Annotated in this window: 56 protein-coding genes and 3 pseudogenes; 37 read left to right on the forward strand and 22 right to left on the reverse strand. The window is 41.3% G+C overall.

The features are described 5' to 3' along the window. The first annotated feature begins 653 nt into the window (after positions 1-653). The 15 genes and pseudogenes from nifH (at position 654) to V7K56_RS14350 (ending at position 14,151) form a co-directional block, all read left to right on the forward strand. On the forward strand, positions 654-1,565 hold the full coding sequence (gene nifH, locus V7K56_RS14280; RefSeq protein ID WP_334911588.1) for a nitrogenase iron protein: 912 nt from the start codon (positions 654-656) through the stop codon (positions 1,563-1,565). Positions 1,566-1,731: 166 nt separating this feature from the next. Then, positions 1,732-2,118 carry a hypothetical protein gene (locus V7K56_RS14285; protein ID WP_334911482.1) on the forward strand — a complete coding sequence of 129 codons (387 nt, stop codon included), beginning with the start codon at positions 1,732-1,734 and terminating at the stop codon, positions 2,116-2,118. A 457-nt stretch (positions 2,119-2,575) separates the two neighbouring features. Beyond that, positions 2,576-3,925, forward strand: coding sequence for a substrate-binding domain-containing protein (locus V7K56_RS14290; RefSeq protein WP_334911484.1), 1,350 nt, complete (start codon positions 2,576-2,578; stop codon positions 3,923-3,925). Positions 3,926-4,141: 216 nt separating this feature from the next. Next, complete coding sequence (gene nifV, locus V7K56_RS14295) at positions 4,142-5,260, forward strand: homocitrate synthase (RefSeq protein ID WP_334911486.1); 1,119 nt, start codon at positions 4,142-4,144, stop codon at positions 5,258-5,260. Between the two features lie 185 nt (positions 5,261-5,445). After that, positions 5,446-5,574: pseudogene (locus V7K56_RS14300) on the forward strand (TOBE domain-containing protein); the annotation flags it as partial. A 185-nt stretch (positions 5,575-5,759) separates the two neighbouring features. Then, positions 5,760-5,891 (forward strand): hypothetical protein, encoded by a 132-nt coding sequence (locus tag V7K56_RS14305; RefSeq protein WP_334911488.1) that lies wholly within the window; start codon positions 5,760-5,762, stop codon positions 5,889-5,891. A gap of 80 nt (positions 5,892-5,971) precedes the next feature. After that, positions 5,972-6,685, forward strand: coding sequence for a 2OG-Fe(II) oxygenase (locus V7K56_RS14310; RefSeq protein WP_334911489.1), 714 nt, complete (start codon positions 5,972-5,974; stop codon positions 6,683-6,685). Positions 6,686-6,820: 135 nt separating this feature from the next. Next, a complete protein-coding gene (locus V7K56_RS14315) occupies positions 6,821-7,642 on the forward strand; it encodes an NADPH-dependent oxidoreductase (RefSeq protein ID WP_334911490.1) in 822 nt (273 codons plus the stop codon). Between the two features lie 375 nt (positions 7,643-8,017). Next, positions 8,018-8,254 carry a hypothetical protein gene (locus V7K56_RS14320; protein WP_334911492.1) on the forward strand — a complete coding sequence of 79 codons (237 nt, stop codon included), beginning with the start codon at positions 8,018-8,020 and terminating at the stop codon, positions 8,252-8,254. A gap of 137 nt (positions 8,255-8,391) precedes the next feature. Then, positions 8,392-8,892: pseudogene (locus V7K56_RS14325) on the forward strand (phosphate-starvation-inducible PsiE family protein). A 495-nt stretch (positions 8,893-9,387) separates the two neighbouring features. After that, positions 9,388-9,882 (forward strand): DUF2231 domain-containing protein, encoded by a 495-nt coding sequence (locus V7K56_RS14330; protein ID WP_334911494.1) that lies wholly within the window; start codon positions 9,388-9,390, stop codon positions 9,880-9,882. Then, entirely contained in the window at positions 9,879-10,484 is a 606-nt protein-coding gene (locus tag V7K56_RS14335; protein WP_334911496.1) for a DUF2231 domain-containing protein, read from the forward strand. Before V7K56_RS14330 ends, V7K56_RS14335 begins: the two co-directional genes overlap by 4 nt. Positions 10,485-10,588: 104 nt before the next feature. Continuing rightward, the gene (locus V7K56_RS14340) at positions 10,589-11,551 is read left to right on the forward strand and encodes a cytochrome c oxidase subunit II (protein WP_334911498.1); all 963 of its coding nucleotides are present in this window, start codon (positions 10,589-10,591) and stop codon (positions 11,549-11,551) included. Between the two features lie 186 nt (positions 11,552-11,737). Continuing rightward, the gene (gene ctaD / locus V7K56_RS14345) at positions 11,738-13,387 is read left to right on the forward strand and encodes a cytochrome c oxidase subunit I (protein ID WP_334911500.1); all 1,650 of its coding nucleotides are present in this window, start codon (positions 11,738-11,740) and stop codon (positions 13,385-13,387) included. 161 nt (positions 13,388-13,548) lie between these two features. Next, on the forward strand, positions 13,549-14,151 hold the full coding sequence (locus V7K56_RS14350) for a cytochrome c oxidase subunit 3 (protein WP_334911502.1): 603 nt from the start codon (positions 13,549-13,551) through the stop codon (positions 14,149-14,151). A gap of 141 nt (positions 14,152-14,292) precedes the next feature. Here V7K56_RS14350 and V7K56_RS14355 read toward each other — a convergent pair whose 3' ends face one another. Further along, a complete protein-coding gene (locus V7K56_RS14355; protein ID WP_334911504.1) occupies positions 14,293-14,493 on the reverse strand; it encodes a type II toxin-antitoxin system RelE family toxin in 201 nt (66 codons plus the stop codon). After that, the gene (locus V7K56_RS14360; protein WP_334911506.1) at positions 14,486-14,764 is read right to left on the reverse strand and encodes a hypothetical protein; all 279 of its coding nucleotides are present in this window, start codon (positions 14,762-14,764) and stop codon (positions 14,486-14,488) included. Before V7K56_RS14360 ends, V7K56_RS14355 begins: the two co-directional genes overlap by 8 nt. Positions 14,765-15,300: 536 nt before the next feature. Here V7K56_RS14360 and V7K56_RS14365 point away from each other — a divergent pair. The 8 genes from V7K56_RS14365 (at position 15,301) to V7K56_RS14400 (ending at position 26,006) form a co-directional block, all read left to right on the forward strand. After that, positions 15,301-15,531 carry a hypothetical protein gene (locus V7K56_RS14365; protein ID WP_174709866.1) on the forward strand — a complete coding sequence of 77 codons (231 nt, stop codon included), beginning with the start codon at positions 15,301-15,303 and terminating at the stop codon, positions 15,529-15,531. Between the two features lie 387 nt (positions 15,532-15,918). Continuing rightward, positions 15,919-18,654: a TonB-dependent siderophore receptor gene (locus V7K56_RS14370; RefSeq protein ID WP_334911508.1), complete on the forward strand. Its 2,736-nt coding sequence runs from the start codon at positions 15,919-15,921 to the stop codon at positions 18,652-18,654. 234 nt (positions 18,655-18,888) lie between these two features. Then, a complete protein-coding gene (locus V7K56_RS14375; protein ID WP_334911510.1) occupies positions 18,889-19,071 on the forward strand; it encodes a hypothetical protein in 183 nt (60 codons plus the stop codon). Continuing rightward, positions 19,071-20,069: an iron-siderophore ABC transporter substrate-binding protein gene (locus V7K56_RS14380; RefSeq protein ID WP_334911512.1), complete on the forward strand. Its 999-nt coding sequence runs from the start codon at positions 19,071-19,073 to the stop codon at positions 20,067-20,069. The genes V7K56_RS14375 and V7K56_RS14380 overlap by 1 nt, the downstream gene beginning before the upstream one ends. Before the next feature lie 137 nt (positions 20,070-20,206). After that, a complete protein-coding gene (locus V7K56_RS14385) occupies positions 20,207-21,226 on the forward strand; it encodes a FecCD family ABC transporter permease (RefSeq protein WP_334911514.1) in 1,020 nt (339 codons plus the stop codon). Further along, on the forward strand, positions 21,223-22,260 hold the full coding sequence (locus tag V7K56_RS14390) for a FecCD family ABC transporter permease (RefSeq protein ID WP_334911516.1): 1,038 nt from the start codon (positions 21,223-21,225) through the stop codon (positions 22,258-22,260). The genes V7K56_RS14385 and V7K56_RS14390 overlap by 4 nt, the downstream gene beginning before the upstream one ends. 503 nt (positions 22,261-22,763) lie before the next feature. Next, positions 22,764-25,466 (forward strand): TonB-dependent siderophore receptor, encoded by a 2,703-nt coding sequence (locus tag V7K56_RS14395; protein ID WP_334911518.1) that lies wholly within the window; start codon positions 22,764-22,766, stop codon positions 25,464-25,466. 357 nt (positions 25,467-25,823) lie between these two features. Beyond that, entirely contained in the window at positions 25,824-26,006 is a 183-nt protein-coding gene (locus V7K56_RS14400) for a hypothetical protein (RefSeq protein ID WP_334911520.1), read from the forward strand. A 77-nt stretch (positions 26,007-26,083) separates the two neighbouring features. Here V7K56_RS14400 and V7K56_RS14405 read toward each other — a convergent pair whose 3' ends face one another. The 5 genes from V7K56_RS14405 to V7K56_RS14425 all read right to left on the reverse strand — a co-directional run bounded on the left by V7K56_RS14405 (position 26,084) and on the right by V7K56_RS14425 (position 29,059). Continuing rightward, positions 26,084-26,476 carry an IS5/IS1182 family transposase gene (locus V7K56_RS14405; protein WP_334911522.1) on the reverse strand — a complete coding sequence of 131 codons (393 nt, stop codon included), beginning with the start codon at positions 26,474-26,476 and terminating at the stop codon, positions 26,084-26,086. Next, a complete protein-coding gene (locus tag V7K56_RS14410; protein WP_334911524.1) occupies positions 26,448-27,569 on the reverse strand; it encodes a TonB-dependent receptor plug domain-containing protein in 1,122 nt (373 codons plus the stop codon). Before V7K56_RS14410 ends, V7K56_RS14405 begins: the two co-directional genes overlap by 29 nt. 232 nt (positions 27,570-27,801) lie before the next feature. Further along, complete coding sequence (locus V7K56_RS14415) at positions 27,802-28,386, reverse strand: helix-turn-helix transcriptional regulator (RefSeq protein WP_334911526.1); 585 nt, start codon at positions 28,384-28,386, stop codon at positions 27,802-27,804. Positions 28,387-28,406: 20 nt separating this feature from the next. Beyond that, on the reverse strand, positions 28,407-28,775 hold the full coding sequence (locus V7K56_RS14420) for a hypothetical protein (RefSeq protein ID WP_334911528.1): 369 nt from the start codon (positions 28,773-28,775) through the stop codon (positions 28,407-28,409). An 86-nt stretch (positions 28,776-28,861) separates the two neighbouring features. Beyond that, positions 28,862-29,059, reverse strand: coding sequence for a hypothetical protein (locus V7K56_RS14425; RefSeq protein WP_334911530.1), 198 nt, complete (start codon positions 29,057-29,059; stop codon positions 28,862-28,864). 264 nt (positions 29,060-29,323) lie between these two features. On the opposite strand from V7K56_RS14425, the gene V7K56_RS37100 reads away from it, so the two are divergent. After that, positions 29,324-29,389 (forward strand): hypothetical protein, encoded by a 66-nt coding sequence (locus tag V7K56_RS37100; protein WP_442940042.1) that lies wholly within the window; start codon positions 29,324-29,326, stop codon positions 29,387-29,389. A gap of 24 nt (positions 29,390-29,413) precedes the next feature. On the opposite strand, the gene V7K56_RS14435 is transcribed toward V7K56_RS37100, so the two are convergent. The 4 genes and pseudogenes from V7K56_RS14435 to V7K56_RS14455 all read right to left on the reverse strand — a co-directional run bounded on the left by V7K56_RS14435 (position 29,414) and on the right by V7K56_RS14455 (position 32,133). Next, complete coding sequence (locus V7K56_RS14435) at positions 29,414-30,337, reverse strand: iron-siderophore ABC transporter substrate-binding protein (protein ID WP_334911532.1); 924 nt, start codon at positions 30,335-30,337, stop codon at positions 29,414-29,416. Positions 30,338-30,442: 105 nt separating this feature from the next. Further along, positions 30,443-30,790, reverse strand: a complete 348-nt coding sequence (locus V7K56_RS14440) for a 2OG-Fe(II) oxygenase family protein (protein ID WP_334911534.1) — start codon at positions 30,788-30,790, stop codon at positions 30,443-30,445. A gap of 56 nt (positions 30,791-30,846) precedes the next feature. Continuing rightward, on the reverse strand, positions 30,847-31,509 hold the full coding sequence (locus tag V7K56_RS14445) for a TonB-dependent siderophore receptor (protein ID WP_334911536.1): 663 nt from the start codon (positions 31,507-31,509) through the stop codon (positions 30,847-30,849). Continuing rightward, a pseudogene (locus V7K56_RS14455) lies at positions 31,481-32,133 on the reverse strand (AMIN domain-containing protein). The gene V7K56_RS14445 and the pseudogene V7K56_RS14455 overlap by 29 nt, the downstream one beginning before the upstream one ends. 644 nt (positions 32,134-32,777) lie before the next feature. Between V7K56_RS14455 and V7K56_RS14460 the strand changes: the two are divergent. The 3 genes from V7K56_RS14460 to V7K56_RS14470 all read left to right on the forward strand — a co-directional run bounded on the left by V7K56_RS14460 (position 32,778) and on the right by V7K56_RS14470 (position 36,313). Beyond that, complete coding sequence (locus V7K56_RS14460; protein WP_334911540.1) at positions 32,778-33,569, forward strand: ABC transporter ATP-binding protein; 792 nt, start codon at positions 32,778-32,780, stop codon at positions 33,567-33,569. Positions 33,570-33,999: 430 nt separating this feature from the next. Further along, the gene (locus tag V7K56_RS14465; RefSeq protein ID WP_334911542.1) at positions 34,000-35,034 is read left to right on the forward strand and encodes an iron-siderophore ABC transporter substrate-binding protein; all 1,035 of its coding nucleotides are present in this window, start codon (positions 34,000-34,002) and stop codon (positions 35,032-35,034) included. 58 nt (positions 35,035-35,092) lie between these two features. Next, on the forward strand, positions 35,093-36,313 hold the full coding sequence (locus V7K56_RS14470; protein WP_334911544.1) for an acyl-CoA dehydrogenase family protein: 1,221 nt from the start codon (positions 35,093-35,095) through the stop codon (positions 36,311-36,313). Between the two features lie 152 nt (positions 36,314-36,465). Here the strand turns inward: V7K56_RS14470 and nifE are convergent, their stop codons facing one another. The 6 genes from nifE to V7K56_RS14500 form a co-directional block, all read right to left on the reverse strand. Then, complete coding sequence (gene nifE / locus V7K56_RS14475; RefSeq protein WP_334911546.1) at positions 36,466-37,848, reverse strand: nitrogenase iron-molybdenum cofactor biosynthesis protein NifE; 1,383 nt, start codon at positions 37,846-37,848, stop codon at positions 36,466-36,468. Positions 37,849-38,521: 673 nt separating this feature from the next. Beyond that, the gene (locus V7K56_RS14480; RefSeq protein ID WP_334911548.1) at positions 38,522-39,346 is read right to left on the reverse strand and encodes an ABC transporter permease; all 825 of its coding nucleotides are present in this window, start codon (positions 39,344-39,346) and stop codon (positions 38,522-38,524) included. Positions 39,347-39,351: 5 nt separating this feature from the next. Then, positions 39,352-40,134, reverse strand: coding sequence for an ABC transporter ATP-binding protein (locus V7K56_RS14485; protein WP_334911550.1), 783 nt, complete (start codon positions 40,132-40,134; stop codon positions 39,352-39,354). A 4-nt stretch (positions 40,135-40,138) separates the two neighbouring features. Beyond that, positions 40,139-41,098, reverse strand: a complete 960-nt coding sequence (locus V7K56_RS14490) for an ABC transporter substrate-binding protein (protein ID WP_334911552.1) — start codon at positions 41,096-41,098, stop codon at positions 40,139-40,141. Between the two features lie 700 nt (positions 41,099-41,798). Then, positions 41,799-42,176 (reverse strand): hypothetical protein, encoded by a 378-nt coding sequence (locus V7K56_RS14495; protein WP_334911554.1) that lies wholly within the window; start codon positions 42,174-42,176, stop codon positions 41,799-41,801. Between the two features lie 21 nt (positions 42,177-42,197). Further along, complete coding sequence (locus V7K56_RS14500) at positions 42,198-42,605, reverse strand: hypothetical protein (RefSeq protein ID WP_334911556.1); 408 nt, start codon at positions 42,603-42,605, stop codon at positions 42,198-42,200. 792 nt (positions 42,606-43,397) lie between these two features. Between V7K56_RS14500 and V7K56_RS14505 the strand changes: the two genes are divergently transcribed. Then, positions 43,398-44,813: an NAD(P)/FAD-dependent oxidoreductase gene (locus tag V7K56_RS14505; RefSeq protein WP_334911558.1), complete on the forward strand. Its 1,416-nt coding sequence runs from the start codon at positions 43,398-43,400 to the stop codon at positions 44,811-44,813. Positions 44,814-44,819: 6 nt separating this feature from the next. Here V7K56_RS14505 and V7K56_RS14510 read toward each other — a convergent pair whose 3' ends face one another. Further along, a complete protein-coding gene (locus V7K56_RS14510; protein WP_334911560.1) occupies positions 44,820-45,050 on the reverse strand; it encodes a hypothetical protein in 231 nt (76 codons plus the stop codon). 74 nt (positions 45,051-45,124) lie between these two features. On the opposite strand from V7K56_RS14510, the gene V7K56_RS14515 reads away from it, so the two are divergent. Both V7K56_RS14515 and V7K56_RS14520 read left to right on the forward strand, forming a co-directional pair. Further along, positions 45,125-45,382, forward strand: coding sequence for a DUF4351 domain-containing protein (locus tag V7K56_RS14515; RefSeq protein WP_334911562.1), 258 nt, complete (start codon positions 45,125-45,127; stop codon positions 45,380-45,382). Between the two features lie 163 nt (positions 45,383-45,545). Further along, positions 45,546-46,130, forward strand: a complete 585-nt coding sequence (locus V7K56_RS14520) for a Uma2 family endonuclease (protein ID WP_334911564.1) — start codon at positions 45,546-45,548, stop codon at positions 46,128-46,130. 249 nt (positions 46,131-46,379) lie between these two features. Here V7K56_RS14520 and V7K56_RS14525 read toward each other — a convergent pair whose 3' ends face one another. Next, the gene (locus tag V7K56_RS14525; RefSeq protein ID WP_334911566.1) at positions 46,380-47,063 is read right to left on the reverse strand and encodes a hypothetical protein; all 684 of its coding nucleotides are present in this window, start codon (positions 47,061-47,063) and stop codon (positions 46,380-46,382) included. 637 nt (positions 47,064-47,700) lie between these two features. Here V7K56_RS14525 and V7K56_RS14530 point away from each other — a divergent pair. The 5 genes from V7K56_RS14530 (at position 47,701) to V7K56_RS14550 (ending at position 52,301) form a co-directional block, all read left to right on the forward strand. Beyond that, positions 47,701-48,951 (forward strand): substrate-binding domain-containing protein, encoded by a 1,251-nt coding sequence (locus V7K56_RS14530; RefSeq protein WP_334911568.1) that lies wholly within the window; start codon positions 47,701-47,703, stop codon positions 48,949-48,951. A gap of 219 nt (positions 48,952-49,170) precedes the next feature. Beyond that, positions 49,171-50,010, forward strand: coding sequence for a substrate-binding domain-containing protein (locus V7K56_RS14535; protein WP_334911570.1), 840 nt, complete (start codon positions 49,171-49,173; stop codon positions 50,008-50,010). A 65-nt stretch (positions 50,011-50,075) separates the two neighbouring features. Further along, positions 50,076-50,774: an ABC transporter permease gene (locus V7K56_RS14540; RefSeq protein WP_334911572.1), complete on the forward strand. Its 699-nt coding sequence runs from the start codon at positions 50,076-50,078 to the stop codon at positions 50,772-50,774. Then, positions 50,771-51,853 (forward strand): energy-coupling factor ABC transporter ATP-binding protein, encoded by a 1,083-nt coding sequence (locus V7K56_RS14545; RefSeq protein WP_334911574.1) that lies wholly within the window; start codon positions 50,771-50,773, stop codon positions 51,851-51,853. The genes V7K56_RS14540 and V7K56_RS14545 overlap by 4 nt, the downstream gene beginning before the upstream one ends. 307 nt (positions 51,854-52,160) lie before the next feature. Further along, positions 52,161-52,301, forward strand: a complete 141-nt coding sequence (locus V7K56_RS14550) for a hypothetical protein (protein WP_334911576.1) — start codon at positions 52,161-52,163, stop codon at positions 52,299-52,301. Between the two features lie 57 nt (positions 52,302-52,358). On the opposite strand, the gene V7K56_RS14555 is transcribed toward V7K56_RS14550, so the two are convergent. After that, positions 52,359-52,778, reverse strand: coding sequence for an Hsp20/alpha crystallin family protein (locus tag V7K56_RS14555; RefSeq protein ID WP_334911578.1), 420 nt, complete (start codon positions 52,776-52,778; stop codon positions 52,359-52,361). A 542-nt stretch (positions 52,779-53,320) separates the two neighbouring features. Between V7K56_RS14555 and V7K56_RS14560 the strand changes: the two genes are divergently transcribed. Both V7K56_RS14560 and V7K56_RS14565 read left to right on the forward strand, forming a co-directional pair. Further along, positions 53,321-53,932, forward strand: coding sequence for a hypothetical protein (locus V7K56_RS14560; RefSeq protein ID WP_334911580.1), 612 nt, complete (start codon positions 53,321-53,323; stop codon positions 53,930-53,932). A gap of 187 nt (positions 53,933-54,119) precedes the next feature. Next, positions 54,120-54,986 (forward strand): class I SAM-dependent methyltransferase, encoded by an 867-nt coding sequence (locus V7K56_RS14565; RefSeq protein WP_334911582.1) that lies wholly within the window; start codon positions 54,120-54,122, stop codon positions 54,984-54,986. A 215-nt stretch (positions 54,987-55,201) separates the two neighbouring features. On the opposite strand, the gene V7K56_RS14570 is transcribed toward V7K56_RS14565, so the two are convergent. Then, the gene (locus V7K56_RS14570; RefSeq protein WP_334911584.1) at positions 55,202-55,900 is read right to left on the reverse strand and encodes a type 1 glutamine amidotransferase; all 699 of its coding nucleotides are present in this window, start codon (positions 55,898-55,900) and stop codon (positions 55,202-55,204) included. A 71-nt stretch (positions 55,901-55,971) separates the two neighbouring features. Beyond that, entirely contained in the window at positions 55,972-56,586 is a 615-nt protein-coding gene (locus V7K56_RS14575; protein WP_334911586.1) for a TetR/AcrR family transcriptional regulator, read from the reverse strand. Between the last annotated feature and the right edge of the window lie 817 nt (positions 56,587-57,403).

Here is a 57,403-nt window from a genome sequence, read left to right on the forward strand (position 1 = left end):
AACGCAATTATCGGCTTTGAGGCTCTTTAGCTGATGAGTAATTGTAACTACTAATACTGTTTGTAAATTAATTTCTCAGCGCAAGTAAATTGGCCAAATGTATGATATTCTTTATTTATAGGGAATCTAATACCAGAACAAAAACTCCTTAGATTCCTTTGAAGTGAGTATCAGACCAGCCTCATCAGTTATTGGTGATGCATAACGTTAATCGAAGTGGAGCAAACCGCCCAAAAATCGGTTTTTCGTTTGGCGAAGCTGTTGCCATAGAGCAGGCTGGACTGATTTTTTTATGTATCTTCCTACCAGGGAAAATAATGCTTGTCTTGCTGTGAGTAAGCAGAAATTTATCATTCACCTGCCGTATCTGTGGAAGTTTTTTGAATTTTTAGTGACAGGATTGGAACTAATTTTTAGCAACCTTGTTGTATCTTGTATCCGACTAACATTTATTGACATATCTGTAAGAAGCTGTTTAACTTCTAGCAGATAACTGCAATATTTATAGTGCTGAATAGATGGTTAATTTCCACTATCTAACAACATCAATGGAGTCACAAACTGAGTGAGTAGTAAACACTTTCAAAAACGATAACTTCAATTTAATTCGACACTCTACTTGAATCTTGGAGCCGAATCAATAAGTCTGCGCCATTACCGAGGTTTTTATGCGGAAAATCGCTATTTATGGAAGAGGGGGAGTTGGCAAATCTACAACGACTCAAAACGTCGTGGCTGGACTGACTGATATGAGTCGTAAGGTGATGGTTGTAGGGTGTGACTCGAAAGCAGACTCCACTCGGCTCCTCTTGGGGGGATTCCACCAGAAGATTGTACTTGATACGTTGCGTAAAGAAGAAGATGATGTGAATTTAGAAGACTTCCGTCAGGAGGGATGGGGGAAGACGCTGTGTGTGGAATCGGGTGGGCCGGAACCTGGTGTGGGATGTACAGGTCGAGGCATTTTGACATCAATTGGGTTGCTGGAACAACTTGGTGCTTATGATGATGCAGTTAGACTTGATTATACATTTTATGATGGTCTGGGTGACGTAGTATGCGGTGGATTTGTCATGCCCATTCGTGAGCGCAAAGCTCAAGAAATTTACATTGTCACTTCTGGGGAAATTATGGCAATGTATACTGTTAACAACATCTGCCGAAGCATTCAAAAGTACGCTCCTATAGGGGGTATACGTCTGGGTGGATTGATCTGCAATTCTCGCAAAGTCGATCGGGAAAACGATCTAATCGAGGCTTTGGCAGAGAAACTGGGGACTCAAATGATCTACTCCATACCCAGAGATAACATGGTGCAGCAAGCAGAGTTCCACCGCAAGACGGTGATTGAGTATGCTCCTGAGTCTGAACAGGCGCAGCACTATCGCAACCTGGCAATGGCAATTGACCAAAATACAGATTTTGTGACTCCGAAATATATATCTAACGATCAGCTAGAGGAACTGCTGGTACAGTTTGGGTTATTTAGACATCTGGAGAAATTAGGTATTAGCCCAAGCTCCACAAAGGTTGCAGATTCATTTTCGGAGATGCCTCTTGAATAGGACGATGCAGTAGAGGTTATCCCTCATACGAAGTGTCTGGAGCAATTGGCAATCTCTTACTCAAAAAAGCAAAAAAAACTGCGTAAACTTCTTACCACCATTTGAGAAATCGGCGTTCTGAACTACGCCAAAATTCGTCTACTTCATTGAAGGAGGAGAACTCATTATGTTGACCGAAGAGGTTTTAGTCCAAAAATTTACTACCGTAGTCAAGGGACGCTGTACCAAAGTCGGCGAGTTGCTCCAGTACTGCCACGTCGAACTCGTAAACTCTTACTGGGGATGCCCTCCAAAACTCATACAACATTTTGTTATTTTTTATCCTAATATGCTGTTTGCCTCAATTAACGCCTACAAAGACGTTTTCAGAGGCGTTGCCCAAGATTTGGGGATATGTGAGGCTGTTTGCATAAATGCCACACGCATTATCCGCGACCCCGCTTCAAAGTTGAAGGAAAAGAACCCGATCTTATGGTTGGAACTCCAGTGGGTGGCAGTACCAACTAAAAAAGGCAATTGGCATCTAGATCAGGACTCACCGCACTCAGATTAACACTCTTTTTTGTCTCTTGCCAGAGAAAAAGATGTTGACCTTTAATCTTGTTCAAAGCCCTGTTTTATCAACCGAAGCAAAAATCTTTGCTCGGAACCAAGCACGAAAAAACATGGCTGAGGATATTCTCTAACGAGAGTAATAAAACAGCGCTAAAGCTGAAAGTTTATAAATGTCTAAATACTTTGAGGGTTTGAGCGTTTTTCTTTGGTGATGACAGATTTGGTTAGCAAATGATGAAAAAGCGATGCCTGCAGCGGGCTGCGCCAACGCTAAAAAGTATTCAAAGATGCAAGTATTCTAGCGAGATGTGTGTTATGCTTGCAGCAAATCAGCGAAATTGTCGAAACATCAATATGTCTTCTAAGAAAAACGGCAAACATTAGAAAACCTTGCTATTGCCCCAACAGATTAAGTTTGTCCGTTGCGGCTTTTTCTAACGGAGAGATACAGCCTCATGAAACTGGAAGTGAATCTTTGCAACAACCTGAAGTCAATTAGAACTCGCTTGGGCATAAGTCAGCAAGAATTGGCTAATATGGCTGGCGTAACCCGTCAGAGTATTGGTGGTGTAGAATCGGGACAATATGCTCCTTCTGTTGCTATGTCACTGCGTTTAGCCAAGGCGCTTGGTTGCCAAGTAGAGGACTTATTCTGGTTTGAGCAAGATTTACCAGAAGTTGAGGCAGTTCTTACCAAAGCAGTCAAGAGCGGACAGCAATTGAGAGTTAGTCTAGCGCGGATTGGTGGTCGATTGATAGCTTATCCTCTCGTTGGGAACAATGCTTTTCGCCTCGAAATGATTCCGGCTGATGGTGAAGCAGTTGCGGTGAGCCACCCTGTTATAGGGAGTGGCGTTAGCGATAGCGCAGCGTTAGCGAGTAATCGAGCGTCCGTAGAAGCGTCACTCCTAAGAGTGAGTCAAAGCTTCAATTCAGAACTTTCGAGAGTTTTTCCTGTTGAGGAACTGGCGAAAGGGTTAAGAGGTAAGCTGCTGCCATTTTCAGGTGAGGCTAAGGCAGAGTATCTGGAGGGTGAATCACAAAACCAAACGACTACAAATAAAGTCCTGGTTCGCTTGCTTGATGATATGGACAAATTGCAAAATACAGTCGTGATTACTGGTTGTACGCCGATGATTTCTCTCTGGGCAAGAGCAGCCGAACGCTGGCATCCACAACTGCGAGTTCATCATATTCTTGCCAACAGTATGGCAGCATTGCGTAGTCTATGCCAAGGTGAAGTTCACATCGCTGGAATGCACTTGTACGATCCGGAAACTGGGGAACATAACATTCCATTTGTACGGGAAGCTTTAGCTGGTAGAAGTGCAGTTTTAATTACCCTTGGGGTTTGGGAAGAGGGACTCTTGGTTCCACTAGGAAACCCAAAGGGAATCAAAACAGTCAGCGACTTGATGGAATCAGGAATAACTATTGTTAACCGTGAACCAGGTTCCGGTTGTTCTATGCTTTTGGAACGCAAGCTCCAAGAGAAACAAATACCATTACACGCTGTTAAAGGATTTGACCATATTGTCTATAGCCATCAAGATGTCGCTTTATCTATAGTGTCAGGAATTGCTGATGCAGGTGTCAGTACGGCATCTGTAGCTACTGCCTTTGGGTTAGGATTTATCCCCCTACATCGATCGCGATACGACTTAGTGATTCTCAAAGAATACTTGCAAGAAACACCAGTACAGCAATTGCTCAGTACCTTGGGACATCGACTAGTCCAATCCCAATTAGAGGTTCTCGGCGGCTATGACATTAGCAATATTGGGGAAGTTGTAGCAAATATTTAGTAATTCGTAATGACGCTCTCTATGAGATCAAGGCGTAGGTTGCAGGAGTACGCGGACTCCTTTGCGCTACGCTAATGTAATTATGAACCCACCCCTTGAGGAATATGTCTTTTACTTTCCAAAACTCCAGTTAGTTGCTCTGTCTTTCAATTAGGAATTACTCAAGCAAATCAAAATCACCCAACAAGTTAGCTGCTCATGAATCATCACTTCACTATGAACAAACATCCAGTTCAGATTAACGATACAACCTTGCGAGATGGCGAACAAGCGGCAGGTGTAGCTTTTAATGTTGAAGAAAAAATTGCGATCGCTACTTTTCTTGATGCCATTGGTGTTCCAGAATTGGAAATTGGCGTTCCAGCAATGGGGCAAGAAGAAGCAGAGTCGATCCGAGCCATTGCTAATCTGGGATTAAACGCCCAATTACTTGGCTGGAACCGTGCTAATTTGTCTGATATTCAGGCATCTATAGATTGTGGTTTGGAACGGGTGCATATTTCCGTTCCTGTCTCAGAAATTCAGATTACCGCGAAGTTTGGCGGTAAGCAGCAGGTAATGCTGGATCGTCTGCGGGATGCGATTAATTTCGCTGGCGATCGCGGTTTAGCTGTATCTGTTGGCGGAGAAGATTCTTCCAGAGCCGATCCATCTTTTTTATTGGATGTAGCGTATTATGCTCAAGAGTTGGGAGCTTTCCGGTTTCGCTTTTGTGACACTGTAGGAATTCTTGATCCTTTGAACACTTACAGCAAAGTTCGCTCTCTTGTGCATCATTTATTCATTCCTATAGAAATGCACACACATAATGATTTTGGACTGGCAATGGCAAACTCGCTAGCTGGTATTGAAGCAGGAGCGCGATCGGTCAACACTACGGTAAATGGGATTGGCGAACGCGCAGGTAATGCGGCGCTAGAAGAAATGGTGATGGCACTGAAACACCTCTACGGCATCCCAACAGGTATTAATACAAAACGGCTGCTGGAACTGTCACGGTTAGTTGCGAAAGCTGCCAATTGGCCGGTTCCTCCCTGGAAAGCGATCGTAGGTGAAAATACTTTTGCACACGAATCGGGGATTCATGCTCACGGTGTGTTGCAAAATCCCGGTACTTACGAACCGTTTGCACCGGAAGATGTTGGCTGGGAACGTCGCCTTGTTGTAGGCAAACATTCTGGTCGGCATCTAATATTCAGTGTGCTGCAAGAACATGGAATCACGCTCAGTCAACTAGAAATTCAATCAGTGCTAGATGCAGTAAAGCATCAGTCAGTAAAAGTTAAGCGCAGTCTCACGGTTGAAGAACTTCTGAGTTTGGTTTCCCAAGGGTGAACGCACACATCTACTAAAACATTACAGGGTAATGGAGAGTGGGGAGTAGTGTAGTTAAATTTGTAAGCTTTCATTTGACCACAAATCAAAAGTGAAGTTGGTTAAGAAAGCATCACAATTCCATCTTAGGTTATCGCAATTATTGTACCAACTGCTAGAATGTACCAATTATGTTGGTAGTAATTATGCCGAGAAAAGAGCAAGGATGGATCACTTTTCAATTGTCTCTAGAAGAACGGCAACTTCTAGAGCAGTACTGCAAGCAGTTTCAACGCACTAAGACTGATGTTTTGCGCTCCCTATTGCGTAGTCTCCAAGCACAATTACTCAAACAGCAGGGAAAGCAGTTTGATTCTGAGGAGATCGATCTTGATCTACTTTGAGCAGTGCTGAAGAATCGCTATCGGTAAAGCCAGTTGTCTTGTAGCAAAAGAAATTTGTAATGGGGTTGATAATCCCTCTGAAATCGTAAAAAAGCGTTCAAGTTCAAAAGTTGACTATGACAAATCCTACAAAATTATTGCGATCAAGTGAAATTCCTTTCAATTACAAAATTGATTGGAATGACTCTCTAAGTGCTGCGGCGATGAAACTTCTGCGGCTTGAGCCAAGCTTTTTGATGCAGAGGTAAATCGATTGTTGATCTTCTAATACCACTTGATGTCCAGGGTAATCATGATTGGTTAATTCTACTGAAGAGTTTTTTCTACCATGCTTAATTTTGATTCCATTCGTACCACAACAATGCAAAAAGTCCCATACAATTGGGCTTTGATCAAAAACCTGCTTTCACCAGAAGCAAGCTTAGAACTAACTGCGAGTTTTCCCCATGAAGAGTTCCGCCTGTCGGAGGGAGAGGGATACGGATATTCCTGGGGAAAGATGCTAGCCACTAGCGAGGATATTTCCTTGATGCTCAAATCTAGCGATAATCGCTGGCGAGAGCGGATGGCACAAGGCAGACTTACTTATGACTTGAGACATCTTAGTAAAGTCTGGCGACAGTTGATAGAAGGACTGTGGACAGATTCTTACCGCGCAGCAATAGCCGAAATGTCTGGGTTGGAACTAAAAGACTGTGTAATGGATATTGGATTTCGCCGATACAACTCAGGACATTTGCATCACCCTCATACAGACGAGCCGAGCAAAGTTTTAACTCATCTGCTATTTTTCAATCAACAATGGTCTGTAGACTGGGGAGGCTGTTTGAGAATTCTCAAAGACTCCCAGCCGGAATCTGTCTTCCAAGATATTCTACCCCTGAGTGATTCCTCAGTTGCGATCGCACGTTCTAATAATTCTTGGCACATGGTTACTCCGCTTACTTCCCCTGTATCTGAGTCTCGGCTAGCTTTACGAGTTGCTTTTTTTCGGAATGATCGCCTAACTTCAGATTTCCTCCAAACCCAGCTAGCTGCCTAGCAATCAAGTATTTTCTTTTTACTTTTGTCATAAAATCAGCCTTCTGATTTTCTGGTTCTTCCTTGTCCTCCTTGTCTCTCGTCGTTAGTAATCCCTCTAAAATCGTAAAAAAGTGTTGGAGTTCAAGAGTTAACCATGACAAATCCTACAGAACTACTGCGATCGCGCTACGGTGAGATTCCCTTCAATTACGAAATTGACTGGAACGATTCTCTAGAAACACTACTAGCTCACCGTTCAATTCGGTCTTATCTATCTGATCCCTTACCACCAGGAACCCTAGAATGGCTAGTTGCAGCGGCTCAATCTGCTGCTAGTTCAGCTAATTTGCAAACCTGGAGTGTGGTAGCAGTTGAAGATCCAGAGCGCAAAGCAGAATTATGCAGGCTATCTAATAACCAAGCATGGGTTAATCAGGCTCCTGTATTTTTGATTTGGTTAGCAGATTTAGGTCGTATGGCTCATATTGCTGATAGTCGCGGACTACCTCATGTGGCTCTAGATTACATAGAATTGTTGTTTAAAGCAGTAATCGATGCCTCGGTAGCAGCGCAAAATGCGACTCTAGCTGCTGAATCTATTGGTTTGGGAACGGTATATATTGGCGCAATCCGCAATAACACGCAAGAGGTAGCAACACTACTAAATTTGCCACCTTTTGTGTTCCCTGTATTTGGATTGTGTGTGGGTTATCCCAATCCTGAAGTACAACCTGCTATTAAGCCGCGTTTACCCCAGTCAGCTATACTGCATCGGGAAACCTATAAATTAGCAGAGCAAGATGAAGCGATCGCTCACTACAACGATATCATGAAAGAATTCTATACTGAACAACAGATGAATACCGCTGTTGATTGGTCGCAAAACTCAGCCGAGCGGATCGCCACTTTAGACTATTTAAAAGGGTGCAAGTATTTGCGGGAAACTCTCAACAACTTCGGCTTCAAGTTGCTATAAAAGTCTCCACCGTTCGTTTTTGGTATCTTTGCTTAGGAGAAGACTTGTTATCGCTTCATTAAAGATCCAAAATCCTTACATACCCAAAGTTACACACTCCACACTCAGTCTCAAAAGATAATTTTGGTGCGTAAGTCCTAAGGAATAAATAGACCTACGAACTCGCCAGCCCTAGCAATTTTCCTGCTTGAAACCTTTGTATTAATTTGGGGAATACTCAAGGCATTTAAGCAGTCAACAGGCAAACAATTAAATGGGTACTCCAGCAAGCTTTATCTTTCAAAAAAGGGCTGACCTGTAAGAATCGCTCTTTGACTGAGAATTGCTGATCAAAAATGTAGAATTTACCCTGTGAAACCAAAGGAGCTTCAAACAATGAATATGAATGAGTTGTCTACCAAAGACCTCAATAAACTACGCTCTCAAGCCAAAATAATTATAAATCGAGTGGAGATTTTCGTAGAAACTTACTTATCAGAAGCCTCTCTTGATGAGAAGATGATAAACGAAACCTTACAAGAGATTATTAAGGCTGCGAATAACTTAACAACCGCAGTATCCAAAATTAAAACCGCAGAAACCATACATAGTGACTTGAACGGTTCAAAATAGTTTAATCGGGCTGAGTGGAACCCCATAGCTTAAATAATGGGGATTGAATACAGTACTGAGTGCTGAGTAATCGATGCTAGATACTCAGTACTGTTTCAGTTATAGAGATAAATGAAGCTAAACTGTTAGGAAATACCATGCTCAAGGGGTTAACTTCAAACTTCAATAATTGGTTACAAAGAAATAGAATTGTACGTCACCTGGAATTTTTTCAAGACTTTATTATCATTTCTCTCTGCCTTGGTCTATTTTGTGTGATGCTCATCCGACTGGGAGATATGTTTTTCTCCTTTTTGAGTCCATTAGATTTGCGGCAAGTAACATCTGATATCCTGTTCATTTTGATTTTAGTAGAGTTGTTCCGCCTGTTAATCGATCATCTACAACAACAGCGAACATCCGTGACCGCAGCAGTAGAAATTACTATTGTTTCTGCTTTAAGAGAGGTGATTTTACGCGGTGTTCTCGAAATTCCCCGTGAACAAATTTATGGAATAGCTATATTTTTAGTAGTTTTAACCGGAATTATGGTGGCTTGACCTTGGATATCTCGTTTTCTTGAACAGGTCAAAATTGCTAATCCAGAACCAATAGAAAAAAAGCCATTACTGGCTGAAAATACTCTAGCTTCTAATTAATTGTAACCACACATACTGTTTGAAAATTAGTTAGTGATCGCAAGTAATTTTAACAAATGTATGATATTCTTTATCTATGGAGAATCAAAACTACAAAATTCTTCAAAAAAATAAAGTAAACTCCAAGAGCAGCAATTCTCATTATGAGCTTAGGGCAAATAATAATGTTCAAAGCCTATTTAGTCAGGTGTATTAGATTCCAAGCGATATTGTGGAGATTGAATTGCCTTGTGTTTCTATTTCATACATCAATTAACTCGTTTATCAGCATTTACCAACGAGTAAAACCTTTTTCGATAACTTGCTATTCTATATTCATTCCAGCGAGCTTTTGCCTATCATAATCAAGCTACTCTGTGAAAGAATTCTCTTCATCAGAATTGCTGTTGTTATTCAGAATGATTTTAAGGGCAATCTAAATTTTTGTAGAAATCAAAAGATTGTGAAGTATTGCTTTTTAAGCACTAAACACTAACTATTCATGAGTAGAATATCATGCTTGAGAATCTTCTGAATAACCATAATTTACCGTATCCCGATACGATACATCCCATCATTGTCCATTTTGTGATTGCGATGGTATTGTTTGCCTTCTTATGTGATGTCATTGGATACTTTACTAGTAACTACCGTCTTTTCGAGGTGAGTTGGTGGAATATGTTTTTCGCAACAATCTCCATCTTCATCGCTGTTGTTTTTGGTCAATTTGAAGCAGGTTTGGCAGAACCTTATAACGCAGCTCAACCAGTACTTAATTTACATACGCTCCTTGGCTGGTCACTTGCAGGAATTCTGGCAGCTATTACAGCTTGGCGTTATGTGATTCATTGCCGCACTCCAGAAAAAATATCAGTTTATTACCTAGCAGCAGGTTTACTTTTGACTGTTTTGGTAGGTATACAAGTGTATTTCGGAGATGAATTAGTTTGGGTATATGGACTACACACTGTACCAGTTGTTGAAGCCATAAAGGAGGGCTTACTGCAATGAATCCTGAAGTTATTGAGCAATTAAAGACTCAGATGGGAGCGAATGGGTTGCCCTACACTATACCCATTCATCCAAATTTAGTTCATCTTACTCTAGCTTTGTTCATCCTTGGCATTACCTTTGATTTTATTGGTGCGTTCTTCCCTCTACAACAACCAATCTTCAAGTTTTTAGCAGTTCCTGCCACTCGTTCTAGCTTCTTTGATGCGGGCTGGTACAATATGCTAGGTTCGGCACTCATCACAATTTTTACGGTAGCAGCAGGTTTTTACGAAATCATGTTGGCAGAACCACTCACTGGGGTAAAGAGTGCCTGGGGATTGGAAGCGATGGAAACAATGCTTTGGCATGGAATGGGTGGTGTTTTTTTACTAGCGCTGATTCTTGGAATGGCTATTTGGAGAGGATTTCAGCGCTATATTTGGCATCAAGATGACAGTCAACAAGTGCAGTGGACTTATTTAGTTTCTGGACTGTTCATCATGTTCATCATGTTCATCCACGGTACGCTAGGAGCACAATTAGCTACTGAGTTTGGAGTTCACAACACTGCTGATATGTTGTTGCGCTTGGGCAAAGACCCCAACTTACTGCTGAAGTAATTGATGTTAGTCCTTTGTATAAGTACAGACGCGATTAATCGCGTCTCTACTGACCATTGTATAGACGCGATTAATTGCGTCTTTGACCAATGACTTTTATAGCTATGAAAATCCGAAATATTTTGACCTTGAGTGCGATCGCGATCGCCTTAACTGCTGTTAGTCTTTGGATAGGAGAGTGGACATATTCCTGGATGCCTCCTCAAGCCGCAGCAGAATCGCGCCTCGTCGATAAATTGTTTAGTTTTTTAATCACGCTGGGAGCATTTATCTTCCTTGGAGTCACAGGAACACTCATCTACTCAGCGATTTTCCATCGAGCAGAGCAGTATGATACCAGTGATGGCCCCCCGATTGAAGGAAATATCCCACTAGAAATAGTCTGGACTGCAATTCCTGTATTCCTAGTGTTTTGGATTGCCACCTACAGCTACCAAATCTACGAGCAAATGGGGATTCAAGGCCCAATGGAAGCTATGCACATGCATATTCCAGCCTTAATGAAATCGGCATCTGCTGCACCAATTAACAAAGATGCAGGGATAGGTTCCACCTCCCCGACTTCCTCAAGTGTATCAATTGATGCCACATCAAATGTAATCGCATTTGAAGACATTGAAGTTAATGCCAAGCAATGGGCTTGGGTTTTCCGCTATCCAAAAACAGGAATTACCAGCACCGAACTACATTTACCCGCCAATCATCGCATTCGTCTAGCTATGCAGTCCGAGGATGTTCTCCACGGCTTTTATATTCCTGCTTTCCGAGTCAAGCAAGACATTATTCCCAATCGCAACATTGACTTTGAATTTACTCCCATCCGCATTGGCAAATATCAATTGACCGATTCCGAATTTAGCGGTACTTACTTTGCAACCATGCGCGCAAATGTTGTTGTCGAGTCCCCTGAAGATTACAAGAAGTGGCTTACAGAAGCAGCAAATCGTAAACCATGTACTGCAAATAATCAAGCAGCTTCCGAATATGCCCAAGAATCAAAAGAATTAATCAAAGGCTGGGTTACGGTAGCACCCGCACAAGCCCCTGTAGTTAATTACAGCAATTAGTCGTAGGACGCGACGCCAGTCGCTACGACGGGGGGAACCCCCTTCGGGTTCGGGGGTTCGCAATCGACGGGAACCGCCAAGACTGCGACCCCCTCACCGCAACGCGCTGGCTCATTAATCGTGTCTGTACAATGGTCATTGGTTTTAGACAAATGACAAATGATAAAGAATAAAGGATAAAAGACAATGACAAATATTTCCGTTGAAGACATTACAGGTGATGCACCTCAACAGGAACCGAGAGCAGACTGGAAGCAATACTTTAGCTTCAGCACAGACCACAAAGTTATCGGTATTCAATATATTGTTACCGCTTTCATTCTCTTTTTAGTTGGTGGCATATTTGCAATGATCATTCGTGGGGAATTGATTACCCCAGAATCAGACCTCGTTGACCGTAGTGTTTATAATGCAATGTTCACCATGCACGGCACTGTGATGCTATTTGGATGGACATTCCCCATACTTACGGGTTTTGCTAACTATCTTGTACCTCTGATGATTGGGGCGCGAGATATGGCGTTTCCCAGACTAAATGCTGTTGCCTTCTGGATGATACCGATCGCTGCTATCCTACTAATGGCTAGCTTCTTTGTACCTGGTGGCCCAGCGCAAGCAGGTTGGTGGTCATACCCTCCCGTCAGTCTGCAAAACCCCACAGGAAACTTAATCAATGGTGAAGTAATCTGGCTTCTAGCAGTGGCAATATCAGGTGTTTCTTCAATTATGGGGGCAATTAACTTTGTCACCACGATTGTAAAGATGCGCGCACCTGGTATGACACCCTTCCGTACACCCATCTTTGTTTGGAACGTATTCAGTGCCCAGATTATCCAACTGTTTGGACTACCTGTATTAACAGCAGGTGCAGTCATGCTTTTACTCGATTTAACAGTTGGAACTAGCTTTTTTGAACCCACCAAGGGAGGCGACCCTGTTCTATTTCAGCATTTTTTCTGGTTCTACTCCCACCCTGCTGTTTACGTAATCATTCTGCCGGTCTTTGGAGTCTTTTCAGAGATATTCCCTGTTTTTGCTCGCAAACCTCTGTTTGGCTATAGAATTGTCGCTATTTCATCACTCCTGATTGCTGGAGTTAGCGGTATAGTCTGGGTACATCATATGTACGCTAGCGGTACTTCCGGCTGGATGCGGATGTTTTTCATGCTCACAACCATGTTCGTATCTGTCCCTACTGGCATTAAGGTGTTTGCCTGGACTGCAACGATTTGGGGTGGCAAGCTACGATTTGATACACCAATGCTGTTTGCGTTTGGTGCATTAATATTGTTTGTATTTGCAGGTATCACTGGCATCACCCTTTCCTCCGTTCCCATTGATGTCCACGTCAATAATACCTACTATGTGGTGGGTCACTTCCACTATGTTCTATATGGCACGGTAACAATGGGGATGTTTGCTGCTATTTACTTCTGGTTCCCCAAGATGACTGGACGTATGTATTACGAAGGCTTGGGCAAGTTGCACTTCTGGCTAGCGTTCATTGGTACTAACCTCAACTTCTTCCCAATGCACCCATTAGGATTACAGGGAATGTTGCGTCGAGTTTCTTCTTATGCTCCAGAGTATGAATTTTGGAATATTATCGCCAGTATCGGCGGATTTTTGCTAGGTGTATCCACTTTACCCTTCATTCTGAATATTATTGGTTCTTGGATACATGACAAGCAAGCACCGAAGAATCCTTGGCGAGCAATTGGATTGGAGTGGTTAATTTCTTCACCACCCCCTGTCGAGAACTTTGAGGAAATTCCAGTTGTTGTGGGTGAACCCTACGGCTACGGGAAATCTGAACCATTAGTGGCCGAGCATTAGAGAGCAGACCAAATGTTTGATTTTGTCCTTTGTCCTTAGAAAAACAAATGACTAATGACGGTCGGTCTATACAGTGTTTGTGCAATATATAGGCGCATTAGCTTACTTTGCTCTCTTTCTCTGTGCCTCTGCGTGAGATAAATATGTAGGAGTTTCAAGCAATGGACAGTTCCATCATTTCAGAAGAATCAAATCATCCCTCACACGAGCATACCCATGATGAAGAAGGCAGCAAGATGTTTGGCTTCATTGTCTTCTTGCTGTCAGAGACTTTCATTTTCCTCGGTTTTTTTACAGCATATATTGTCTATAAAACAGCAAATCCTAATTGGCTACCAGCTGGTGTTTCTGGACTGGAAGTCACAGATCCGGCAATTAATACGGTAATTCTTGTTTCTAGTAGCTTTGTCATCTACTTGGCAGAATGCGCCCTTGAACGCCACGACTTGATAAAATTTCGCCAGTTTCTAATGCTTTCGATCGCAATGGGAAGTTACTTTTTAGTTGGACAAGCGAGCGAATGGAGCCATCTTTCTTTTGGCTTTACCACAGGTGTTTTTGGTGGAATGTTCTACTTACTGACAGGCTTCCACGGTTTACACGTTCTTACTGGCATTTTGTTGCAGATACTTGTTTTTGGTCGCTCTTTCATTCCTGATAACTACGACACAGGTCATTTTGGTGTAAATGCCACTTCTATTTTCTGGCACTTTGTTGATGTCATCTGGATTGTTTTATTTGTCCTGATTTATATCTGGCAATGACACTTTTGAGTCTGAGTTTTTGTGCAGAAGATTGCTGTTAATTTTGATGTGCTGTACCCTAGTGGCTGCTGGTTGTGCAACACCTTTCATTTTGCTCTTGGACAAACTTCAAACGCTAGCTCATGTCGATAAAAACACACGTTAAACTCTGCAAAAAAGTTCATGTGTCCAAGGATTATAGGTGTATCTCTCGATTGAGTCCAGGCAAAGGGCTTTGATGTTAGGGTGCAACTGGGGAGTTTGCTCTAGCTGCTGCAAACATCGGGCAATCTTCTTCGCTAGGGCTTTGTCAGCATGGATATAAACCTTTTGGGCATCGGGATGGAGAACAACTTCATACATCAGAGCGAAGGTTTCTCCAAGGTGTGTAAAGGGTTTTAGGGGTTGCTTGATTTTGCTTAACTCGCTCTAGCAATCCAGGAATTGCCAAAAGTTCTTGGGTTGCAGCTTCGCTTTCAGCATTTGCTAAATAAGCCGCAAAATCAGCAAGCACTTGTAATCGCTCTGGTGATAGTTGCTTGAGTAAGTCATTAAGCTGGTGCTGTAACTCTGTCACAGCTACTAAATCTGCTGACGACCTATCCTCGATCGGCGAATTATCCGTACTACTCATCGTTTGCTTTGCAACTTCAAGTTTTACTGTCTATTGTAAGACGGCTGCTGGTTGTACAACACCCTTCGTTTTACTCTTGGACAAACTTCAAACGCTAACTTGTGTCGATAAAAATACAGCTCTTGCCAGACTACTCATAACTGTAAACCAATTTTGTAAGTTAGAACATTAACACTTGCACCTATATCTAACAGTGCGATCGCTCCAGTATTGAATAATAAAACAGAAGCCATTATTAAACCATGAATAATTTACAATAGCAGAGTATATTCACGAATATATCAGTATTTATCAGTGTAAAATTGATGAAAACATGAGTAATAATTCTCTGAAACTTTGGTTGTATTAATTTGTTAAAACTGGACTAGTTAATAACTTAATTAAAATCTAAAAATGAGATTATATGACTTTGTAATATTTAAATAATGAACCCTATTACAACATCCAAAGAGGGTTATATTTTGCAATTAAACCAACAGTTTTGAAGCAACTATACGATTTATGCTTGATAATGTACTCTTGTACCTTAAAAACCAATGCCGATCGTATTTAATGTAGTAGACGTTGAGGACAAAGAGCATTACCTGAACTATGAAGATATAGAGGAAACAAAAGTTGCGGATGAAGGATTACGCAACGATGATTACCTTGATGCTCAATGCTTTTTCGTCCTCCTCAAAAATGGAGATATACTACTTCTGGAAATGGCTAGACAAAACCAAGTAAGTAAAAACTTCCTTTACCGCTTACTGATGCCAGGAGAATAGCCTCCTTTAATATCTAGGTTGCCTGGATGCCTCCGGTTGCTATTCTTAAATCCATCGTGGACACACGAACCTGTTGCGATCGCAGTCTTTGATAAACTGCGATCGCATTCCAGCAAGCATCTTTAAACTACGTCACAATGACTCAAACGAAGGGGTTTAAAGTCATACCAGGACATTTGTTCTATTACGTCAAGTTCCTCTAAAGTAACGCCACGCTGGATAAAAACTCAGATGTCAGCATCTTGTCAAGAATCCTTCTCATCATAATAATTGTCTAGAAAACAAGATAAATGGTTGATTTCCTACTCAATCTTGCTTATACTTCGCAATGTAAGTTTTACTTGCTAAAGTAAAGAATATTGGCACATAAATTGGTAGGAAAGTGGAATGAGCAATCATCAGGGTGTGTGCAATGGGTATTTGCTAAGTTTGGTAGCGAGTGTTTGCGTTGGTTTTGGTAGTAACCTAGTCAAGCAAGAGCTAACTCTTGCACAGTCCCCAATGAATAAAAAAGTGATGCCTGCGGGGGGCTACGCCTACGCATCAGTAGTTACAAAAACCTCTGTTCAATCTGCTTTAGTTACTAACTGGAAACGGAAGCGGGAGCAAACCCCCATATTAGAAGTTCGCCAACTCAATTCTATAAAACGTACCCTCAGCGACACATCACATGTATTGGGGGTTAACAAAGATCAGAACTTTATCGCTCAACTAAGTCAAGCCACAACCGATGTTGTGCCAGTTAGAGATGTGAAGGTGAATAAGACAGATAAAGGGATAGAGTTAATTTTAGTTACGCCCAATTCTGAGAAATTATCCGTTTCTGGGAAAACTGAAGGTAATTCCTACATAGTGAATATACCCAATGCTCAGTTGCAATTGGCGAATGGGGAGAGTTTTCAACAATCAAAGCCAGTTGCTGGAATTGCACTAATTACAGTAGCCAATGCAGACGCTAACACGCTGCGGGTGACAGTAGTTGGGGAAACGGGTGCGCCTGTGGTAGAGTTATTTGATAGTCAGAGTGAAGGTTTAGTGTTTGGGGTGACAAGTACTGCATCCACAACACAGCAGCCAACACCGACACCAGAGCAACAACCAATACCACAGAAGCAACCACCCATTGAGTTAGAGGTAATTGGGGCGCCGTCAGGAAGCTATAACGTTCCTGACGCGACTACAGCCACAAAAACACCAACGCCAGTACGCGACATTCCTCAGTCGATTCAAGTGGTTTCTCGGCAGAGTTGGCAGGCTCAAGGAGCCATTAACGCTATTGATGCTTTAAGAAGCGTCAGTGTTATCCAGGCTTTCAATTCGCCGAGCAATGGTGATGTCTTCACAATTAGGGGTTTTCAGACGAGTAACATCCTTCACAACGGTCTTAAGGACTATGTAGGAGGAGCTACAACGGGACAAACTCAACTCAACGACATTGAACAGATAGAGGTTCTAAGAGGACCTGCCTCTGTCCTTTACGGCCAAGGCAATCCAGGTGGCACGATTAATTTTATTACTAAGCAGCCCCTGAGTGAGCCTTACTTTGCTGCCAGTATGACTGTCGGTAGTTATAGTTTGTATCAACCAACTTTAGATATTTCTGGGCCTCTTAATTATCACAAAACGCTGCTTTATCGGTTAAATCTTTCTTACTTCAATACAGAAAGCTTTGTTGACTTTTTTAACTCCCAGCGTTATCTAATTGCGCCTATTGTTAGTTGGCAAATAGATCGTAATACAAAAGTGACTTTTGAAACAGAGTTCCGATACCAGCACCAGTTTCCGAGAACAGGGCTACCTGCTGCGGGAACTGTTTTGTCGAACCCAAACGGAAAGATTCCGCTCAGTCTTAACACATTGGATGTGAACGCCAAAAACGATACTAGCTCTGTTCTGTTGGGTTATAACTTGGAACATCGCTTTAATAATAACTGGCTCTGGGTGAATGCTTTTAAGGTTAGATTTGTTGGCTTTTTAAGAAATAGTGCCAATTCTGTTGCTCTACAACCTAATGGTTGGACTCTGAGACGCTCAGAGCAAACCGATATAGGAGGGCCAGGTGTGGATAACGAATATGCTCTAGACAATCATCTAACAGGTAAATTTAAAATCTGCGGTCTTCAGAATGAATTAGTCGCAGGCTTTGATTTGTACAGAGAGATCAATATTTACAATCGGACTATGAGTGCTATTGGTTCTATTGATATATTTAACCCCGTCTATAGTCAGCCAATTGGCGCTGTTACTTCTACACTTAATCAAAAAACGATCAATGATGACATCGGCCTTTATATTCAAGATTTAGTAACCCTTGCTCCTAACCTGAAGTTAGTCCTCGGCGGACGAGGAGATTTTGTCGAGAACAGCGTTACCAATTTTTTAAATGCAAATGCCAATCGAAGTCAATCAGACTTTGCATTTAGTCCTCGTGTAGGTCTTGTCTATCAACCTATCCAGCCCATCTCACTTTATGCCAGCTACAGTCAATCCTTCTCCCAAAATTCTGGAACCACGTTTGGGGGTAGTTTATTTAAACCCAGTACTAGCACTCAATACGAAGTGGGAGTCAAAAGTGATTTCCTCAGCGGCAGGCTATCTTCAACTCTTGCTTTATATCAACTGACTTTATCTAATGTTTTGACAACTGATCTAAATAATCCCACATTTAATGTCCAAACGGGGGAGCAACGTAGCCGAGGCATTGAACTCAATGTGACGGGGGAGATATTGCCAGGCTGGAATGTGATTGCCTCCTATGCTTACACGGATGCACAGGTGACAAAGGACAATGTATATGCTATCGGCAATCGACTGCCAAATGTCCCTTTCAATAGCGCGAGTTTATGGACGACTTATACTTTTTCCAAAAGTCGCCTGCAAGGATTAGGGTTTGGTTTGGGTTTGTTTTATGTGGGCGACCGGCAGGGAGATTTGAACAACGCGTTCAGTGTACCGAATTATTTACGTACTGATGCAGCTGTGTACTACCAAAGAGATCACCTTGGTATTGCTCTCAACTTCAAAAATCTGTTCAATGTTCAGTACTTCACCCCTCGAACTATCCAACTTGTTTATCCTGAAGATCCATTTACGGTGCAGGGGACAGTAAGTTGGAAGTTTTGACAGACCAGTAGTGGAATGACACGCTTGAAAAATTGATTATTTCCAAATTTTGATGTTTGAGAGTATTTATGTCTAATGATACCGATGTTGTTTGGATCAGTTCTAGTCATGTATTGCAGCGTTTTGATCGACCATTACTACAATACATATCGCAGTCTATGAATGTGGATCAGTGGGAATATCACCACGATAAAGATGAAATTAGTTTCATAGATGAAGCTGTAAATTTATTGGATGAGTATTTTGTCACAATCTTCTCATCCAGTACATTTAGCAGGTCATGGTGCGGGTAGTGCGATCGCCTTAACTTTTGCTCGTCGCTATCCCCAAAAGCGATCGCTCTATCATAACCTGTGTCTTCCTCACTGTTGTATATTATGCCTAAGTTTTGCTTTGTTGTGCTGCTTACGCTCCTAATGGTTTCTGCTTGCAGTTCCTTTGGTCGTCAATTACTGACTCGCAACATAGGTGTTGTTTCCTCAAGTCGAACATCACCTGTAGCTTTCCATGCAGTCCAACATTTAATGGGTCAAACTCTAATTCCTACTTATCCTCAACGAGTTGTCGTTTTAGACCCGTGGATTGTAGAAATACCTCTAGCTCTAGGATTCAACGTGGTAGGTGTTCCAGATCCGGCTAAAACTCTTCAAGGAATAGGATTAGCAAATAAACACCCTGATATTGAAGACATTGGTGCGCTTCTTACACCCAACACGGAGAAAGTCATGGCTGTTAAGCCAGACTTGATCTTAGGCACGAAGCGAAGCCAGGATACTTACAGTTTATGGTCTCATATTGCACCTACTATTTTGCTCAAAATAGAAAACAGTGGAGACTGGAAACAGCCATTTATGCCAGCAGCAAAAGCCTTGGGGAAAAGCGAGGTAGCACAACGCATAGTCGAGCAGTATAACGCACGCCTAGCTGAGTTCAAACAAAAGATGGGTTTCCAACTCAAAGAGACTGTAGTTTCCGTCGTGCGTCTCATGCCACAGACGATTAACCTGTTAACCAAGGGTGCATTTTCTGGAGTAATCGTAGAGGATGCTGGTCTAATCCGTCCTTTTTTGCAAAATCTAGATGCCATAGCAACTCAAAAGAAATGGGGCAGCCCCATCAGTTACAATATATCTTCAGAGATCCTGGCTCAGATAGATGGGAATGTTCTATTTATACCGCTCTTCGGCTTCAAAGACTCTACTCAAGCCAATAATGCTGTGCATCAATTCATAGCAGAACCTCTATGGTCAAAGCTTAAAGTTGTCAAGCAGGGTAAATTTCATGTAATTAATGGATTTTATTGGCAAGGTAGTAGCTATATATCAGCTAATCGAGTTCTTGATGATTTATTTACTTATATTTTGCAACCACTCCAAGAAACCAGGAGTAAACGAATAAAGACTACAAAAGCGTAACATCTCTTTTTTTGGCGCGATCGCAGGAGTTTTTAGTCATCTGTGAAAAATTTAGATAGCCTTAATTTTGTCAATTAGTAATTATACTTAAAACTTAGAAAAAGCAGAGATATGAAGTTAACTCTTGTTATAAATCCATGAACACAAATATTTCTCACCCTGAAAAATACTATATCCGCATTTTCAGCTTAGGCATAGGTATCTTAGTAGTATTGTTAGGTATTTTCGCCAGCATTTCTTACGGTGCTGCTGACATTCCCATTACCAAAATACTTACTGCATTCACTAACTATGATGACTCTAACGAACACATAATTATCCGGTCGATGCGCCTACCGCGTACACTGATTGCAAGTATGGTCGGTGCTAGTTTGGCCATAGCTGGGGCGTTAATGCAAGGACTTACTCAAAATCCCTTAGCCGCACCAGGAATTTTAGGGATCAATGCAGGTGCAGCCTTAGCAGTGGTGACAGTGGTTTTTGGCTTGGGTACATCTTCACCTGCCCTAATTACCCTTGTAGCATTTCTCGGAGCCTTAATCGCAGCCTTAACAGTTTACTCCCTCGGTTCACTTGGACAAGGAGGCTCAACACCATTGAATCTGACTATTGCTGGTGCAGCTTTAACTGCTTTGCTATCTTCAATTACCACAGGTGTATTAATTTTAAGCGATCGCACTTTAGAAGAAGTCCGCTTCTGGTTAGCAGGTTCCCTGGTCGGACGAGATTTCAATCTATTCCTGACTGTGTTGCCTTGGATGGTAGTAGGATTATTAACAGCTTTTGCCTTGAGTAGACAAATCAATGTCCTCAGTTTAGGAGAATCGGTGGCTACAGGCTTAGGTCAGCAAACAGGTTGGATCAAGTTGGCAACAGCATCGAGCGTTGTCATATTGGCGGGAAGCGCTGTAGCATTAGCAGGGCCTATAGGCTTTGTCGGTCTGCTAGTTCCCCATCTAGCGCGGGGAGTGATGGGTGTTGATTATCGTTGGATATTGCCTGGTGCAGCTGTGTTTGGTGCAGGTTTACTAGTATGGGCAGATTTAGCAGCCCGTTGGTTAATTAGACCCCAAGAATTGCCTGTTGGCGTGATGACAGCCCTCTTGGGAGCGCCCTTTTTGTTGTATTTAGTGCGTTGGCGGGTGAAAAGAGGATGATAACAATTCAAAATTCAAAATTCAAAATTCAAAATTTAATATTTAGCAAAGAGTCTGTAACTAGAGTATTGTTACTACTGCTATTACTCACGCTCGCAGTCTTGGGGATGAGCCTAAGTTTAGGAGATTATCCTGTGCCGCCAGCAGACATAGTGAGAGCTGTTCTTGGTTTACCAACACTTGACCCAGAATCTCACTTTGTTGTTATCACCCTGCGTTTACCTAGAGTTTTAATCTCCTGGTTGGTAGGAGTGGGCTTGGCAATTGCGGGTGCAATTTTACAAGGATTGACACGTAATCCTTTAGCTGACCCTGGTATTGTTGGGGTAAATGCAGGTGCAGCCTTAGCAGCGGTAACTTTGATTGTATTATTCCCGGCCGTACCCACTATGTATTTGCCCTTTGCTGCCTTTGGTGGTGCTTTTGTTGTGGGCTGTTTGATTTATTTACTAGCTGGCACGGGAGAAAAATCACCTCTGCGTTTAGTTTTAGTGGGAGTAGCACTCGCGGCAATTATGGGAGCTTTCACGACATTAATGTTGACTTTTGGTCAAATCAACGATGTTACTAGAGCATTGGTCTGGTTGGCGGGTAGTGTGGCTGGTAAAAGTTGGGAGCAACTTTGGCAACTGCTACCTTGGATAGTTGTCTTTGTTCCCTTGGCGTTACTCTTGGCGCGGCAACTGGATACTTTACAACTGGGTGACTTAGTAGCTAAAGGACTCGGTAGCCGAGTCACATGGCAGAGGAGCAAATTATTGTTAGTGAGTGTGGCGCTGGCTGGGTCAAGTGTGGCGATCGCAGGTACAATTGGCTTCGTGGGATTAATGGCTCCCCATTTAGCACGTAGACTTGTTGGGTCAATACATCAAAATTTACTGCCAGTTGCTGCCTTGGTCGGAGGATTGTTGGTAGCAGCAGCAGATTTTTTTGGTAGAACTTTATTTTCTCCGACACAATTGCCGTGCGGTTTGCTCACTGCTGCTTTGGGAGCGCCTTATTTTATCTATTTACTCTATCAAAGGCGGCGATGAAGCTATTGTTAAAATCGCCTTTTTGAATAAATTTGTACCGTGTTGGCAATAAGGCTCTCTAAAAGTATCATTCTTATCATGTGTAATTTTTAACCGTAGCATCACAGTATTGGAGAAGCTGATTCAGATTTTCAGCGATGCCTGCGGCAACCCTTCCAGAGAAAGCAATCCACCTTTTTAGAAGTTGCCTCCTCAACATACTGTAATTGTTGGTAATTTTTGACAAAACTGTCAAATTAATTACATTTCTTATATCTGTTTAGGTGATAATTTTAACTATTGATGCCTGCGGCAAAACCCCTTCTCCTGCGGAGACGCTACACGTAGCTTGCTTCCCCGTAGGGGTACGGGAACGCTTTCCATCTCTTTAATTAGGACTTACTTTATTCTTAATACCGTAATTGTTGGTAAACTTTTATAAATAAAATAGTTTGGCTAAATGTGAAACGGTTTGTCGCTAAACATCGGTGTAGTGTGGTGTATTTACCTGGAGTGTATCAGAAATGTTGATTAAATCGCGCGATGTATGTGTAGGGGTGGAAATAGTGTTAAGGCAAATATTAAAGATTCTTTTGGCTACAAGTTGTGTTTGGTTGTGGGTTGCAATTAGTGCAGCTGCTGAAGTGTCCTCTCAAGAAGTACAAAATAAAACTGCGTTTGCAAAAGTACTAGGCAATTCTAGAACGATTAGAGAGATTCCTCTCCTTAGTGAAATAGAACGTCCTACAAGCAGTGCTCAACATTTAGTACAGTCACCAACACCAACCAACTCCCTCCAGAATCAAGGTGAAGTAGTGCAAGTGACAGGAGTAAAAGCTAATCCCACTCCCCAAGGTGTGGAAATAATTTTACAAACTTTTGGTGGGCAACAGTTGCAACTGTTAAATCGCACTGCTGGCAATAGCTTTATTATTGACGTTCCCAACGCACAATTGCGTTTACCTAGTGGCGAAGCTTTCACATTCCGCTCAGAGAAACCAATTACGGGTCTTCGTGAAATAACAGTCACTAACTTTGATGCCAAGACTATCCGAGTTACGGTGACGGGTGAAGCGGGTGTACCAATTGTCGAGTTGTATGACAGTGCCAACGAAGGTCTGATCTTCAGTGTAGCTAGTACTGCACAAAGAGCGCAACAGGGGCAGCAACCTCAAAGACAACAACCACCAAAACAGCAGCCAGGGTTGCAGACACAACCAACTCAACCATCAGCTAGTGGTAATAAACCGATTGAGTTAGTGGTGACGGGCGAGCAGGATGGATACCGTGTACCAAATGCCTCTACTGCCACCAAAACCGATACACCCGTGCGTGACATTCCTGCCTCAATTCAAATAGTGCCCCGACAGGTATTACAAGACCAAAAAGCAGTGCGGCTACAGGATGCAGTGCAAAACGTCAGCGGCGTGACACAAGCAGGCAACTACGGGGGTACAGGAGCTGCTCGCTATATCATTCGTGGTTTTGAGCAGGATGGAAATTTTAGAAATGGATTCCGCGATGCCAATTTCTTCACATTATCAGAAATAGCAAACTTGGAACGGGTTGAGATACTCAAGGGACCAGCCTCAGTCCTTTTCGGTGAAGCTGAACCGGGTGGGATTATCAACCTTGTCACAAAGCAACCGCTAAGTGAACCTTATTACGCTGCTGACTTCACCGCCGGAAGCTACAGTTTTTATCGTCCCACATTCGATATCTCTGGTCCACTGAATGCAGACAAAACTCTGTTATATCGCTTGAATGTTGCTTACCAAAACTCCGGGAGTTTTCGTGACTTTGTTGACACCGAACGTATCTTCATCGCACCATCTCTAACCTGGAAAATCGATACCAACACAACATTAAACTTTGATTTTGAGTATTTAAACAATAATACCCAATTTGATCGAGGCATCGTCGCTATTGGTAACAGACCTGCCCCAATTCCGATTAGTCGCTTCTTAGGGGTTCCAGGAGAAAATGATTCAAAAACCACAGCTTACAGAGCTGGCTATAGATTAGAACATCAGTTTAGTAAAAATTGGCAGCTTCGCAATGCCCTTTCCATTACTATAAACAAAATAAATGATTTCCGCGCAGAACCAGGGGACTTGATCGACGATCGGTTCTTGGATAGGAATTTTACAAATGCTAAACTTGAAACTGACAACTACAGTCTCCAAACAGAGGTCATAGGAAAGTTTGCAACCGGGTCAATTATTCACCAACCGCTTTTGGGAATAGAGCTAAACCGAAGCGAAGGTCCGGTAACTTTTAGTAGAGGTATTTTGTCACCTATCGATATTTTTAGTCCGGTCAATAATAGCGTTATCCCTACCAATCCTTTAACAACTTTTGTTAATATACAAAATCGCACTGATAGATTAGGGATTTATCTTCAAGATCAGATTACCCTACTGGATAATTTGAAGCTGCTAGTCGGAGGGCGTTTCGATTTTACCGAGCAGAAAAGTGACAATTTCCTTGCCTCAACTAGCACCAGTCAATCTGACCAAGCCTTCAGCCCTCGGGTTGGTCTTGTCTACCAGCCGATACCAGCAATTTCTCTCTACGCTAGCTACAGCAGTTCTTTCGTTCCTAACATTGGTACTTCAGTTAATGGTTCTACATTTGATCCTGCCCAAGGTACACAATACGAGGTGGGTGTTAAAGCCGATTTGAGTAACCGACTGTCTGCAACCCTGGCTGCTTACCAGATTACAAAAACTAACGTCTTGACCACCGATCCCAACAATCCTGATTTTTCCATTCTGACCGGGGAGCAACGTAGTCGGGGCGTTGAGCTAGATATCGCTGGCGAAATCCTGACCGGTTGGAAAATTATTGCCTCTTACGCTTATACCGATGCCCAAATCACCAAAGACAATGAATATCCAGTTGGGAATTTGTTGGGCAGCGTTGCTAAGAATACTGTTAGTCTATGGACAACCTATGAAATCCAACGTGGGAGTTTACAAGGTTTGGGATTTGGATTGGGACTGTATTATGTGGGCGATAGACAGGGCGATTTAGATAACAGTTTTGTGTTGCCCAGCTACTTCCGCACGGATGCAGCACTTTATTACAAACGCAACAACTGGAAATTTGCGCTCAATATCAAGAATCTCTTCGATCAGAAATACTACGAAAGTAGCCAGGACAGAAATATCATCTATCCTGGTGCGCCATTGACAGTGTTGGGCACAATTTCGTGGGAGTTTTAGTGCCTGCGGTAGGCAGGGCAAACGCATCTAAATATTGACGAGCCTGAATCAGGGTGAAAGACACCAAGATTCAACCACATAAGGCTTTGGTGGAAATTAAATCTCAATAATTCTGGAAATGATAATCATAGGGATTTATTTTATTTATAGTTGTAGCAACTTGTAGGATTATCTATGTCATTTTTAAATCTTTTTTAGTTTTTATTAGTAAATAAGATGCGTTCGCCCTGGCAATGACGCTCGTACCCCTACGGGGAAGCAAGCTACGCGTAGCGTCTCCGACAGGAGAAGACTCGCTACCGCTTCGCTAACGCAACCGACGGAAACCGGAGCCACTGCGGTGAAGCAGCCCCCATCTTGGCGGTTTCCGTCGATAGCGCAGCGTTAGCGAGTCATCGAGCGTCTGGGGGACTGCTGAACCCGAAGGGTGGAAGGGTTTCCCGGCATAAAGCAAGTGGCGTCCAGGACTGCGACTGCCTCACCGCTATGCCTCTAAGCATTTGTGATAGTTTTGAAGCTGGCGATCGCGTAGCCAATTAGTCATAAATAAAAACATTTTACCAAAAATGTTGGTAAAATGTAGTGCTAGATACAATCTTATAGAACCCATTTGATATCTATGCCTGAGCTAACCGCTTGAGCATGAGTCGGATAAAACATAGATTGAGTTTGGCAGTCGCATGGACGAGTGTTCGCTCAAAGTTCTTGACCAAACTCTTACATCGCTCCATCCAAGCATTAGAGCGTTCAATTACCCAACGAGTGGCGATCGGCACAAACCCCGTTTTGCCGATCGCCACTTTTTCGGCTTTTGTGGGTTTGGGTGCCAGTTGGAATCGGATCTTGGTCATAATCTGAGGGTAGAGTGCTTGCAGAGCAGCGATGATTTTGTCTGGGTGATAGCCGTGGTCAAGCAGAATCGTAATTTTTGGGATATTCACAGGCTTGGCACGAAAATAGTCTAAGTTCTGGCTCAAGAGTTCAATTAAGCCATGGTCTATAAAAATCATAACTCCCAGATGTAAACTCTACATTATAGTAAGGTTCACTTAGGGGCTGTTTTGTTACATAGTTAACTGTACCTCCGGGACTACCTTGACCATAAAGTACAGCAGCAGGGCCTCGTAGTACTTCAATTCGCTCAAGATTAGTAAGGTCTCCGCCACCAGGATTGGTTAAGTTAGATACAGGTTCCGGCAGACCATTTCTTAAAATATTAGTTGTCTGAAATCCTCGAATAGTAAACACATCTCTGACGCGTGAAGGTAAGCCAGCTTGTATAACCCCAACATTTCTAAGCGCATCAATCGGACGAAGTGCTTGCTGATCCTCAATTAGCTGTCTAGGTATTACTTGAACGGATTGAGGAATGTCCCGTATTAGAGTATCTGTACGCGTTCCAACACTCGTATTAGGAACCTTATAACCTGTATCTGGTGGGGCTGTCACTTCTAACTCAATCGGTGGTTGCTTCTGGTCATTTGCAGGTAGTTTTTGCTCTGGCGTTAGTGCAGGTTGCTGCACTGTTGAACCAGTACTTGTGACTCCAAACACCAAACCCTCACTCTGACTATCAAACAACTGCACATTTGGTGTTGCTGTTTCCCCAGTCACAATCATGCGCAGGATGTTAAGCTGTTCCAAATTTGCCACTGTAATTAGTGCAATTCCCGCCACTGGCTTTGTTGAGCGGAAACTCTCCCCACTTGCTAGTTGTAACTTGGCATTGGGAATATTTGCAATGTAAGAATTGCCCTCTATTTTTGGTGAAACTGACAACTCAACAGAGTTAGCCGTAACTAAAATTAACTCTATCCCTTTATCTGTGGTGTTCACTTTTACATCCGTTACTGACACCACATCTGTAGTTGCTTGACTAAGCTGGGAAACTTGATTTTTATCTCTGGGTGTTCTCAACAAATATGTCGCACTGGTTTTGGCAGATTGCAATTTAGTTAATGAGGAAATATCACTGTTGACTTCACCTGAAAGTGCTTCATATTTTTTAGATAACGGTTGTTCAGAATAAGCTGGATTAGCTATAGTAACTGAGAAAATCGGTATTAACCAGCAAATAGCAGAATAAAGCAGCTTAACTAACATTTTTAAAGACTCCAATTAAGACACCACACTAAAATCTGTTCAAAGAGTATTAAGGATTGAAGCACCTTCCACGTTTTTCAATTTCGTTACCTAATCCCTAATCTCCAGTACTCTTCAGTAACAAAGTTGGTAAAAACCTACATTAATACCAACCTGTAATTTTAGAAGAATACAATTTTTACAATAGTCAAGTCTTATTCGAGCCGGACTTTTTTTATTCCAAACGGACTTTTTATCTGTGACAAGACTTGGGAGTGATGCCAAACTTCTTACGAAAGGCATTGCTAAACGAGGGTAAGCTAGCATAACCTACCTTCTGTGCCACTTCTGTGATATTCATGTGACCTTGAATGAGCAAATTGTGTGCCAGTTCCATACGATAATTGTGCAGATAGCCAAATACCGTAGTCCCAAAAACAGAACGGAAGCCAAGTTTGAGCTTGCGATCGTTTAACCCCACTTGCCGTGCTAGTTGTATGAGAGAGGGTGGATTATCATGATTTTTTAATAAAATTTCTTTAGCATGATAAACGCAGTCGATTTCTGATGGTCTGAGTGGATAAACCTCTAAAAAACCTTGGAAAATTTGCGTTTCTTGTTCTATCACTAATGCTGTCAATTCCCAAACCTTGCTTTCAAGGTAGACTCGCTTAGTCACACCTTGGTAAGGACATTGAAGAATTTGCTGTAGTACTACTTGCATCACTGGAGTTTGAGTACCATAGCGTTCATAGGTTGATTGATCCGAGCGTTTAACAAGATGACGCAATTCTTTTGAAAGTTCTCCAGATGCATCTCCTGCAAAAGAGCGAAACATCTCTGGTTTTATATGAATAGCTACTGTTCTTCTTGCATTAACTCCTCCTCTAGACGAGCACATTCAGAGGCCATACCACTGCCGCTCAAGAAGTATTCTCCAGTCTGATATGGCATGTTCTTAGATGGAGAATGCACCATAATATAGAATTGAAATTCTAAAAAATGCTCTCTATCAGGATATTCTAAAATCACTGATTTATGTTGCTGATAATTGTAGATGTCTAAAAATATGCAATCTCGTAACTTAATATGTCGGTGATACCCTTGTGCAAGTATGGTTGGATATTTAAAGGTAATGTCAAACTCATTTAATCTATCATTCTGCTGTATTGGCTCTACTTCATATAAGACTTTCCAATAATCTGCTAGGGAAAAGATTAGTGTCATCGCAACAATAACTTACCATGAATTGAAAAGAAAATAGGTTACAGAAAAAGGGCAACAATAAAAGCGATCGCAATTTTTCAATTACTCTAGTTAAGAATTGAACCACAAGGGCTAGATACTTGTGTGACTGGAATTCCATATTTGGCGGTAAAATTCTTAGAGATTTTTCTAAAGGCAGTTTTCAAACCGCCAGCATTGTACAAGGTAACAGCCCAAACTTGAATAGGAAGCGTGACACCAAACACACCAGTAATCAGTGGTATGGCAAATAAATACTTTCTCATGACTTTTTATACTAAAGTCTCTACTACTACAAGGTTACGAATATCATATTATTAAGCCTGCGATTCGTAGCGATCGCTACTATTTTCCAACTATTTTGGTAAAAATTCTAGAGTACTTTAAAAAATAAAATGAGTACAGTAAATTTGGTAATTACTGCTCTAGCTGGGGTAAGTGTGGCGATGCCTACGGCGATACAATTGGCTTCGTTGGATTAATGGCTCCCCATTTGGCACTTATTTTCTCCAACAGAATTACCCTATGGTTTGCTAACTGCTGCTTTGGGAGCGCCTTATTTTATTTATCTGTTGTATCAAAGGTGGAAGCGTTAAGGGAAAAATCTATAATACTCAACCTCACTTTCTTTTTACAAAATACTTCTCTAAATCATCAAGTATTCTAAGCGCAGACATTGGTTCAGCACCAATCCAATAAGAACCGACCTCATAAACTTTGTGCTGCTGTACGACCTTTAACTTTGACCATAATAGCTGCTGCCTTAGTTCATGCAATGGTATACTAGTTTGCGGAGATTTAAAAGCACCATTACGAAGCAGAAACATTACATCCGCATCAACTTTGCTTAGGAGTTCCCACGAGAGATCGTCGAAAAGTGGGCTTGACATTAGAGGATTGGTCTTTTTATTCAAAGTCAGAGAAAAAGGACGACTCAATCCTACTTCTTCTAAAACAACTCCACACAAAACTTCTTGTTTATATTGGGTTATTGTTTGTGGAGTTACCCTAATAACTGAAACTTGAGTTTTTAATAGTTCACTACCCATAGAACTTCTCAATTGCTGTAAGTGACTATAGTAGTCAGCCATAATTCTAGAAGCTATCTCAGTTTTACCGAGCACGTTGGCGACTTGAGAGAAAGCTTTTTTCCAGTCGCGAGGTCTTTGATAGTCAATTAGCACTGTAGGTGCAATGTGCGACAACTGGGGATAAGCTTCTTGCAAACTAGAGATTTTTATTCCTAAAATTAGATCGGGTTTGAGGGTGAGAATTTTCTCTATATTGAGAGGATACCAATTCCCTAATTCTTTGATATTTTGCAACTGAAGCTGTGGGAACTGTAACTCAGAAAGCAAATTAGCAGCGATCGCCTTTGGAGCTGCGATCGGTGTGACTCCTAAAGCTAAAACATCTATTAAGAGGATCGGAAACAGCACTACTACTCGCTGGGGATGGACAGGAAGTGTTTGGTTGTGTTGAAGAGTCAGAGGATGAACAAGAACGTTACAACCACAAAATACAAATAGAAATAGTACTGCCAAAAGGAACACTCGCACTCTTCGATTGATAATTCTTAGCAAAGAAAGTCTATTAGAGTTAGAAGTATTAAGTGAAGTGTTCATATCTGTGCAATACACAAGCAGGTTTTAGGGAGTTGCCCAAAAGACAGTCTTCATCGTTAGTCGGTGATGCGTTGCTAACGGTGAAACTGGAGTTACCATATGCCACGAGTTATCAGACCGCACAATAGCTACCGAGTTGTTAATTACAGGACAAATCTCACGCACAACCGATTCAGGTTGATTGTTAGACAAAACGCAAAAACGGCCTCCCCAGTCCTCTAACCATTCTTTATGAAAGTAAAAAAGATGACTCAGATGTGTATATTGCCCATCAGTATGAGTCAGCCAAAATTTTGAGTGTTTTGAATGTTGCCTACGGAATATTACGGTCATACCGTGGTTTTCTAAGTTCAACCCGGAAAGTTTTTCCATAATTTCTTGATAAGCAGGTGTCCATAGTTCTCGAATAAACTCCTGCCAAATCTGACTTAGATCTTGAATATCAGAAGTGATTTTACCTGTTTCGGCATGGCTGTTAATTCAGCATCACCATTAGGTTTCTCTACGTTTTGATATTCCCCATCCACTGTCAAGCTAGTATTCTTGTCAATTTGCCAAGAGACTGCTGGAGCAACAAAATAACGCTGCTGATTGACAAAATCTACAAAGCTGTTAGAACTCAAATATGAAGCATTCAGACGATAAGACAAAGTTCGCTCTGCATTCAACGGACTAGAAAAATCAATCGCAGGTTGATAAAAATCATAACTACCAATCTGCATCTGAGCAAAGTAGTAAGGTTCAAACAGAGGTTGTTTAGTGACTCGGTTGACAATACCACCAGGAGAAAGCTGTCCGTACAATACCGAAGCTGGCCCTCTAATTACCTCGATTCTTTCTGTATTAGAGGGATCGACAGCATAACCCGAATTTGGATCTCGTAATCCGTTGCGAAGATTAGTGGTATTCACAAAACCACGGAATCTAAAACCATCAAAGAGTCGAGATGAAAACGCGGGAGAGCTAGGCCCAACACCAATTGTTTGAAGTACACTTTGGATGTTACGCGCTCCCAAATCTTCGATTACTTGTCGAGGGAAAACCTGAACTGAGCGAGGAATTTCAATCAGTGGTATATCTGTTTTTGTCATGCTGTGGTGGCGTTGTTGATTGCTCTCCAGTGGTTGCAGTGCGAGTCACTCCAAATACCAAACCTTCATCACTATTAAACAATTCCACTGTTGGCGCGCCCGTTTCACCTGTTACCGTCAACCTGATACTGTTAGCATCAACATTGGTAACAGTTACCTCAGTTACCCCTACTGCTGGCTTTGTTGACGAAAACTCTCTCCACTAGCCAGGCGCAACTGAGCGTTAGGTATGTCTGCAATATAGGAGTTACCCTCAGTTTTTGGAGTTATTTGTACGCGATCACTTTTAACATCCGTTTGTAAAATCACCTCTAACCCTTTATCAGTGCTATTAAGCCTCACTCCCGTCACTGATATAACTTCTGTTTGCTCAGTGATTGTTTGTGACTGTACTAACTTTTGGGCATCAGTAAATCGATGCTCTATCTGGTTGAGACTTTGAATCTCTGTAATCGGTGCAACTGACTTTCTGATTGTTGCTTGAGATGATAGTTGCTGCTTGGTAGCTGATATTTCTGCTGCTAGAATAGGAACAACACGCACAGGCTTAATTACAGACACCACCACTGAAGTAGTTAGCAGTAGACTCTGCCAAAAAAAATAGTTTAATCTTTGGGACTTCATTGAACTTTCCTCACACACTCGCTTACCATACGCTCTTAGTTAAGGTATAAAGGATAAGTAGAAAACCTATTACCCTTTATCCAAAACCTATGACAATCTCACCCCAAAATTCTGCTCCTGGAATTGGGTTTATTGCATCAGTCACGTTATTTAACTTAGTCTGAATATTACCAACAAAGTTGAGTAAAATCCTCAATATATTTCTGATATAAATCTCAAAAATACTATTCTAAATTTGCTGCTCTGACGAGAACAACTCCTCATTGAGCTACTAAAATCAAGTTTTGAAGCCGCTTTTAATTAAAATCGTTTAGGGAAGTGCAGTTAAGTCGATCCCAATCTTTTGTCAGGGTATCTTTACCAAATGCAGCACTTGTTAGCCAATATTGTTGGTAATGGCATGACAATATGATTTAAAATATTTAAATATTTACATTGAAGGGCGATGTCTACGACAAGCTCTTACGGTCTACGCGGTTTTAGAGGAAAAGCCTTAATATATAATGACTCAAAAGTTCAACCCTATAGCGATCATAACAAGACACTGCCGTGTTAGGCGATCGCTTTTTTGCACTGCATCCAAATGAAATCATATCGTAGACAAAGTATACACTTATGTCCTGAGCTTGCGCTCCCAAAGCCCTATGGAAAATACAGCCCTTAAAACCCAACATTTGAGCCTAGCTTACGATGGTAAACCGATCATATCCGATCTTAACCTGTTAATTTCCACAGGACAAATTACTGCTCTAGTTGGTCCCAATGGCTGCGGGAAATCTACTCTACTGCGAGGTTTAGCCAGACTACTCAAGCCCCAGATTGGTACTGTATATCTCAATAGTGCTGATATCTTTCGACAGTCAACGACCAAAGTTGCACAACAACTCGGTATTCTTCCTCAAGGGCCAGTTGCACCAGAAGGAATGACTGTGCGAGATTTGGTAGCACAAGGTCGTTATCCATATCAAAAAAGTTGGCTGCAATCTTGGACAGCTGAAGATGAACGTCAAGTCAGCAAAGCATTAACAACTACAGACCTCAACGAATTAGCCCATAGAGCTGTAGATACCCTTTCTGGTGGACAGAAGCAACGTGCTTGGATAGCCATGACTTTAGCGCAAGATACGCAAATACTACTATTAGATGAGCCGACAACTTTCTTAGATTTAGCTCATCAAGTGGAAGTACTGGACTTGCTGTGGGATTTAAATCAACTTGAGGGACGAACGATTGTCATGGTGTTGCATGACCTGAATCAGGCGTGTCGTTATGCTCATCAGCTAGTAGCTTTACGTGATGGTGCTGTTATGGCTCATGGAACTCCAGCAGATGTGATGACAGAAGAAATGGTGCAGGAGGTGTTTGGATTAGCTTGTCGAATTGTACCAGACCCAGTAACAGGGACACCTTTGTGTTTACCTTTAGGAAAGAAATGATCACACGGGGTCACGTCGCTTCTCTACGAGACGCTGCGCGTAGCTTGCTTCCCCAAAGGGGTACGCTCCGAATTCAAAATTCAAAATGACGCTCGCGGACTCGCTAACGCTGCGTTAACAAAATTCAAAATTAATCATCCCCATAAATAAATTTAGGGGCTTGAATTAGCGGACGTAGTATTTCTCGCGCTGTGCTTCTTGACAATACATTTTTTTGCTTCTCCATAAATAAAATTTAGGGGCTTGTATCCTTTTCGTTTTCGGTCAGAGGTAAAGCATACAACAATATATTGATGGGTGCAGGAGTTGAAAAAACAAACATTTTTTTACAGACGTTTTGTCCTTGGCAAGTTTTTGCAACACAGCCTTTTGCACAGTCAATACGCGATCGCTCTAACATCACCTGTATATTTTTCACTTTGTCAATAGTATGCGTAAGTTCTGCTTGATTGTGCTGCTCACGCTCTTGGTGATTTCTGCTTGCAGTTCCTTTGGTCATCAGTTACCAAACCGCGATCTAGCCGTCGTTCCTTCAACTCAAACATCACCTGTACCCGTTCACATAGTCAAACACACAATGGGTCAAACTCTAGTTCCCGTTCATCCTCAACGAGTCGTTGTCATAGATCCGTGGCTAGTAGAAATACCTCTAGCTCTGGGAGCCAATCTAGTTGGTGCTCCAGATCCAACTAAAACTCTCCAAGGGCTAGGGTTAGAGGATAAGCACCCAGGCGTTGAAAACATTGGTGCGGTTCTGACACCACCGAATATGGAGAAGGTTATAACTCTCAAGCCGGACTTGATCTTAGGTACGACGCGGAACCGGAATACTTACAGTTTATGGTCTCACATTGCACCCACCGTTCTCCTGAAAGTGCAAAGCAATGGAGACTGGAAACAACCGTTTATACCAGCAGCAAAAGCTTTGGGGAAAACCGAAACAGCAAAACGTTTAATGGATAACTATAACGCACGCTTAACCGAATTCAAACAAAAGATAGGATCTCGACTCAAAAAAACTTTAGTTTCCGTTGTGCGCCTGATCCCAGAGACGATTAACCCGTTAACTAAGGGTGCATTCTCTGGAGTAATTTTAGAGGATGCTGGTTTAATCCGTCCTCCTTCGCAAAATCTGGATGCTAAAGCAACTCAAAAAAAAGCGGGCAACCCTGTTGGCTACAATATCTCTCCAGAAGTCCTCACCCAGATAGATGGTGATATTTTATTTATAGTGCGCTACGGTTTCAAAGACCCTGCACAGTCAAAGATAGCTGTCAATCAACTCATGGCAGAACCTCTGTGGTCAAAGCTTAATGTTGTTAGGCAGGGTAAAGTTTATCTAGTTGATGATTATTATTGGCTTACAGGTAGCTACATATCAGCTAATCGAGTGATTGATGATTTATTTACCTATATCTTGCAGTCATTTCAGAAGGTAGAAGGAACCCACTACTTACAAAAATGACAATAAATTAACTGGTGCAAGATTAGCTACTAAAAACAAGTCTATGAAACTCTATTAGATGATATTCAATCTAACTTTCAACAAGCAAACTTTGATTGAGCGCATTAGCCAACTTGCAGGCGATAAGTTCGCCTCTCGCGCCGCTAGTTATGACCACAATGCTAGCTTCCCAAAAGAAGATTTTGCAGACCTTTTTCAAGCAAGTTTGAATGCGCCTGTTGTGCCAATTGAATACGGTGGTCTAGGGTTAGGACACGATCACGATATCTTTACCCTATGGATGATGACTAAGGAACTGGCAAAAGTGGATTTATCCCTAGCCCGTTGCTGGGAAGGACATGCAAATGCCCAAGTTTTACTAACGGCTATGGCTAATGAGTCTCAGAAAAAGCGCTGGTTTGAGGGTATTGTCCAGTATGGCGAGATATGGGCGGCTTGGAGTGGAGAACCCCAGTCTCAGATTCCAGGTCAAAATGATAGCCTTGGCACAAGTGTGCAAGTTGTAGATGAGGGATACATCATTGATGGCACAAAGGTATTCGCCACCAGTGCCCCAGAAGCACAGTGGGCAATTCTCTTGCTCAACACAGAAACTCCTGGGGGAGCGCGTCATAGCAATGGCTCGCCAACATCAGTATTGTTACTAGCTTGCAACTTATCTGACCCCAGTATTAGCTTTGATGATAGTTGGTGGCAGCCAATAGGAATGAGAGGTACGGTGAGTTACTTGGTTCGCTTTGAACGTACTTTCATCCCTAAAGAAAACTTGATTGGCTATCCAGGACAGTATATCGTACAGGAGTGGCAAACGCGGTTTACACCTCAGTATGGCGCTGCTTTTCTAGGAGCTGCTGAAGGAGCCTATGACTATGCTTTAGCATACATCAATAAACAGGAAAAAGGACACGATCCCTACATACAACACCGAATTGCTAAGGCAGCAATTAATGTAGATACTATGCATCTCTGGCTGCGGCAGGTGGCTACTCTTTGGGAAACAGGCCAGGTTTTAGAGGCAAAACAAGCAGGCAATCGCACCCGTTACATAACCGAACAGCTGGCTACAGAAACGGTGAAGGACTGCATAAACGCTTGTGGAGCTCGCTCCTTGATTCAACCAAGTCCTCTGGAGCGAATATTGCGAGATTTGTCGTTTTATGTATTGCATGATAATTGCGATCGCGTTTTGTCTTCAATTGGTCAGGAGATTCTAGGGCAATCTTGCGATCGTGCTTATTTCAATACCCATCCAACTCGCCAAGAAAACCTTACTGAGTAGCCAAATTGTCATTATAAGCATAGGAGGCAATCACCTTCCCCTGTTCATCCCATTACCCTTCTCCCCTAACTTTCTTTAAAACTTCCACGAAATTGTGCCCTGCACCCCAAACGGCGCACCATAAGTCGAAGGGTTACTTTTGCCTTGTTTGGTCATGGTTGATTTTTTTCATCCCAAAAAGCAGGTTTACTGACTTGCTCCCATACAGGACTATACAAGGCTTCATACAATTCTCGTGCCAGTTCCAACAGCCCTATATAACCAGCGTAGGCATGATGGCGTTCATGGTTAACGTCCAAAAAAGGAATTTGGGCTTTGAGTGCTGTATATTTACTGCCAGTCCCACTAATCAAGACATCAGCTTTTGTTTCCTTCAGTACTTGTAGTAATGCTTGCGGGGTTGCTTCGCGCAAAACAATGCCATCTTGACCAAGATATTGTTTAATTTTGGCTTTCTCCTCTTCTGTAGTCTTAGCATTAGTAGTAGCAATCACTTCCATTCCCAAATCTTTAGCGGCTAAAATAATCGACCAAATTTTTACACCACCAGTACAAAGAATAATCCGCTTACCTTTCAACCGCGCACGGTAGGGAGCTAGGGCAATATTTAGAGCTGCGTTTTCTTGTGCAATTAACCGTTCTGTACGTTGTTGAAGATATTTATCCCCTAATGTTGCTGCAATATTTCGCAAGCAATGGTTTAAGTTTTCTACACCGAAGAAAGATTCTTCAATATAAGGAATTCCATAAAGTTCTTTCATTGTTTGCGCCATTGGCAGCACAACATTTGAGCAAATGACTACATTCAACTTGGCACGATGAGCATAGCAAATTTCTTGATAACGAGCATCACCTGTAATTTTGGAGAGAACGCGTATACCCAACCTCTCGAACAGTGGTAAAACATTCCACAAATCACCAGCAACATTGTACTCACCAACAATATTGATATCGAAAGGAGTAGTAAATTCTGGTTCTGCGGTTCCGATTACATATTTCAATAAAGTCTCATTACCAATGTGATTACCTAAATTTTTACTACCAAGAAATCCAGGCGAATTTACATATACAACTGGAATATCGATTTTCTGTGCAGCGAGTTTACAGACACTACCGATATCATCACCAATTAAAGCGGTAATACAAGTAGCATAGATAAAAATAGCCGCAGGTTTATAACGTTGAGCAACATCGAGAATAGCTTTGTACAGTTTCTTTTCACCACCAAAAATGACATTATTCTCGCCAAAGTCAGTAGTAAAAGCAGTTTGGTATAATTGAGAGCCTGATGAGAGACTACCATGAGTCGCCCAAGGATTATGAGTACAAGCAACAGCACCATGTATTAAATGAGCAACGTCAGTAATAGCTCCGACAGAAACCATCGCTCCATCTAAAGGACAATTTCCTTGGCTTGCACCTGGTTGTGGTGGTTTTGTGCAAGTTAGTTTTTTGTTGTCACCCAATTTTTTTGGATTGCGTTTGCAAGCTGTTTCGTTGAGTGGTTTGTTGATTCTTACTTGAGTATTTTTCATGGCTTTCCTCGTACTGAAGATTAATACAAAAGAGTCAGGATTTACGAGTAAGAAGGCGCAGTGTCGCTTGCCAAATTATTTGTTAGCTCTATAGCCTAAAATTGCGCTCTAAGTAAGCAATAGCCGAAATCTTTAATCCGAGTAGCACGTATGTATCTCAATCAGTACAGTTTTTGCTACTAACAGCACCAACGCAAAAATGACACTAATTTGACAAATGGTCATTTAATTTGTTAAGCCACACAAAAAATATTTTTCGAGGCTTTGTATTCTTAGAATAAAAACTATTTGAGTTTATTGACTTAAAAATCCTAACAAAAACTATAGTTGATAATAGTAAAACTAATAACAATTATGTGAACATATATTGCAATATTAAGCATATAGTTAATTATAAATAGACAATTCTGTATAGCTAAAAAGCCAGAACTTTTATAACAAGAAAAGACATTTAGTAATATAAACAGACAGACTATTCTAACTATATATAAAAAAACGAATGATTTAAGTTTTATATTTAATATAGATGTTTCATTTTAATAAATTAGCGATAACTACTCAACACAAAATAACAGAATAAATACAGTTATTGGTTTCTGAAACTCTCTAGTTAATGACTACTTGTAACCACAAATACTGTTTGTCAAGTTATTTTGCCCGGTTTGGTGATAGTTTAACTACATTTCATACCCCATTTTTGTACTGTTTTGATTTCAATTAATCGAAAAATATAATCGACAGCTAAACCCAAAATTGCAATCACCACTAATCCGGCAAATACGCGATCGGTTTGTAGGAAGTAGCGACTATTATTAATCTGCCATCCTAAACCGCTGGTAGCACCCCCTGAACCAAACACCAACTCAGATGCAATCACGGTGCGCCAACCAAAAGCCCAAGCAGTTCTCAAGCCTGTTAAGATATGAGGCAATGCAGCAGGGAGCATAATTTCTCGAATCAGTCTAAAACCATCTAGACCGAGGTTTTTCCCCACCATCATAATCGTTGGGTTGATGGTACTGAGTCCCATTTCTGTGTTCAGAGCAATAGGCCAAGTTGTAGCATGGGCAGTAACTACAATAATAGAAACAGAAGTGAACCCAAACCAAATAATTACTAGGGGTAAAATAGCGATCGCAGGTAAGGGATTCAGCATCGAACTGATCACAATTAGCAAATCTTGACCAAAACGAGAAACTTTGGCGAAAGCTGCTAAAGCCGTACCCAGAATCAAACCCAAGATCATACCAATAGATAATACGGACAAAGTATTGAGTGTTGCTTGCAGCAGTTTTTGACTCAATAAATCGTGCCACAGTACTTCTAAGACTGCTATTGGGCCAGGAATTAGTAAGGCGGGAACTTGGGCAACCCATACATACAATTGCCAAAAAATCAATAGAAGGCAAAAAATTGTTCCGCGCCTGAAAGTATTACTGGCTTTTAGTGAAGCATATATCTTCTCAAACTTATTCGGATTTGCTGTTGTTCGAGTCACAAATTTCATACTCGAAAAGCCTCACAATGGGAATCATTGCTCAGTAAACTTTCTAAATAGGCAGCAACTTCGACAAATTTATGAGTGTTGATGTCATTAATCTGTGCGGTATCAACAATTTCTTTGACAGTTCCAGGTACTGGTGTCATCACTAAAACTCGATGTCCCAGGTAAACAGCTTCTTGTATGGAATGGGTGATTAAAATAATTGTTAACCCTGTATTTTGCCAAATAGTATTGAGTTCGTATTGCAGTTGAGTCCGTGTCAGCGCATCCAAAGCGCCGAAAGGCTCATCCATCAAGAGAACTTGAGGTTTTACAGCCAAAGCACGAGCGATCGCTACTCGTTGTTTCATTCCTCCTGATAACTGATGAGGATATTTATTGACAGCTGCTGAGACTCCCACCAAGTCGAGATATCTTATAGCTTCAGCAATGGCAACTTTACCAGCAGCTTTGCCTGTAGTCTCAAGGGCATAAACAACATTTTGCATCACAGTCTGCCAAGGTAGAAGCTGTTCAAAATCTTGAAAGACAACAATCCGATCTGGACCAGGAACAGAAATGCATTTACCTGCCATCAGTAATTCTCCGCTACTGATAGACACAAAACCAGCGATCGCCTTTAACAGCGTACTCTTTCCACAACCCGATGGCCCAATAATTACAAATTTTTCTCCTGGTTTAACAGCAAAGCTAACATCTTCCACAGCCGGAAATTTATTCTTAGCTTCGCTGTAGCTAATATGTACATTTTTTGCTACTATTAACGATTCTAAATTAACCATTAATTTAATCTCCTTTAACACCTTTAAGCGGTGGTAAAATCAATTCATCAATTGATTTAGGCTGCTTGTTTAACATCCCGATTTCATGCATAAATGCTCCACATTTGAGGAAGGATCTTGGCTCAATTCCGTATGCCACTGCCTTATTTGTAAGCCACTTTTTATATTGATCCTGTGATATTTTTCCATTATCCATATGTGAGAGGATTTTGGCCGCTTCATCAGGTTTTTGATTTATAAGTTTAGTAGCATCTACAATTGCAGTATACAAAGCTTTACCAAATTCAGGATATTGATTGTAAAATTTTTCAGTTGTAAATAGACTTGCTATGCTAGTCTTACCAAAAATATCAGAGCTTTTAATAATTACCCTACCACCTCTTTCTACTTCTTGAAATTCAAAAGGTGGTGTTGTGAAATGTGCATCAATTTGACCAGTTAACAGAGACTGCAACCCTAGAGGGTGAGCAATCACTTGGAGGTTTTGATCGAGTGCTGTGGGATTTCCTAAGTCTTTTTGTGCCACCTTCCGCAGTACAATTGCCTGTACCCCATCTAAAGATGGTAAACCAATTTTCATTCCTGGCTTAAAATCTTTGATACTTTTGATATTGGGGTTTTTCGTGATTAGCCAAAACTCACTATAGTTAAGTGAAGTTAATATTTTCCAGCCCACGCCTTTATCCCAACCTACGAGAAACGCTCCAGGCCCACTTGCACCAACTTGTATTTGATTAGCGATAATTCCATCCCTAATAGCAGCACCATTCGATAATTCTTTCCACTCAAATTGTGTCTTAGGAAATTGTTTTTCTAAAATTTGCAGCTGCTTGACGATAAGTAGATTAGCGTAATTAATTCCAGGTTGATAAGCAATTGTTATTTTTTCTGGTGTTTGTGAAACAGTTTGATTACCAGAAGCACAAGCTACAAATACAAATGTTAATAGTGCTAATCCAATCAAGAAACTCCATGTTCTAAATCTCTTGAATATTATCATTTTTTCCTTTTATAAGAGATTTATGTTGTTTTCCAAGTTCAACGAAAGTATCACACAGCTAGCAACAAAAAACAAGGTCTTTATTGTGATTTCGGATATTTAATTTTGAGGCTAGAATACGCTATTCTTCCACAGCCACACTGACTTCAGCCTTTTTTGATTCGAGTCAGCCCCTTCTCTACGAGACGCTACACGAACGGGGAAGTCAAAAGTCAAAAGTCAAAAGTCAAAAATTTACCAAGCCCATAAATAAATTTAGAGGCTTGTACCTTTTTCTTTCTGGTCACATTATAAAAGCTGCCGCCGTTGCTTCTGAAACTGTTAGGTCGAGTACTGTACAATACAGTTTAATTTTGCAGAGTATTGTTTATGTCCGCAAAAACTTGAACTATATATATAATTGAACTTATTACAAAAATGAGAGTCAGGACTGCTATCGGCAGCTTTGACTCTCCACTATCTACAATGATTATTATTCCTCTTTATTGAGGATTTTATTTTTTGGGAATCCCTTTTCGCCTAGTCCCTTAAAAAGTGTTGGTAATGACAAGGCCTTCATTTCCAGCATTTACATGGGTACAGTGTCGAATGGTGTTAAACCCTAGACTTTTTATACAGCAAGCCTTATGAGCTTTTTTAGTACAAATCAAGAAGGAACTTCATCTTATTCCGGCCGATAGTAAAACTCCCGACACAGAAAATTGGGTTGGCTGCCATCCTTGAACTTGTGAAAGGCAGCAATAACCCACAAATCTTTGTTCATGTTCGCTGCCAACAAGGATTCCACTGAATCGCGATCGTATCGTGCACAGAAAGCCTTCTCATTGATATTATCTACAAACGGTGTCACCTCAGTCTCACCCCAATCTTTGAGGGACTGGGCACCATAAGCGTGCATAATAATTTGCTCATTATGCTTGGTTAGAGTAAATTTTTCGATCCATGTAGTCTTGGTGTTGGAGTTTATCCAGGTTCCTAAATAAGGCGTGAAATCAATCACGGTGTCCTTGGGTTGGTTTCCGTAAATTTCGTTTCGTTCCATCTTGAAATCTTCCTCTTCTGACTAGCGATGAAAAAACTCACGGGCAAAATGATCTGTTCGACCACTACCATCTACGTAGCGGGTATATGACTGAATGACCAAGATTCCCAATTTTTGGTTTGCCACCAGATGTGTCTCAACCCCGTCTAACTTGTAAAAAGCGTGGAATCCTGCTGCTACAAGTGAGGTTCCCCCAGCGTAAGGCACTGCTTCAACCTTACCCCAGTCAATTGGATTGGGTTGGTTGGCTCCATAACCCTGAAACGTAAGGCGACCGTCTTGCTCGGTCAGAACCACCCGCACCAAATAATTAGTATCCGATTTAGTATTGATCCAGTTACCGACTAAAGGTGAGAGTTCTATCGGCTCCTTGATACTAGGGCGTTGGTCAGCCTGCATATAGTATGCGTGTTGAGTTGTTTGTGTCACGAGCTAACTCTCTAATGAATAAATTACAGCATTTTAATAATAAATATAAACTAATTATTAGCGCACATCTAGTTAAAATAATAATTTATTAAGAAATAAAGTTCATCGTAACCGATCTAAATAGCGATTGGCAAAAAAATTTATTTTATAAGTACAATATTCTCTAATTTCGTAGCTTTATTTCATCAACATTCTCTCTGCACTAATCACTGCTCAAGAGCTACTTCAAAATTGTGGCAATCAGATTATTTAATTAATTATTCTTTCACTTTTTTATTGAGTAAAGATTTGATTAATGCATAGCTCTCCTTTTGGGGAAGGTATTGATGTGTGAAAAGCCTCTGATTCTAGGGAGTTAGAAGCCGACCCGTGTTTTGCGTATTTAACTAACTAGAGTTTAGACTAGTCAGTCTAAACTCCAGATTTTAATTCGAGCCTTGCAAGAGCAACAATACCAAAAGAGCAATTCGCGTATGAGCGCAAAAACGCTTGCAGACTCGCTCTAAGCGAACGCGAGTGCGTCTCTAAGAGTTACCATGCCGTTGTTGGCGTTTGCTGTCTTCGTCTCTGAAAGAGAAGAGAAGGCTTTACGCTGCGCTAACGCAATTAATAAATTTAGATAGTGTCTGGGTTTGGGCTTTGAATCTGTTGCCGAATTTTAGAGAATTGGTATAACTTTGACTACTTTCATTATTTTTCAATTGTTCTAAATAAACAGCAACGAAGATCATAATTCTGTTATATCTTTGTTAAGAAAAGTTACAAGACTCTTGACACAAGGAAATATTTTTTATGGTAGTTTCACTTGAGAAGAATGTACCACATCAGGTTGTAATCATTGGTGGAGGCTTTGGTGGACTGTATACAGCAAAGACTCTGAAGAAAGCGAATGTCAATGTTACTCTCATCGATAAACGTAACTTTCATTTATTTCAGCCGCTTTTATATCAAGTTGCCACAGGTACGTTATCACCTGCTGATATTTCCTCACCATTACGAGCTATATTTAAGAAAAGCAAGAATACAAAAGTGTTCTTGGCAGAAGTAAATGATATTGATCCAGAAGCCCAAGAAATTATTCTGGATGATAGAACAATACCCTACGATACATTAGTTGTTGCCACAGGTGCTAACCATTTCTATTATGGTCACGATAACTGGAGACCATTGGCTCCTGGCTTGAAAACTGTTGAAGATGCCATAGAAATACGTCGCCGGATATTTTCGGCATTTGAAGCAGCAGAGAAAGAAACAGATCCCGAACTACGCCGTGCTTGGTTGACTTTTGTGATTGTCGGAGCTGGTCCCACCGGTGTAGAGTTAGCAGGTGCGATCGCAGAATTGGCATACAAAACTCTCAAAGAAGATTTCCGCAACATCGACACCTCAGAGACTAAGATTTTATTATTGCAAGGGGGCGATCGCATCCTCCCTCATATGGCACCACAGTTATCAGAAGTAGGAAAAGCATCCTTGCAAAAGTTGGGTGTGGTTACCCAAACTAACACCAGGGTGACGAATATTGAAAATGATATCGTTACTTTCAAGCAAGGTGATAAAGTTCAAGAAATTGCCTCAAAAACTATATTATGGGCAGCAGGTGTGAAAGGTTCCTCTATGGGGCAAGTTTTAGCAAATCGCACAGGTGTAGAGTGCGATCGCTCTGGACGTGTGATTGTAGAACCAGACTTGACGATTAAGGGTTATAAAAACATCTTTGTCATCGGAGATTTAGGCAACTTCTCTCATCAAGATGGAAAACCCTTACCCGGTGTTGCACCCGTAGCCAAACAACAAGGAGAGTATGTAGCTAAACTCATTCAAAAACGCCTTGAAGGTCGAAAACTACCGGAATTTCGTTACAATGATGTAGGTAGCTTGGCAATGATTGGCAAAAATTTAGCTGTTGTAGATTTAAGCTTCATCAAACTCCAAGGTTTGGTTGCTTGGATATTTTGGTTAGTCGTTCATATCTACTTCTTAATCGAGTTTGACACTAAATTAGTAGTAGTATTTCAGTGGGCATGGAATTATATCACTCGTAATCGTCGCTCTAGATTGATTACAGGTCGAGAAGCTTTGGAAGAAGGGAAAACTGTTACCAACAACACTAATTTGGCGACTAAAATCGCTAACCCTCCCACTCAACCAACACCCCATTCACAATTGCAATCTTATACTACGGATATCGAGGCAGCAACTTCCTGATTAACATCACCAAAACTGGGTCATCATTAAGATAACCTTTGCTCTCAATATCTGTAAATTGGTTTTCTCTTTTTCATTTTTAGCGACAGGTGGGGCGACATAATTGCCTTCTGTGCGAACAAGACAGTTTTCTTGCACCCGCAAAATGCTGTATTTTTGATAATGACCTAAATGCCAATACGGTTCAATAATTTTACCGCGATCGCTCCCCAACATATTGACTGAATTAGTTATCAATTCCTTCGACTAGCGCATATTGAAAGTCAATGGTCTATAAGTTCGCCAATTTAAGCCGTTCGGAGATTAGAGTCATGCTAGGACTGAATTTGACGCAAGAACCACGCGCCATTCGAGAAGCCAAGGAAGAGGAACGAGTTGAAGGACGAGAAGTGGAAGCGATCGCATTAGTCACTCGTTTGTTAACACGCCAACTCAGACAAGAACTACCACAGGAGATGCTATCACGTATCCACGCCCTTTCCTTGGAACAACTAGAAAATCTGGGTGAGGCGTTACTGGAATTTGAAGTGATCGCAGATTTGGAAGCCTGGTTGGGAGCGCTGGAATAGGACGATGTCTACGGCGGGCTACGCCTACGCACCTGATAACGCCAGGGCGATGCCTACGGCAAGTAGAACGCCACAGTTGAGAACAAGCGACCATTGGTAAGTTCCGTTTGCCTAGTGCAAGATCGGCTAAACTTGCATTGAGACTCATCATGGAGTAACCTTGATGCTACATATTAAAAAACATAGATTTCAAAGCTTTGAAGAATACCTATCTTATGATGATGGCACCGATAAACTCTATGAGTTGTTTAATGGAGAGTTAATCGAGATGCCTCCAGAATCAGGAACTAATGTTCAGATTGCTAATCGTCTTTTGCTGATTTTTGCGATGATTGTAGGCATCGATCGAGTGCGAGGACATGGTTTAGAACTGGAAGTCAGAGGAGAACCTAGAAACCGTTATCCTGACCTGACAATTATTCGCCAAGAGCATATTCAGCAGTTAGCAAAACGTAATACTATTCGTTTAGAGATGCTACCTCCTCTACTAGTAATTGAAGTGGTTAGTCTAGGAGAATTGCAACGAGATAGAGATTTTATCGCCAAGCGATCGCAGTATCAAGATTGTGGCATTCCTGAATATTGGATTATTGACCCCGAAGCTCAGACTATATTAATCTTAGAACTGATTGACAAAACTTACACCCAGATAGGTAACTTTTCTGGTAATGATTTAGTTGTATCGCCGCAATTTAGTCAACTAAATCTCAAAGTATCACAAATCTTTGATGCAGTAAATCAAGCTTAAAGATAAATTGCGTTCGGCTTTGCCGTTGCCCCTTGGGCAATCGCCTGTTTTGGTACGATTAAATTAAGCTATGCGATCGCTTGATAAACTGTCTCTAACTGATAACTGTGAAAGCGATGCCTACGGCAATCCGAAACGGGAACGCTTCAACTTTGCTGCCACAATGTTAGAGGTTTATCACTACTAATACGAAACAACAAACAACCACAAATCGCAGCTATTGCAACAACCGGACAGAAAAACCATAACTTAATGAATCCAGGCAATAGTTTCTACTTTCAGTCGCGGTGATGGTTGCAGTCCATTTTGATCAGCCAAGACGGGAGCCAATTGCAACGTCATGAGTTCTAACACCTTCACTTGCAAATACATCCGCTTTGTTATGCCTTGGTAAGGACAGTTGATAATTTGTTGTGCTATTCCCCCAATAGCAGGTGTAGTTTCTGGGTAGAGCAAGGTCTGCCAATCGTTGCCTTTTGCCAACAAACGCAACTGATGGGGGATTTTTCCTGCTTCATTGGGGAAAAAGGTTGCCAACAAGCTTGCAGACATATGGATGTTAACGCCTACACATCGAGATTTTGGGTACTCTACCAGCATTTGGCGTTGAATACCACTACCAGAGATCATTGTGTATCCTTCTCCAACCTGTCCTCCATATTCGTCTATGGCTTTTCCAGAAAGGAGGACGGAAAATTGCAGTGGGTGATTACATTCAGGCATTTTACATAACATATCATCGTGATATTTATAGTCCAAAATCGCCAGCCAGAGATGAGGATGCACCTCGATATGCTGCACATAGCCTTTGCCAAGTTGCTTAGGTGCTTTCCGAAGGATGGTAAATGGCTCTATTTCTGGTTGTTGTGGGCTATTGTGATTAGCTTCTGCCCACAGTTCCCGCTCCTCTTTCTCTGTCAGGGTGATAGTCATAATTACTACGAATTAAGATTAATGACATATATTTTCAATAATTTTACCGCGCTATTACCATTGTTTTGAGCCATCATGACTTTTCAACTCTACAACGGGATTATGAAGTAGCTAATTCTACCAATTTCTACAGTACTAAGAAAAAGTGAGTTCGATAAGTTATATAGCGGTTCTCATTTGAATCATATACATGTTCAAAAAATAAATGTAGAGACGCGAAATTTCGCGTCTCTACACCGCGTATTGCACGCAACCGAGAAGCGCTATAGTCAGTAGACCGAGAACTTTTGCGATGCCTGCGGCGGGCGTAGCGATCACTAATAAAAATCTGATGGTTAACATGTAGACATAGGTACGTTGCACGAAAATATTTAGGCTTCAAATCGTTCATTACTACTACAAAACGTGAAAAATTATGTAGCTATAAATACACCTATCACGAGAAAATCCCAGGAAAACTTTTTATTCTTTAGCAATTATTTTAGCGATATGTATGGTATGCTTGCTACGGATAGATAAAAAACAGTAATAAACCAACAAAAAGTCTGAAATTACTTGACTTCCCGCAAAAGCAAAAATCTGGCAATGTCCGCTACAGCTTTTTGTAACGGAGAGATACAGCCTCATAAAGCAGGATATGAATATTTCCAATAACCTGAAGGCAATTAGGAATCGTCTGGGCATGAGTCAGCAAGAATTAGCTAATATAGCTGGCGTAACCCGCCAGACTATTGGTGCTGTGGAAACGGGACAATGTGCGCCTTCAGTTGCTATTTCCTTGCGTTTAGCTAAGGCACTTGGTTGCCAAGTTGAGGACTTGTTCTGGCTAGGAGAGGAGGATTTACCTAAAGTAGAGGCAATTCTTGCCGATTCGACCCCTAACAACCAGCAATCACAAGTTATTCTAGCGCGGATTAGGGATCGATGGATAGCTTATCCTCTATTAGCCAGAGATGCTTTTCGCATCGAAATGATTCCATCTGATGGTGAGGTAGTTGCAGTCAACCACCCCATTGTCGGGAGTAGCGTTAGCGCAAGCGGTAGCGACATAGGAGCATCACCTCTAAGGGTGGACGGGTTCCCCAGTATAACCAGGAACGAGCTTTACTCTGAGGGTGAAGCACAGAGCCAGACAGGTACAAATAAAGTCCAGGTTCAGCTTCTAGATGATATGGACAAATTGCACAACACAGTTGTAATTGCTGGTTGTACACCTGTGCTTTCCCTCTTAGCAAGAGCAACTGAACGCTGGCATCCGCAACTGCGAGTTCATTATCGTTTCGCCCATAGCAAGGCTGCATTGTGTAGTCTATGCCGAGGTGAAGTTCACATTGCAGGGATGCACTTATACGATCCCCAAACTGGGGAACATAACATTCCCTTTGTGCGAGAAGCCTTAACAGATAAGAGTGCTGTCTTGATTACTCTTGGGGTTTGGGAAGAGGGATTGTTAGTTCCACCAGGAAACCCTATGGGAGTTAAAACAGTTTCCGACTTGGTAGAATTTGGAGCACCTGTTGTCACTCATGAAGTGGGTTCTGCCAATCGGATACTTTTAGAACGGAAACTCCAAGAAGAACGAGTGCCATTGGAGGCTGTGAAAAGATTTGACCATATCGTTCACAATCATCAAGATGTTGCTTTATCTATAGTCTCAGGAGTTGCCAGTGCAGGTATCAGTACAGCATCTATAGCTGCTACCTTTGGTTTGGGATTTATTCCCCTTCATAGTGCGCGATACGACTTGGTGATTCTCAAAGAATACTTGGAAGAAGCACCAGTACAGCAGTTTATCAATATCTTGGGAAATCGGCTAGTGCGATCGCAATTACAAATTCTCGGCGGTTATGACATCAGCAAAACTGGGGAAGTTGTAGCAAATATTTAAAGTCATGAATCATCACTTCACTATAAACAACTATGCCATTCAGACTAACGACATGACCCGACAAAATGGCGAAAAAGCCGCACGTATAGCTTTGAACTGCTCCTCTGCTGTCTCAATGTGCTTTTGTGTAACACCTTAATTACTCTATCAATGCGTAAATCATATATTTCGAGAGGTTCCATGATTCGGAGAATTTTCATTGCATGTTTGGCGTGTTGCTTGGCGATTCTAAGTGCTGAAGCTAGTGATATACTAATCAAGCAAAAGCCAGCTATTGCACACTCCCCAGCGAATAAAAATGTCATCGTGGCGATGACAACCAGCATTGAGGACAGTGGGCTGCTAGATGATTTAGTTCCAGCGATTGAAAAGAAAACAGGATATACGCTCAAAAAAGTTGCAGTCGGTACCGGACAGGCTTTGGCTTTAGCTGAAAAGGGTGAGGTTGACGCTTTATTCGTCAATTCACCGAAAGCCGAACGCAAAGTTTTAGCAGGTGGTGCGGTGATTAATCGCCACTTGGTAATGCACAATGACTTTGTAATCGTTGGTCCAGATACTGATAAGGCAAAGATTCGAGGGAAAAAGAGTGCTGTAGAAGCATTCTCCCTGATTGCTAAAAATCAAGCATTGTTTGTATCGCGGGGTGATGACTCAGGGACTAATAAGCTAGAAAAAGATTTATGGCAACAGGCAAAAGTCACACCATCTGGCAGTTGGTATCAGCAAACAGGTTCAGGGATGGCGGAAACTTTGCAAGTCGCTAATCAAAAACTGGGATATACCTTAGCAGATCGAGCAACATATATATTTCAGAAGAAAAACCTGTCTTTGCCAATACTTATGGAAGGAGATAAGAAACTGTTAAATCTCTACCATGTTATGCAAGTAAATCCTCAGAAATTTCCTAGAGTGAATAGTGCAGGAGCTAAAGCGTTTATTAATTATGTCTTATCTTCTGAAGGACAAAAACTAATTGCAGCTCATGGCAAACAAGAGTTCAAACAACCGCTATTTTATGTTGATGGTGGTAAAACAGAGAAAGATTACGGCTTTTAGAATCAAGAGCATTAGAATCATCAAGGGTTGCTCTACTGCATATTTAAGTATTTTTTAACAGATTTGTGAATACAATCATCGAAGGAGCTTTGAAAGCTCTTGAACTATTAACCAATGGCGATAGTGACGTATTTCAGGTGATGACAATGACATTGTTCGTATCTGGAACTGCTACAGCTATTAGCGTTTTATTGGGACTACCATTAGGAATGTGGCTAGCATTAGTCGATTTCGTCGGTAAGCAGGCGCTAACTAGTTTGATTAACTTCGGCATGGGATTGCCACCTGTGGTAATCGGTTTAGTCGTTAGTTTGTTTTTGTGGCGGTCTGGACCATTGGGAAACCTTGATTTGATTTATACGCCTACAGCTATAATCGTCGCCCAAACAATCATTGCTTTGCCAATAGTAGCTGGCTTCAGTTTTACAGCAATTATCAGTATTAATCCGAAACTACGCTGGCAACTATTGTCAATGGGGGCGACACAGTGGCAAGCCAACTTGTTGCTAATCAAGGAAGCACGTTTAGGATTAATGGCTGCTGTTATTGCTGGTTTTGGTCGCGTCATCTCGGAAGTTGGTGCATCGATGATGGTAGGCGGCAATATCAAGGGACAAACAAGAGTTCTAACAACAGCAATTGTTACGGAGGTAGGAAAAGGAAATTACGATGTGGCAATGGCGATCGCATACATTCTCCTCCTGATCACATACACGGTTATCGTGTTGCTGACTATCCTACAGCATGACAGGAAAATTCTATGAGTACTAATGAGTATGTCCTGAATATGCGACAGGTGAGCGTCGATAGCAAAACACGTAAAAATATCTTGTCAATTGAAAATTTTGCAGTCCGTCCAGGAGAACTGGTTGCTGTGCTTGGTCCCAATGGCGCTGGCAAAAGCACTTTATTAAGAACAATCAATCTCTTGCAACCTTACCGGGGTGAGATGCAATTATTTGGAGAGGATGTCCGCAATACCAATAAAACATTGTTGCGTCGTCGTTCGGCTTTGGTATTTCAGGAAACCTTACTATTGGATGACACTGTTTTTAATAATGTTGCCAAGGTATTAAAGTTTCGCAAAACACCAACACACAAGATTAAGCAAAGGGTATATACTGCACTTGCAACTTTTGGCTGCGAACACCTGGCAAATCAGTCAGCTCGTTCTTTGTCTGGTGGTGAAGCGAAACGAGTTTGTATTGCCTGCGGATTAGTAGCTGATTCTGAATTGCTGCTTTTGGATGAGCCTTCTGCTTCTTTAGATGTGGGTATACGTGCCGAGATGATCGAGAAAATTAGACAATGGGCCCAAGCTAGAGGAGCGGCAGTCATATTAGTCAGTCATAATTTTACAGATATACTGCATTTTGCCCAAAGAGCGATCGCTTTATTTGACGGCTGTATCATCCAGGATGATAACTTGGAAACCATCATCCGCCAACCAGCTAACGAGCAGCTTGCCAGACTGGTAGGGATAGATAATATTATTCCATGTCGGGTAGAACGGAGTAGCCGTGGAAGTTTTATCAAACTTGCAAACGGGATAGAGTTTTTATATCCTGGGGAAATCACAAAGCCAATTACTGCATGTTGTTTATCTGGCGATACTTTCAATCTTTACGATGTAAGTTCTTCAATATTGCATAAACCTTGGTCAGTAATTATTGAAGGGCTAATAGAACGGGTTTTAAATGGTATTGGGATTTGTAGTATTTGGGTTAAGGTGGGAGAACAAACTTTAATTGCCAGAGTGCCTCGGAATCATATATCTGGTAATGTCTATCGCCATCAAATGATTAAGCTGGCATTCAATCCTAAAGATGCACATTTTGTTTAGGAAAAATGGCGTTGTTGAATTCAGATATCCCTCTTCTGTCACTCTCCAAGTATTCTTAATAAAAGGATTAAAAGAAAAAACTCTCTTCAGGTAAGCAGGGCAATAGATGTAGAATTACAAATCCGGAAACATTTGGCTAGAGACACCCACCCAACAGTTGCGCTCGTAGATGAATATTGTGCAGAGTATCAAAATTTATTTAAAGAGGTGAGAAATTCTATTAGCACTTTGGGTACTTTGGGAACTCATAATCTTTGAAAAGTCGTGTTTCCAACACACAGCACTACTTCGTGTTCTGCAACAGTCTGTGTCGTCATTTGAATGCAGATGGCAACAAGTAGTTATTGCAACAAGTACTGTAAATAACTTTCGTAATGGAGGTGCGATCGCCCCCACCCAATTCTTAGAGGAAACAGAAGCGACACAAAAAAGCCCAGTCGTCTCATAACTGGGCTTTTAGCATCTCAATCAATTATTGGAGGTAGAGTAGTTTTATCACAACCAATTAAGCAGTAGGTTGTTCTAGATTAACCTTGACAACTTTGTTCTTTTCTTGCTCGGACTTGGGCAATGTCAAATTCAAGATACCGTCTTTATAATCTGCGGTGACATTGGTATTTTGAATCCGAGCAGATAGAGGAATTACACGTTGGAATTTACCATAGTAGAATTCACTCTTGATAGTGCCATTGTTTTCGGTTTTAGTTTCAGACTTGCGCTCACCGAAGATGCGAACAGCTTCTTCAGTGACTTGAATATCTAGGTCTTTAGCTTCCAGTCCTGGCAGTTCTAGCTTGAGATGAATTGCATCATCAGTTTCTTGTAGTTCAGCAGCCGGAACTCTGATAAAGCCTTTTTCCAACCGTCCAGATGGGACTCTGGTATCTCCAAATAAGCCGTTGATGTGACGTTCTAAAGTGTTCAATTATTGCCAGGGGTTGTAACGAACTAGCATATTAATTTATCCCTTGTACCGATAGTAGTTTTTTGCTCAATCAACTAAGGATTTAATTCCTTGCTTTGATTACCATCTTATTGATAACTAATAAGCTTGTAAATTCGGTTATTATTACCAAATAATTGATGATTACCGCACCAATTTAGACAGTAATAAAGATTACGGTTTACTCGAATTTATCGGTTCGGTAAACCAGAATAAGAAGTATAAATACCAATAATAATCAACTAAATTTTATGCTGGTGAAGAGGATAGTGCAGTTAGGCGTTGCTTACTTTTCAAAACAACAACACTCAAGTATCTACTAGCTTATTGGAATAATTTTAAAATTCAAAGGTCAAAGGTTCATCTATCTGATAACTTAGATATGACTTCAATCACCGGAACAATTACGATTAACGTGCTTTCTCAAGATAATGGACATTACCTTTGCCAAATGTCTCCTGCTTTGAGCCAGAATTACCTTAATTGAGATTGATGCAGATTTACCAGTCGAGCCTTTAACTTAAATGACGAACCATTATATTGACCCAATTTTGGAGATAATTAACTCACGCCAACAAGCTATTACTGCGAAAGACCCTAATGCAAACGTGTGTCATTTGGCAACTGTATCATCTAATAATGATAAGCTTATAGCGAGTGTACGCGCCATCAACCTTCATACAATCTCTGGACGTTCCTTTGAATTTCACTGTAGCGAGCAAAGTGAGAAATGGAAACATCTTCAGCTAAATTCCGCTTATGAGTTTGAACTTTGGTTGCCTAGTGTAGGGCGAAATTATAGAATTCAGGGAGAGTTAGAGATCATGTCTAAATCTCTTGTCGAACAGAACTGGTCGAGAAGTCCTTACTCGTTCAAAATCCTTGACTGTTTTTATGAGGAGTACCAACCTCTTGGGTCAAAGCTCCAAAGTCAGGAATTACTGCTCTCTTCTATTGATAGTCTGAAAACAGAAAATCCAATTGAGGGACAAATTTTACCTCCCAAGCACTTGAGAGGCTTTTACTGCAAAGCTTGTCAGATTGACGCTCTCTACATAAGTGAAGATCGTCTTCACGAAAGACATCACTATTCATACATTGATAATTATTGGCATCACGAGCTACGTGTTCCTTAAAAATTCCTCCAATATCTCCCAGAACTGCTTGAATGAGGGTGAGCCACGCGACTTGCAATTGTACGAAAGGAAAATAGCAGAGCAATGCCTATAGCGGACGGGTACGCCAACGTTATCGCACCCCACCTAACCCATTTATGAGAACACTATTTGCCCTATGCTGAAGCAGAAAGTAAAAATAATAGCTATGAAATTTGCACAAAATCCCATCTTCCGCCAAGGCTTACTAAAAGCCCTGACTCTTGCTTTCCTCATATTGGCATCCGTAATGCCCCCAACTCTAGCCAACGAGAGCAAAAAAGCTACATTCAACAGCCCAACTACCCTCCAAACCATACTCACCAGCAGTCATCGCTCCGTTGCAAATCGTGACCGAGACAAGTATCGCCACCCAGCCCAGACTTTGCAATTTTTCGGTCTGCGCCCAAATATGACCGTAGTTGAATTGTGGCCAGGGAGCGGCTGGTATACCGAGATATTAGCCCCATTTCTAGCAGCAAAGGGAAAGGGACAACTCATAGTTACTAACTTGGCTGCCAGTAACAGTAAACCCGCTTTGGCTTTCCAAGAAAAACTGGTAGCTAATCCAGAGGTTTTTGGTAAGGTCAAAGTCGCTCAAATCAATCCCCCAAATGAACTTACTCTAGCCCCAGACAACTCCGTAGATATAGTTGTTACTTTCCGCAATATTCACAACTGGGTCAAAGCTGGCTATGACGAGCAGGTTTACGCGGCGGCTTATAAAGCACTCAAGCTAGGTGGCATTTTGGGAGTGGAAGAACACCGTGCTAAACCAGATATTTCTTTAGAAGAGAGTATTAAAACTGGTTATATGTCTGAAGATGGGGTAATTGCTGCTGTAGAGAAAGCCGGCTTCAAATTGGTGGGCAAATCAGAGATTAACGCCAACCCAAAAGATACTAAGGACTATCCAGGCGGAGTCTGGACACTACCTCCGACCTTGAGCCAAGGTCAAAAAGACAGGCAACGCTTCCTCACCATTGGAGAAAGCGATCGCATGACCCTCGAGTTTATCAAACCCAAAGCCTCTTAATAAGATATAGGGTGCGATGGCGTACCCGCCCGCCGCAGGCATCGCAACCCAAGCACTACCAATTCTGCTAAAATCGCCTCTGCTAGCACGTCAATTTTGAGGCAGTGCTATGTTTGCTACTCCCCGCTTTACCGTTGGCGAAAGGAATTGTAGTGAAGTGGTAGGTAGAGCGATCGCTTAAAGATGGGCAGTTTTATTGCGTGATAAATAATAATTTATTTTATCAAAGTTACAAAATAATCTAAGATTTTGTACATAGCAGTGTTTATATTACTAAAATCATCATTCCGTGCTAGCATTTCTTCGGGTTTCTGAATATATTTACCTGTAACTAATTCCGAAGCGCAATTTTCAATAATTTCGCGAACACTGTCTTGTGTTGATTCTAGGTGAAATTGTAAACCTAATACTCTATCTCCATAAATGAAAGCTTGATTTGCACATACTTCACTATAAGCTAGTCGTATAGTACCCAGTGGTAAGTCAAAAGTATCACCATGCCAATGAAACACAGTGAGAGATGCAGGTAATGAAGCAAAAACAGCAGATTTTTGCGCTTCTGTTGTTACTTGAATCGGATACCAACCTATTTCTTTCTCTTGACCTTTGTAAACCTTAGAACCTAAAACATTAGCGATTAGCTGCGAACCAAGACAAATGCCAATAACTATTTTATTCTTTTTGATTGCTTCTTCAATAAAATGTTTTTCTAAAGTCAACCAAGGATACTTATCATCCTCATAAATATTCATCGGCCCACCCATTACTATTAACCAATCTAGGTCATCAACAGATGGTAAACTGTCATCGTTATAAAACTTAGTTACGGAGAGAATATAATCTTTCTTTGTCAACCAGTGTTCAATACTAGCAAGTCCTTCAAATGGCACATGTTGTAAGTAATGAATTCTCATCCTTAACTGCTCCGAACTTAGTTGCAGTGTGATTTTTTAAATTAAATTATATAATAGTATGATAGACTTTTTTACTCAGCACTCAGCACTGTTTCGGTAACGCCAGATTTTGATGCAGTCTGGATTAGAGTTGCCGCAACTTTTTTCGCCTGTGAAGCGGTTGACCAACTACCTTCCATCATGGCAACCACGATCGCACCTTGTACAATGAGAAGCAGTTGCCTAGCTAACTGTTCCGGTGATGAAACTTCTGCGGCTTGAGCTAGACTCTTAATGTAGTGGTAGATTGATTGTTGATGTTCCAATGCCACTCGATGTCCAGGGTGGTCAGCATTGGCTAATTCCACTGATGCATTAATGAATGCACAACCTCGAAAATCTGGGCCCTCAAACCATTCCCGCAGGGCATCAAATATTGCCAGTAGTTGTTGGGATGGGTTAGAAGCTCGTTGCTCAATCGTGGTTTTGAGCCATTCACACCATTGTTCATCCTGTTGTCGCAGCCACGCTTCAATCAATGCATCCTTTGACTTGAAATGATTGTAGAGCGACATTTTTGCAACGCCAGATTCCGCAACGATTCTGTCAATACCGACATTGCGAATTCCCTCTCGATAAAATAAGCCTGATGCTGTATTTAGGATGCGATCGTGAACAGATTTACGGGTTGTTTTCGGTTTAGTCATTTAGATCGCATCCTTGAATAACGTGTAAATCTTAAATACTTCATCAATAATACTGACAAAGATTTTCCTAACTTCATAATTACTTAAACCTGATGCTTTACTAGCTTTTTGAAGTTAGGCTGTGAATGTGTCAAACATTTGATATTTCTGTTAGGATTTTACGTCAGAGCAATTGTATACGATGTAATTATTAGAAATAACTACACTGTTATATCTCAATTTACAAAATAAATTTTAACTCTATACAATAACGTGTGTGAGCAGGATAAATTAACAAAAATTGAAAATTGTAAAACACCCTCAACCATTCTTTGATTTCTTTTAAATACCAGGATGTTTCATCGATATCAATATTGAATTAGATTTGTTTTATCCAGTTGCTTAAATTGTAAACACTGTTATTAATTACTTGTTTTATCCTTTCATTCGCCAAAAATTTGATTTTTTCTAAAGACTTAACAAAAAACTATCTGTAAAGAATCAAGGGTTTTTCCCAAAAGTGATTGATGAACTGCAAGCATACCAAAATCCCCCCGAACTTTGGAACTGCTACCGATCAAGTACTTCCACAATCCTCCAGAGACTTATGGAACAAGACCATCAGTTCATCAAACTATTGGTTAACTTATGGGATTTGACTTCTTCACTAGAGCGTAAGTGCTTGGAGATCCTTTGTGCTTTAGCGATTTAGATTCCCTATAAATAAAGAATATCATACATCCGGCCAATTTACTTGCGCTGAGAAATTAATTTACAAACAGTATTAGTAGTTACAATTACTCATCAGCTAAAGAGCCTCAAAGCCGATAATTGCGTT

The organism is Nostoc sp. (assembly GCF_036917535.1).
In the GTDB taxonomy this organism is placed as follows: Bacteria; Cyanobacteriota; Cyanobacteriia; order Cyanobacteriales; family Nostocaceae; genus Nostoc.

Bases quoted from the DNA above. Each gene is read 5' to 3' on its own strand.
- V7K56_RS14285 (WP_334911482.1), top strand. From the start codon at position 1,732: ATGTTGACCGAAGAGGTTTTAGTCCAAAAATTTACTACCGTAGTCAAG.
- V7K56_RS14290 (WP_334911484.1), top strand. From the start codon at position 2,576: ATGAAACTGGAAGTGAATCTTTGCAACAACCTGAAGTCAATTAGAACT.
- nifV (WP_334911486.1), top strand. From the start codon at position 4,142: ATGAACAAACATCCAGTTCAGATTAACGATACAACCTTGCGAGATGGC.
- V7K56_RS14305 (WP_334911488.1), top strand. From the start codon at position 5,760: ATGACAAATCCTACAAAATTATTGCGATCAAGTGAAATTCCTTTCAAT.
- V7K56_RS14310 (WP_334911489.1), top strand. From the start codon at position 5,972: ATGCTTAATTTTGATTCCATTCGTACCACAACAATGCAAAAAGTCCCA.
- V7K56_RS14315 (WP_334911490.1), top strand. From the start codon at position 6,821: ATGACAAATCCTACAGAACTACTGCGATCGCGCTACGGTGAGATTCCC.
- V7K56_RS14320 (WP_334911492.1), top strand. From the start codon at position 8,018: ATGAATATGAATGAGTTGTCTACCAAAGACCTCAATAAACTACGCTCT.
- V7K56_RS14330 (WP_334911494.1), top strand. From the start codon at position 9,388: ATGCTTGAGAATCTTCTGAATAACCATAATTTACCGTATCCCGATACG.
- V7K56_RS14335 (WP_334911496.1), top strand. From the start codon at position 9,879: ATGAATCCTGAAGTTATTGAGCAATTAAAGACTCAGATGGGAGCGAAT.
- V7K56_RS14340 (WP_334911498.1), top strand. From the start codon at position 10,589: ATGAAAATCCGAAATATTTTGACCTTGAGTGCGATCGCGATCGCCTTA.
- ctaD (WP_334911500.1), top strand. From the start codon at position 11,738: ATGACAAATATTTCCGTTGAAGACATTACAGGTGATGCACCTCAACAG.
- V7K56_RS14350 (WP_334911502.1), top strand. From the start codon at position 13,549: ATGGACAGTTCCATCATTTCAGAAGAATCAAATCATCCCTCACACGAG.
- V7K56_RS14355 (WP_334911504.1), bottom strand. From the start codon at position 14,493: ATGTATGAAGTTGTTCTCCATCCCGATGCCCAAAAGGTTTATATCCAT.
- V7K56_RS14360 (WP_334911506.1), bottom strand. From the start codon at position 14,764: ATGAGTAGTACGGATAATTCGCCGATCGAGGATAGGTCGTCAGCAGAT.
- V7K56_RS14365 (WP_174709866.1), top strand. From the start codon at position 15,301: ATGCCGATCGTATTTAATGTAGTAGACGTTGAGGACAAAGAGCATTAC.
- V7K56_RS14370 (WP_334911508.1), top strand. From the start codon at position 15,919: ATGAGCAATCATCAGGGTGTGTGCAATGGGTATTTGCTAAGTTTGGTA.
- V7K56_RS14375 (WP_334911510.1), top strand. From the start codon at position 18,889: ATGAGTATTTTGTCACAATCTTCTCATCCAGTACATTTAGCAGGTCAT.
- V7K56_RS14380 (WP_334911512.1), top strand. From the start codon at position 19,071: ATGGTTTCTGCTTGCAGTTCCTTTGGTCGTCAATTACTGACTCGCAAC.
- V7K56_RS14385 (WP_334911514.1), top strand. From the start codon at position 20,207: ATGAACACAAATATTTCTCACCCTGAAAAATACTATATCCGCATTTTC.
- V7K56_RS14390 (WP_334911516.1), top strand. From the start codon at position 21,223: ATGATAACAATTCAAAATTCAAAATTCAAAATTCAAAATTTAATATTT.
- V7K56_RS14395 (WP_334911518.1), top strand. From the start codon at position 22,764: ATGTTGATTAAATCGCGCGATGTATGTGTAGGGGTGGAAATAGTGTTA.
- V7K56_RS14405 (WP_334911522.1), bottom strand. From the start codon at position 26,476: ATGATTTTTATAGACCATGGCTTAATTGAACTCTTGAGCCAGAACTTA.
- V7K56_RS14410 (WP_334911524.1), bottom strand. From the start codon at position 27,569: ATGTTAGTTAAGCTGCTTTATTCTGCTATTTGCTGGTTAATACCGATT.
- V7K56_RS14415 (WP_334911526.1), bottom strand. From the start codon at position 28,386: ATGTTTCGCTCTTTTGCAGGAGATGCATCTGGAGAACTTTCAAAAGAA.
- V7K56_RS14420 (WP_334911528.1), bottom strand. From the start codon at position 28,775: ATGACACTAATCTTTTCCCTAGCAGATTATTGGAAAGTCTTATATGAA.
- V7K56_RS14425 (WP_334911530.1), bottom strand. From the start codon at position 29,059: ATGAGAAAGTATTTATTTGCCATACCACTGATTACTGGTGTGTTTGGT.
- V7K56_RS14440 (WP_334911534.1), bottom strand. From the start codon at position 30,790: ATGGAAAAACTTTCCGGGTTGAACTTAGAAAACCACGGTATGACCGTA.
- V7K56_RS14445 (WP_334911536.1), bottom strand. From the start codon at position 31,509: ATGACAAAAACAGATATACCACTGATTGAAATTCCTCGCTCAGTTCAG.
- V7K56_RS14460 (WP_334911540.1), top strand. From the start codon at position 32,778: ATGGAAAATACAGCCCTTAAAACCCAACATTTGAGCCTAGCTTACGAT.
- V7K56_RS14465 (WP_334911542.1), top strand. From the start codon at position 34,000: ATGCGTAAGTTCTGCTTGATTGTGCTGCTCACGCTCTTGGTGATTTCT.
- V7K56_RS14470 (WP_334911544.1), top strand. From the start codon at position 35,093: ATGATATTCAATCTAACTTTCAACAAGCAAACTTTGATTGAGCGCATT.
- nifE (WP_334911546.1), bottom strand. From the start codon at position 37,848: ATGAAAAATACTCAAGTAAGAATCAACAAACCACTCAACGAAACAGCT.
- V7K56_RS14485 (WP_334911550.1), bottom strand. From the start codon at position 40,134: ATGGTTAATTTAGAATCGTTAATAGTAGCAAAAAATGTACATATTAGC.
- V7K56_RS14495 (WP_334911554.1), bottom strand. From the start codon at position 42,176: ATGGAACGAAACGAAATTTACGGAAACCAACCCAAGGACACCGTGATT.
- V7K56_RS14505 (WP_334911558.1), top strand. From the start codon at position 43,398: ATGGTAGTTTCACTTGAGAAGAATGTACCACATCAGGTTGTAATCATT.
- V7K56_RS14515 (WP_334911562.1), top strand. From the start codon at position 45,125: ATGCTAGGACTGAATTTGACGCAAGAACCACGCGCCATTCGAGAAGCC.
- V7K56_RS14520 (WP_334911564.1), top strand. From the start codon at position 45,546: ATGCTACATATTAAAAAACATAGATTTCAAAGCTTTGAAGAATACCTA.
- V7K56_RS14525 (WP_334911566.1), bottom strand. From the start codon at position 47,063: ATGACTATCACCCTGACAGAGAAAGAGGAGCGGGAACTGTGGGCAGAA.
- V7K56_RS14530 (WP_334911568.1), top strand. From the start codon at position 47,701: ATGAATATTTCCAATAACCTGAAGGCAATTAGGAATCGTCTGGGCATG.
- V7K56_RS14545 (WP_334911574.1), top strand. From the start codon at position 50,771: ATGAGTACTAATGAGTATGTCCTGAATATGCGACAGGTGAGCGTCGAT.
- V7K56_RS14560 (WP_334911580.1), top strand. From the start codon at position 53,321: ATGACGAACCATTATATTGACCCAATTTTGGAGATAATTAACTCACGC.
- V7K56_RS14565 (WP_334911582.1), top strand. From the start codon at position 54,120: ATGAAATTTGCACAAAATCCCATCTTCCGCCAAGGCTTACTAAAAGCC.
- V7K56_RS14570 (WP_334911584.1), bottom strand. From the start codon at position 55,900: ATGAGAATTCATTACTTACAACATGTGCCATTTGAAGGACTTGCTAGT.
- V7K56_RS14575 (WP_334911586.1), bottom strand. From the start codon at position 56,586: ATGACTAAACCGAAAACAACCCGTAAATCTGTTCACGATCGCATCCTA.